At 71.1% G+C, this 56614-nt stretch carries 55 protein-coding genes (2 of these 55 cut by a window edge); 15 read left to right on the top strand and 40 right to left on the bottom strand.

Going from position 1 to position 56614, the window contains the following annotated elements:
• The 3 genes in view from ACYVKF_RS04950 to ACYVKF_RS04940 are tightly spaced (at most 6 nt apart) and all read right to left on the bottom strand, a layout consistent with a single transcriptional unit that may run on beyond the window.
• On the bottom strand, positions 1–638 hold the 5' portion of the coding sequence (locus ACYVKF_RS04950) for a GcvT family protein (protein WP_460965255.1). It extends 1828 nt beyond the left edge of the window; 638 of the gene's 2466 nt are visible here — the first part of the coding sequence; its start codon is at positions 636–638; its stop codon lies beyond the left edge, outside the window.
• Entirely contained in the window at positions 635–1549 is a 915-nt protein-coding gene (locus tag ACYVKF_RS04945; RefSeq protein ID WP_460965253.1) for a phosphotransferase, read from the bottom strand. The genes ACYVKF_RS04950 and ACYVKF_RS04945 overlap by 4 nt, the downstream gene beginning before the upstream one ends.
• Before the next feature lie 6 nt (positions 1550–1555).
• Positions 1556–3127 (bottom strand): amino acid permease, encoded by a 1572-nt coding sequence (locus ACYVKF_RS04940; RefSeq protein WP_056915212.1) that lies wholly within the window; start codon positions 3125–3127, stop codon positions 1556–1558.
• A 202-nt stretch (positions 3128–3329) separates the two neighbouring features.
• Here ACYVKF_RS04940 and ACYVKF_RS04935 point away from each other — a divergent pair, with 202 nt between their 5' ends.
• Positions 3330–4067, top strand: a complete 738-nt coding sequence (locus ACYVKF_RS04935) for a M50 family metallopeptidase (protein WP_460965251.1) — start codon at positions 3330–3332, stop codon at positions 4065–4067.
• 15 nt (positions 4068–4082) lie between these two features.
• Here the strand turns inward: ACYVKF_RS04935 and ACYVKF_RS04930 are convergent, their stop codons facing one another.
• Positions 4083–5192 carry a branched-chain amino acid aminotransferase gene (locus ACYVKF_RS04930; protein WP_460965249.1) on the bottom strand — a complete coding sequence of 370 codons (1110 nt, stop codon included), beginning with the start codon at positions 5190–5192 and terminating at the stop codon, positions 4083–4085.
• A gap of 87 nt (positions 5193–5279) precedes the next feature.
• Positions 5280–6347, bottom strand: coding sequence for a 3-isopropylmalate dehydrogenase (locus ACYVKF_RS04925; protein ID WP_460965247.1), 1068 nt, complete (start codon positions 6345–6347; stop codon positions 5280–5282).
• Between the two features lie 487 nt (positions 6348–6834).
• On the opposite strand from ACYVKF_RS04925, the gene ACYVKF_RS04920 reads away from it, so the two are divergent.
• Complete coding sequence (locus tag ACYVKF_RS04920; protein ID WP_460965245.1) at positions 6835–7374, top strand: GNAT family N-acetyltransferase; 540 nt, start codon at positions 6835–6837, stop codon at positions 7372–7374.
• Between the two features lie 18 nt (positions 7375–7392).
• Here ACYVKF_RS04920 and serA read toward each other — a convergent pair whose 3' ends face one another.
• From serA to ACYVKF_RS04880, 8 genes are all read right to left on the bottom strand, one after another.
• Positions 7393–8979, bottom strand: coding sequence for a phosphoglycerate dehydrogenase (gene serA / locus ACYVKF_RS04915; RefSeq protein ID WP_460965243.1), 1587 nt, complete (start codon positions 8977–8979; stop codon positions 7393–7395).
• Positions 8980–9197: 218 nt separating this feature from the next.
• The gene (gene ilvC, locus ACYVKF_RS04910) at positions 9198–10226 is read right to left on the bottom strand and encodes a ketol-acid reductoisomerase (protein ID WP_056918238.1); all 1029 of its coding nucleotides are present in this window, start codon (positions 10224–10226) and stop codon (positions 9198–9200) included.
• Positions 10227–10326: 100 nt separating this feature from the next.
• On the bottom strand, positions 10327–10839 hold the full coding sequence (ilvN, locus tag ACYVKF_RS04905; protein ID WP_056917201.1) for an acetolactate synthase small subunit: 513 nt from the start codon (positions 10837–10839) through the stop codon (positions 10327–10329).
• 5 nt (positions 10840–10844) lie between these two features.
• The gene (locus ACYVKF_RS04900; protein WP_460965241.1) at positions 10845–12758 is read right to left on the bottom strand and encodes an acetolactate synthase large subunit; all 1914 of its coding nucleotides are present in this window, start codon (positions 12756–12758) and stop codon (positions 10845–10847) included.
• A 285-nt stretch (positions 12759–13043) separates the two neighbouring features.
• On the bottom strand, positions 13044–14759 hold the full coding sequence (gene ilvD / locus ACYVKF_RS04895; RefSeq protein ID WP_460965239.1) for a dihydroxy-acid dehydratase: 1716 nt from the start codon (positions 14757–14759) through the stop codon (positions 13044–13046).
• A gap of 133 nt (positions 14760–14892) precedes the next feature.
• Positions 14893–15417 carry a SixA phosphatase family protein gene (locus tag ACYVKF_RS04890; RefSeq protein ID WP_460965237.1) on the bottom strand — a complete coding sequence of 175 codons (525 nt, stop codon included), beginning with the start codon at positions 15415–15417 and terminating at the stop codon, positions 14893–14895.
• Positions 15418–15501: 84 nt separating this feature from the next.
• Positions 15502–17565: a YhgE/Pip family protein gene (locus tag ACYVKF_RS04885; protein ID WP_460965235.1), complete on the bottom strand. Its 2064-nt coding sequence runs from the start codon at positions 17563–17565 to the stop codon at positions 15502–15504.
• Complete coding sequence (locus ACYVKF_RS04880; protein WP_460965233.1) at positions 17562–18179, bottom strand: hypothetical protein; 618 nt, start codon at positions 18177–18179, stop codon at positions 17562–17564. The genes ACYVKF_RS04885 and ACYVKF_RS04880 overlap by 4 nt, the downstream gene beginning before the upstream one ends.
• Positions 18180–18266: 87 nt before the next feature.
• On the opposite strand from ACYVKF_RS04880, the gene ACYVKF_RS04875 reads away from it, so the two are divergent.
• Both ACYVKF_RS04875 and ACYVKF_RS04870 read left to right on the top strand, forming a co-directional pair.
• A complete protein-coding gene (locus ACYVKF_RS04875; protein WP_460965231.1) occupies positions 18267–18932 on the top strand; it encodes a TetR/AcrR family transcriptional regulator in 666 nt (221 codons plus the stop codon).
• Between the two features lie 10 nt (positions 18933–18942).
• Positions 18943–20052: a PLP-dependent cysteine synthase family protein gene (locus ACYVKF_RS04870; protein ID WP_460965229.1), complete on the top strand. Its 1110-nt coding sequence runs from the start codon at positions 18943–18945 to the stop codon at positions 20050–20052.
• A gap of 48 nt (positions 20053–20100) precedes the next feature.
• Here the strand turns inward: ACYVKF_RS04870 and ACYVKF_RS04865 are convergent, their stop codons facing one another.
• Together ACYVKF_RS04865 and ACYVKF_RS04860 are read right to left on the bottom strand one after the other, a co-directional pair.
• On the bottom strand, positions 20101–20385 hold the full coding sequence (locus tag ACYVKF_RS04865; RefSeq protein ID WP_056915225.1) for a MoaD/ThiS family protein: 285 nt from the start codon (positions 20383–20385) through the stop codon (positions 20101–20103).
• Positions 20382–21467, bottom strand: coding sequence for a WD40/YVTN/BNR-like repeat-containing protein (locus tag ACYVKF_RS04860; RefSeq protein ID WP_460965227.1), 1086 nt, complete (start codon positions 21465–21467; stop codon positions 20382–20384). Before ACYVKF_RS04860 ends, ACYVKF_RS04865 begins: the two co-directional genes overlap by 4 nt.
• 78 nt (positions 21468–21545) lie before the next feature.
• Here ACYVKF_RS04860 and ACYVKF_RS04855 point away from each other — a divergent pair, with 78 nt between their 5' ends.
• Complete coding sequence (locus tag ACYVKF_RS04855) at positions 21546–22343, top strand: glycoside hydrolase family 16 protein (protein ID WP_460965225.1); 798 nt, start codon at positions 21546–21548, stop codon at positions 22341–22343.
• Here ACYVKF_RS04855 and ACYVKF_RS04850 read toward each other — a convergent pair.
• Positions 22331–23269, bottom strand: a complete 939-nt coding sequence (locus ACYVKF_RS04850; protein WP_460965222.1) for a 2-hydroxyacid dehydrogenase — start codon at positions 23267–23269, stop codon at positions 22331–22333. The two genes, ACYVKF_RS04855 and ACYVKF_RS04850, sit on opposite strands and share 13 nt — an antisense overlap.
• Before the next feature lie 93 nt (positions 23270–23362).
• On the opposite strand from ACYVKF_RS04850, the gene ACYVKF_RS04845 reads away from it, so the two are divergent.
• Positions 23363–24556, top strand: coding sequence for a PQQ-dependent sugar dehydrogenase (locus tag ACYVKF_RS04845; protein WP_460965220.1), 1194 nt, complete (start codon positions 23363–23365; stop codon positions 24554–24556).
• Between the two features lie 68 nt (positions 24557–24624).
• Here the strand turns inward: ACYVKF_RS04845 and gatB are convergent, their stop codons facing one another.
• The 3 genes from gatB to gatC all read right to left on the bottom strand — a co-directional run bounded on the left by gatB (position 24625) and on the right by gatC (position 28054).
• The gene (gene gatB, locus ACYVKF_RS04840) at positions 24625–26163 is read right to left on the bottom strand and encodes an Asp-tRNA(Asn)/Glu-tRNA(Gln) amidotransferase subunit GatB (RefSeq protein ID WP_056917203.1); all 1539 of its coding nucleotides are present in this window, start codon (positions 26161–26163) and stop codon (positions 24625–24627) included.
• 5 nt (positions 26164–26168) lie between these two features.
• Entirely contained in the window at positions 26169–27686 is a 1518-nt protein-coding gene (gene gatA / locus ACYVKF_RS04835; RefSeq protein WP_460965218.1) for an Asp-tRNA(Asn)/Glu-tRNA(Gln) amidotransferase subunit GatA, read from the bottom strand.
• Between the two features lie 71 nt (positions 27687–27757).
• Positions 27758–28054 carry an Asp-tRNA(Asn)/Glu-tRNA(Gln) amidotransferase subunit GatC gene (gene gatC, locus ACYVKF_RS04830; protein ID WP_056915231.1) on the bottom strand — a complete coding sequence of 99 codons (297 nt, stop codon included), beginning with the start codon at positions 28052–28054 and terminating at the stop codon, positions 27758–27760.
• Positions 28055–28137: 83 nt separating this feature from the next.
• On the opposite strand from gatC, the gene mce reads away from it, so the two are divergent.
• From mce to ACYVKF_RS04815, 3 genes are all read left to right on the top strand, one after another.
• Complete coding sequence (gene mce / locus ACYVKF_RS04825) at positions 28138–28581, top strand: methylmalonyl-CoA epimerase (RefSeq protein WP_460965215.1); 444 nt, start codon at positions 28138–28140, stop codon at positions 28579–28581.
• 131 nt (positions 28582–28712) lie between these two features.
• A complete protein-coding gene (ccrA, locus tag ACYVKF_RS04820; protein ID WP_056915233.1) occupies positions 28713–30050 on the top strand; it encodes a crotonyl-CoA carboxylase/reductase in 1338 nt (445 codons plus the stop codon).
• A gap of 49 nt (positions 30051–30099) precedes the next feature.
• Positions 30100–31461 (top strand): AI-2E family transporter, encoded by a 1362-nt coding sequence (locus ACYVKF_RS04815; RefSeq protein ID WP_460965212.1) that lies wholly within the window; start codon positions 30100–30102, stop codon positions 31459–31461.
• A gap of 3 nt (positions 31462–31464) precedes the next feature.
• Here the strand turns inward: ACYVKF_RS04815 and ACYVKF_RS04810 are convergent, their stop codons facing one another.
• The 5 genes from ACYVKF_RS04810 to ACYVKF_RS04790 all read right to left on the bottom strand — a co-directional run bounded on the left by ACYVKF_RS04810 (position 31465) and on the right by ACYVKF_RS04790 (position 36221).
• A complete protein-coding gene (locus tag ACYVKF_RS04810) occupies positions 31465–31764 on the bottom strand; it encodes a hypothetical protein (protein WP_056915235.1) in 300 nt (99 codons plus the stop codon).
• Positions 31722–32309: a SigE family RNA polymerase sigma factor gene (locus tag ACYVKF_RS04805; protein ID WP_460965210.1), complete on the bottom strand. Its 588-nt coding sequence runs from the start codon at positions 32307–32309 to the stop codon at positions 31722–31724. Before ACYVKF_RS04805 ends, ACYVKF_RS04810 begins: the two co-directional genes overlap by 43 nt.
• Positions 32306–33826 (bottom strand): hypothetical protein, encoded by a 1521-nt coding sequence (locus ACYVKF_RS04800; protein ID WP_460965208.1) that lies wholly within the window; start codon positions 33824–33826, stop codon positions 32306–32308. The genes ACYVKF_RS04805 and ACYVKF_RS04800 overlap by 4 nt, the downstream gene beginning before the upstream one ends.
• A 156-nt stretch (positions 33827–33982) precedes the next feature.
• On the bottom strand, positions 33983–35761 hold the full coding sequence (locus ACYVKF_RS04795; RefSeq protein WP_460965206.1) for a 3-hydroxyacyl-CoA dehydrogenase family protein: 1779 nt from the start codon (positions 35759–35761) through the stop codon (positions 33983–33985).
• Between the two features lie 55 nt (positions 35762–35816).
• Positions 35817–36221: a hypothetical protein gene (locus tag ACYVKF_RS04790; RefSeq protein ID WP_460965204.1), complete on the bottom strand. Its 405-nt coding sequence runs from the start codon at positions 36219–36221 to the stop codon at positions 35817–35819.
• A gap of 123 nt (positions 36222–36344) precedes the next feature.
• Between ACYVKF_RS04790 and nucS the strand changes: the two genes are divergently transcribed.
• Positions 36345–37040: an endonuclease NucS gene (gene nucS, locus ACYVKF_RS04785; RefSeq protein WP_056915239.1), complete on the top strand. Its 696-nt coding sequence runs from the start codon at positions 36345–36347 to the stop codon at positions 37038–37040.
• A 4-nt stretch (positions 37041–37044) separates the two neighbouring features.
• Here nucS and ACYVKF_RS04780 read toward each other — a convergent pair whose 3' ends face one another.
• Positions 37045–37668 (bottom strand): histidine phosphatase family protein, encoded by a 624-nt coding sequence (locus ACYVKF_RS04780; protein WP_056915240.1) that lies wholly within the window; start codon positions 37666–37668, stop codon positions 37045–37047.
• An 80-nt stretch (positions 37669–37748) separates the two neighbouring features.
• On the opposite strand from ACYVKF_RS04780, the gene ACYVKF_RS04775 reads away from it, so the two are divergent.
• Both ACYVKF_RS04775 and ACYVKF_RS04770 read left to right on the top strand, forming a co-directional pair.
• Positions 37749–38135, top strand: coding sequence for a MerR family transcriptional regulator (locus ACYVKF_RS04775; protein ID WP_460965201.1), 387 nt, complete (start codon positions 37749–37751; stop codon positions 38133–38135).
• Positions 38136–38232: 97 nt separating this feature from the next.
• On the top strand, positions 38233–39255 hold the full coding sequence (locus ACYVKF_RS04770) for an aldo/keto reductase (RefSeq protein ID WP_460965199.1): 1023 nt from the start codon (positions 38233–38235) through the stop codon (positions 39253–39255).
• A gap of 67 nt (positions 39256–39322) precedes the next feature.
• On the opposite strand, the gene ACYVKF_RS04765 is transcribed toward ACYVKF_RS04770, so the two are convergent.
• From ACYVKF_RS04765 to ACYVKF_RS04735, 7 genes are read right to left on the bottom strand one after another with little or no spacing between them, the layout of a single operon-like run.
• Positions 39323–40156 (bottom strand): class II fructose-bisphosphate aldolase, encoded by an 834-nt coding sequence (locus ACYVKF_RS04765; protein ID WP_460965197.1) that lies wholly within the window; start codon positions 40154–40156, stop codon positions 39323–39325.
• A gap of 2 nt (positions 40157–40158) precedes the next feature.
• Entirely contained in the window at positions 40159–41088 is a 930-nt protein-coding gene (locus ACYVKF_RS04760; RefSeq protein WP_460965195.1) for a 1-phosphofructokinase family hexose kinase, read from the bottom strand.
• Positions 41085–42002 carry an ROK family protein gene (locus ACYVKF_RS04755; protein WP_460965193.1) on the bottom strand — a complete coding sequence of 306 codons (918 nt, stop codon included), beginning with the start codon at positions 42000–42002 and terminating at the stop codon, positions 41085–41087. The genes ACYVKF_RS04760 and ACYVKF_RS04755 overlap by 4 nt, the downstream gene beginning before the upstream one ends.
• Positions 42003–42004: 2 nt before the next feature.
• On the bottom strand, positions 42005–42814 hold the full coding sequence (locus ACYVKF_RS04750) for a DeoR/GlpR family DNA-binding transcription regulator (RefSeq protein ID WP_056915246.1): 810 nt from the start codon (positions 42812–42814) through the stop codon (positions 42005–42007).
• Positions 42811–43650, bottom strand: coding sequence for a carbohydrate ABC transporter permease (locus ACYVKF_RS04745; RefSeq protein ID WP_235529058.1), 840 nt, complete (start codon positions 43648–43650; stop codon positions 42811–42813). The genes ACYVKF_RS04750 and ACYVKF_RS04745 overlap by 4 nt, the downstream gene beginning before the upstream one ends.
• Complete coding sequence (locus ACYVKF_RS04740; protein ID WP_235529059.1) at positions 43647–44624, bottom strand: carbohydrate ABC transporter permease; 978 nt, start codon at positions 44622–44624, stop codon at positions 43647–43649. Before ACYVKF_RS04740 ends, ACYVKF_RS04745 begins: the two co-directional genes overlap by 4 nt.
• 2 nt (positions 44625–44626) lie before the next feature.
• Positions 44627–45871 (bottom strand): extracellular solute-binding protein, encoded by a 1245-nt coding sequence (locus ACYVKF_RS04735; RefSeq protein WP_056915247.1) that lies wholly within the window; start codon positions 45869–45871, stop codon positions 44627–44629.
• A 295-nt stretch (positions 45872–46166) separates the two neighbouring features.
• Here ACYVKF_RS04735 and ACYVKF_RS04730 point away from each other — a divergent pair, with 295 nt between their 5' ends.
• Both ACYVKF_RS04730 and ACYVKF_RS04725 read left to right on the top strand, forming a co-directional pair.
• Positions 46167–47069, top strand: coding sequence for an SIS domain-containing protein (locus ACYVKF_RS04730; protein WP_460965191.1), 903 nt, complete (start codon positions 46167–46169; stop codon positions 47067–47069).
• Entirely contained in the window at positions 47066–48265 is a 1200-nt protein-coding gene (locus tag ACYVKF_RS04725) for an N-acetylglucosamine-6-phosphate deacetylase (RefSeq protein ID WP_460965189.1), read from the top strand. The genes ACYVKF_RS04730 and ACYVKF_RS04725 overlap by 4 nt, the downstream gene beginning before the upstream one ends.
• Before the next feature lie 9 nt (positions 48266–48274).
• Here the strand turns inward: ACYVKF_RS04725 and ACYVKF_RS04720 are convergent, their stop codons facing one another.
• The 4 genes from ACYVKF_RS04720 to murA form a co-directional block, all read right to left on the bottom strand.
• Positions 48275–48832, bottom strand: a complete 558-nt coding sequence (locus ACYVKF_RS04720) for a GNAT family N-acetyltransferase (RefSeq protein ID WP_460965187.1) — start codon at positions 48830–48832, stop codon at positions 48275–48277.
• Positions 48833–48874: 42 nt separating this feature from the next.
• The gene (locus tag ACYVKF_RS04715) at positions 48875–50890 is read right to left on the bottom strand and encodes a protein meaA (protein WP_460965539.1); all 2016 of its coding nucleotides are present in this window, start codon (positions 50888–50890) and stop codon (positions 48875–48877) included.
• A gap of 13 nt (positions 50891–50903) precedes the next feature.
• The gene (locus ACYVKF_RS04710) at positions 50904–51338 is read right to left on the bottom strand and encodes an STAS domain-containing protein (protein WP_460965185.1); all 435 of its coding nucleotides are present in this window, start codon (positions 51336–51338) and stop codon (positions 50904–50906) included.
• Between the two features lie 126 nt (positions 51339–51464).
• Complete coding sequence (gene murA, locus ACYVKF_RS04705; RefSeq protein ID WP_056915252.1) at positions 51465–52748, bottom strand: UDP-N-acetylglucosamine 1-carboxyvinyltransferase; 1284 nt, start codon at positions 52746–52748, stop codon at positions 51465–51467.
• 48 nt (positions 52749–52796) lie between these two features.
• Here murA and ACYVKF_RS04700 point away from each other — a divergent pair, with 48 nt between their 5' ends.
• On the top strand, positions 52797–53426 hold the full coding sequence (locus ACYVKF_RS04700) for a cob(I)yrinic acid a,c-diamide adenosyltransferase (protein WP_056915253.1): 630 nt from the start codon (positions 52797–52799) through the stop codon (positions 53424–53426).
• Positions 53427–53429: 3 nt separating this feature from the next.
• On the opposite strand, the gene ACYVKF_RS04695 is transcribed toward ACYVKF_RS04700, so the two are convergent.
• The 4 genes from ACYVKF_RS04695 to ACYVKF_RS04680 form a co-directional block, all read right to left on the bottom strand.
• The gene (locus ACYVKF_RS04695) at positions 53430–53858 is read right to left on the bottom strand and encodes a DUF2550 family protein (protein ID WP_056915254.1); all 429 of its coding nucleotides are present in this window, start codon (positions 53856–53858) and stop codon (positions 53430–53432) included.
• Between the two features lie 15 nt (positions 53859–53873).
• Positions 53874–54143 (bottom strand): F0F1 ATP synthase subunit epsilon, encoded by a 270-nt coding sequence (locus ACYVKF_RS04690; RefSeq protein ID WP_056917208.1) that lies wholly within the window; start codon positions 54141–54143, stop codon positions 53874–53876.
• A 161-nt stretch (positions 54144–54304) separates the two neighbouring features.
• Positions 54305–55762 (bottom strand): F0F1 ATP synthase subunit beta, encoded by a 1458-nt coding sequence (gene atpD / locus ACYVKF_RS04685; protein ID WP_056915255.1) that lies wholly within the window; start codon positions 55760–55762, stop codon positions 54305–54307.
• 18 nt (positions 55763–55780) lie between these two features.
• Positions 55781–56614 carry the 3' portion of a F0F1 ATP synthase subunit gamma gene (locus ACYVKF_RS04680; protein WP_056915256.1) on the bottom strand. It continues 66 nt past the right edge of the window, so only the last 834 of its 900 coding nucleotides appear in the window; its start codon lies beyond the right edge, outside the window; its stop codon occupies positions 55781–55783.

Genomic DNA, 56614 nt, shown 5'->3' with positions numbered 1-56614 from the left:
GCGTTGGCCCACTGCCCCGCACAGTTGACGACGACCTCCGCCTCGACGTCACCGTGGTCGGTGCGCACGCCCGTCGCCCTCCCGTCACGCGTGTCGACACCGGTCACCCGCACGCGTTCGCGGACGACCACCCCGAGGTTGCGGGCGCCCCTGGCCAGGGCCTGCGTGAGGTCGGTGGGGTTCGCCCGCCCGTCGCCCGGCAGCCAGAGCGCGCCCTGCAGGTCCTCGTGGCGCATCAACGGGTACCGCTCGTGGGCCTGGTCCGCGGTGAGCAGCTCACAGTCCAGGTCGTATGCCGCGGCGCTGGCCGCGGTGCGGCGCAGGGCCACCATCCGGTCGGGGGTGCGGGCCACGGTGAGGCCGCCGCAGGTCCGGTACCCGGTGCCCAGACCGGTCTCTGCCTCGAGCCGGGCGTAGAGGTCGGTGGAGTACTGCACGAGACGGGTGCCGGCCTCGCTCGCCCGCAGCTGCCCGACCAGCCCGGCTGCGTGCCACGTCGTCCCACCCGACAGCGAGCCCTGCTCGAAGAGCAGCACGTCGGTCCACCCGAGGTGGGCCAGGTGGTACGCCACGCTGCACCCGATGACTCCCCCACCGATGACGACCACCCTGGCCCTGGTCGGCAGGTCCCCCGTCACGGCGTTCCCTGCGGCACGGGTGGGGCGGCGGCCGCGTCGAGGAGGGCGCCCAGACGCGGGTCCGCGAAGCCGGCCAGGGCCAGGGCAAGGCGCTCGGTCGTGAACGCCTCGAAGTCGTGGTCGACGTCGGAGACGCCCTGCTGGATGACCCCCCAGAGCGTCCAGGCCCACCGGCCGGCCAGGCCCCACAGCTCGGCCCGCGCGAGCAGGCGTCCGTCGAGGCGGCCGTAGTAGTTCTCCACCAGCTCCTCGAGGTGGCCGTGGTCGAGCTGCGACTCGTTGACGAGGTTGCCCAGCTCGAAGGCGGGTTCGTTCATCCCGGAGTACTCGTAGTCGATCAGCCGCAGGTCGCCACCGTCGTCGATGACGTTGGCTGCCAGCAGGTCGTTGTGGCATGGCACGAGCCCCTCGGGGAACGTCCGCAGCGCCGCCTCGAGCCGACGTGCGGCAGGCTCGAGCGCGGCATACCCCTCGGGGAGGGGAAAGCCTTGGGCTGCAACGATCTGCGCATATCGGCGCTGGACCTCGAACATGTCGAAGCGGGAGGCGAAGGCCGGTCCCGAATGGAGCCGCCGCAGAGCGGCGGCAAGGCGCGGCAGGTTGGCACCGATGTCGGCCGCAGTGCAGGTCCGGCCCGGCAGGTAGCCCACCACGAGCACCCCTCGTTCCGGGAGGTAGTCCACGACGGGCGCGCCGACCCCCACCGAGGCGGCAGCCACGCTGTTGTGCCACTCGTGCTCCCGGTCGACCGCGAGGAGCTCGGTGCTGGCCGGCGAGATCCGGACGACGACGTCGAGGGTCGCCGTCCGGACCCGGTAGTTGTGGTTCGTCAGGCCACCGGGGAGCTCATCGACCCGGCGTTCCTGACCGGCCAGGCAGGGGATCTCGTCGAGCCACCGGTCGACACGCACGGTCCGTCAGCGGAACGTCTCGGCGACGTCCGCGTCGACCGTGTGCTTGGGCCCGGTGAACCACTTCTTGGCCGAGACGTGCCAGAACACCCACAGCAGGGCCAGTGCGCCGAGAACCACGATCGGGGTGTAGTTGACGAACTTCCACGCGAAGTCCTTGTCGAACGGGTTGCCGGAGTTGACGGTCGGAAACATCGCGACGATCGAGGTGACGACGATCTCGACGATCGCCAGCGGCGCCAGCCAGCGCCACTTCGTGCCGAGGTTCCACGAGCCCTGCCGGAAGGAGCTGCCCGCACGCCACCGGTAGTAGATCGGGATGGCGAAGGCGACGTAGAGACCGACCACGCCGATGGAGACCACGGCGAAGAACGCGATGGGCACGTAGGTCGGCGACGCATCCGTGCCGATGTTGACCTTCACGAGGGCCGGCAGGGTCAGCACGACGGCGATGACCGCCGAGAGGATGACACCGTTGACGGGCACGCGCTTGGCGCTCAGCTTCGACCACAGACGTGACCCCGGGACCGCCCCGTCACGGCTGAACGCGAACAGCATGCGGGTGGTCGAGGTCATGCAGGCGGTGGTGCAGAAGAACTGGCCGGCGGTCGAGATGAGCAGGATGGTGCCCGCCCACGGGCTCGACAGGGCCTGGTTGAAGATCGTCGCGACCGCGCCGCCACCCTTGGTCACCCCGGCCTCGTCCTGGACCGCGAAGAGGAAGGTGAGCAGCAGGATCCAGCCACCGACCGCCGAGTAGGCGATCGACTGCCAGATCCCCTTGGCCGCCGTGTCGGCCGCCCCGTGCGTCTCCTCCGAGAGGTGCGCGGAGGCGTCGTACCCGGTGATCGTGTACTGCGTGAGGATCGCCGAGATCGGCAGGATGTAGAACAGGAAGCCCAGACCGTGGGTGCTCCCGCCGTTGAACCCGGTGTTGTTCACCGTGTGGGTGAACACCGACGAGACGCTCGCGTGGTGGTCGGGGACGAACCACAGGATGAGTACGACGGCCAGGGCACCGAACACGTGCCACCAGACCGAGATGTTGTTGAGCACGGCCAGCAGGTGGGCCGAGAAGATGTTGACCAGGGACACCAGGATGAGCACGACGATGAAGTACATGAAGACCCGGTTGAGGTCACCCGGCGTGTACCCGCTGTCGAAGGCGCCGAGGGTCAGGTCGAAGAAGGTGGCACAGCCGTAGGCGACCGACGCGTCGATGGCGAGCAGCCCGATGAGGTTGAGCCACCCCGTGTAGTAGCCGGCCTTGACCCCGCCCAGCTTGCTCGCCCACCAGTAGATCCCGCCCGAGGTGGGGTAGGCCGAGACCAGCTCGGACATGCAGAACCCGACGGTCAGGATGAACAGGCTGATGATCGGCCAGCCCCACGCGATCGCAGCCGGTCCGCCGTTGTTCCAGCCGACCCCGAAGGTGGTGAAGCACCCGGCCAGGATCGAGATGATGGAGAACGAGATCGCGAAGTTGGAGAACCCGGACCACGACCGATCCAGCTCCTGCTTGTACCCGAGCTCCGCGAGGCGGCGCTCGTCGTCCGACAGTTCGCTGACACTGGCCATCTCGGCTCCTAGTCTTCGGTACGAAGTTGGGCCGATGCTACTGCCGCCGTGTCCCGCCGACCAGACCCTCATGGCGTGGATTCGTGGGTGATGCAGCGTGCCAACGGTTGCGACCTGTCGCAGTTGCCTTTGTTTGGCACATTCGTGAACCTTTGGACCCACCCTCCGCCGCAGGCACAGGGTCGCCGGGCAGGATGACCGGGTGCACGGGACCACGCAGACCAACGGCAGCAGCCGATCCGACCTGTGGACGCAGGTCGTGACGCGGCTGCACACCGATGCCGCCTCCGTCCCGGGCGGGGCGAGCGTGGTGGTGGTGCTGGCCCTCGTCCTGGCCGTCGTCACCGTCCCGGCGTGGTGGACGCAGGCCAGGGTCGTCGTCACCGTCGTGCACGAGCTCGGTCACGGCCTCGTGGGCCGGCTCTTCGGACGCCGGTTCACCGGACTGGTGCTGCGCGGCGACATGTCCGGCCATGCCGTCACGGTCGGACCCGCCCGCGGGGTGGGACGGGTGCTCTGCACCTGGTCCGGCTACCCGGCGCCCGCGGTGGTGGGGGCGTTCTCCCTGTTCTCCGCCGGCGCCGGCTGGGCTCCCCCGCTCCTCGCGGCGACCTCAGCCGTCCTGGCGCTGTCCCTGGTGCGGGTGCGGTCCGCCTACACGGCCGTGGTGATGCTCGCCCTCACGGCCGTCACCGGCGCGCTCTGGTGGTGGGCAGCACCGGCCGTGCAGGGCGGGATCCTCCTCGGGAGCGGCGCATTCCTGCTGGTGGGCGCCTGGCGCCACCTCGGGGCCGTCCTCCAGCACCCCGGGTCCGGCTCAGACCCGGCGGTCCTCGCCGGGCTCACCCACCTGCCGAGGTGGTTCTGGAACACGACCTTCGTCGTGGCCCTGGCCGCCTCGAGCTGGTGGGCGCTGCGGAGCCTGCTGGCGATGGCCTGAGGCCGACGTCCCGCCTCAGACGAGGCGGGTCAGCCAGCCGTGCGTGTCCTCGGCCCGGCCGTACTGGATGTCGAGGAGCTTCTCGCGGATGGTGCGCGTGACGGGGCCGTAGTCGACGCCGCCCCGGTGGTCGCAGCTGCCGCCGTCCCACTTGAGCTCACCCACGGGAGTGATGACGGCCGCAGTGCCGCAGGCGAAGATCTCGGTGATCTCGCCGCTGGCCGCCCCGTCCTTCCACTCCTGGATGGGGATGCGGCGCTCCTCGGGCTCCAGGCCCATCTCCTTGGCCAGCGCCAAGACCGACGAGCGGGTGACGCCCTCGAGGATGGAGCCGGTGAGCTCGGGCGTGACGAGCTTGTTGTCGCGGGTCACGAAGAACAGGTTCATCCCGCCGAGCTCCTCGACGTACGTGTGCGTCGAGGCGTCGAGGAAGACCGCCTGGTCGCACCCGTTCTCGATCCCCTCGAGCTGCCCGGCGAGGCTGGAGGCGTAGTTGCCACCGCACTTCGCCGCCCCGGTCCCGCCGTCACCGGCGCGCGCGTAGTCCATCGACAGCCACAGGGTCACCGGCTTGATGCCGCCGGTGAAGTACGCCCCTGCCGGCGAGGCGATGACGGAGTACGTCACCTCCGAGGCCGGGCGGACACCGAGGAAGGCCTCCGACGCATACATGAAGGGACGCAGGTAGAGGCTCGCCTCACCGCCGGCGCCGGACGGCACCCACGCCTGGTCGACCTCGACGAGTGCCTTGAGCGAGGCGATGAAGTCCTCCTCGGGCAGCTCCGGGAGGGTCATCCGTCGGGCGCTGCGGATCATCCGCTGGGCGTTGGCCTCGGGCCGGAACGTCCAGATGGATCCGTCCTCGTGCCGGTAGGCCTTCATGCCCTCGAAGATCTCCTGCGCATAGTGCAGGACGGCCGCCGACGGCATGAGCGAGATCGGCCCGTATGCCGTGACCTTGCCGTCGTGCCAGCCCTCACCCTTGGTCCACGTCGCCGTGAGCATGTGGTCGGTGAAGGTGGTGCCGAACCCGGGGTTGGCCAGTACCGCCTCACGCTCCGCGTCCGGCCGCGGGTCGGTGCGGCGGGTGACCTCGAAGGTCAGCGGGGCGGTGGTCTGGCTCATGGAGTCCTCCTGCGTCGTTGCGGATCTCCTGCCGAGGTTACCTGCCGGACTGGCACCCCCGGCAGGAGACTCAGGTGCAGCCGTGACTCAGAGGCGCGAGGCGATCGCGTCGCCCACCTCGGTGGTGCTGCGTACGCTCGCGCCGCGCTCCGCGAGGTCCGCCGCGACCGCGCGCTCGACCCGCTCGGACTCCTCGGCGCGCCCGAGGTGCTCCAGGAGCATCGAGACGGACAGGATCGTCGCGGTCGGGTCGGCCTTGGCCTGCCCGGCGATGTCGGGAGCCGAGCCGTGGACCGGCTCGAACATGCTCGGGGCCGTCCCTTCGGGGTTGATGTTGCCGCTCGCGGCCAGGCCGATGCCGCCCGCGATGGCGGCGGCGATGTCGGTGATGATGTCGCCGAACAGGTTGTCGGTGACGATGACGTCGAACCGGCCCGGGTCGGTGGCCAGGAAGATCGTGGCCGCGTCGACGTGCTGGTAGGCGGTCTCGACGTCGGGGAACTCGGCGCCGACCTCCTCGACCGTACGACGCCAGAGGTGCCCGGCGTGGGTGAGCACGTTGTGCTTGTGGACCAGCGTCAGGTGCTTGCGCGGGCGGGCCGCCGCACGGGCGAAGGCATCGCGGACGACCCGCTCGACACCGAACCGCGTGTTGACGCTGACCTCGGTGGCGATCTCCTGGGGCGTGCCGGTGCGCAGGGACCCGCCGTTGCCGACGTACGGTCCCTCCGTCCCCTCGCGGACGACGACGAAGTCGATGCCGTCGGGGGCGACCCGCTCGACGGCCAGCGGGCTCTGGACGCCCGGGTAGAGCTTCGCGGGCCGCAGGTTGACGTAGTGCTGCAGCGCGAACCGCAGCGGCAGCAGGACACCGCGCTCGAGGACGCCGCTCGGGACCGTGGGGTCGCCGATCGCGCCGAGCAGGATCGCGTCGTGGCCGCGCAGCTCCTCCAGGACCGAGTCGGGGAGGGTTTCGCCTGTCGCGTGCCAGCGGCGGGCGCCCAGGTCGTACTCGGTCGTGTGGAACTTGGGTCCGGAGCCACCCGTGACGGCGTCGAGGACCTTGAGCCCCTCGGCGACGACCTCGGGCCCGATGCCGTCCCCGCCGATGACTGCGAGGTTGACGGTGTCCGTGCTTGAGGTGGGGGTGGGCATGGGTCCAGCCTAGAAGCGGTCTTGCGATCTGATACCAACGTCTCACATGACGAACGGCCCCTGGCGGGTCGCCGGGGCCGTTCGTCGTGGGGCGCGTCTGCGCGCCGCCGCTGGTGCTGCGTCGTCAGTCGTCGGAGTGACCCTGCTCGCGCAGGTCCATCGACTCCTGCAGTGCCTGACGTGCCTTCTGGGCTTCTTCGCTCATGTCGACCATTCCTTCGTGGATTCCCCTGTGCAGCACAGGGATTCGAGTACGTGGGGTTCTACGGCGGGCCACTCCCGGATGACGGGGTGCCACGGTCAGCCATGCACGCGGGATCTCCGCGGCGAGGTGGCTGACTACCGGAACTCGCCGCGGCGGGTAAGAATTACGAACCGCTGCGCCATGCTTCGAGATTAGATGGACGTCCAACTATTCGGTACCCGGTTCCCACGCAGTGAGACACCTCTGGACGTCCGCCCCCGACGTGCGCCCTAGGGTGTGCCGGTGCTCCCCGACGGCTACGCCTTGCGTCCCCTGACGATCGACGACGCCGCCGCCCTCGCGGCTGCGGCAGTGCGCAATCTCGACCACCTGCGCCCGTGGGAGCCGGTCCGTCCCGACTCGTTCTTCACCGAGGAGGGCCAGCGTGAGGTGGTTCAGGGGCGGCTGCGCCAGGTCGAGCTCGGCCTGTACGACTGCTCGGTGCTGTGGCACGGCGACCAGGTCGTCGGCGCCGCCAACCTGCAGAACATCGTCCGCGGCGCCATGCAGGGCGCTGACGTCGGTTACTGGGTCGACCACCAGCACCTGCGCCGCGGGCTCGCCGTCGCTGCGCTCGACCACCTCGTGCAGCGGGCCCACGCCCTCGGGCTGCACCGGCTCGGGGCCAGCACCATGGTCGCGAACGTCCCCTCCCAGGGGGTTCTGCGCCGGTGCGGGTTCGAGGAGTGCGGCCGGATCCCCGACTTCCTCTTCCTCGACGGGGCCTGGCGCACCAGCCTGTTGTTCAACCTCGTCCTGCACGACGGCCCACCGCGCGCCTGACTGACCGGACCCGGCCGGTCAGTCGACGAGGTCGACCACGCTGACCTCGGCCCCGATCTCGGAGACGATGGCGGCGAGCACGTCCGCGGGGATGGCGCTGTCGACGGTGAGGGCCACCAGGGCCTGGCCGCCCTTCTCGTTGCGCGCCACCTGCATGCCCGCGATGTTGACCTGTGCGTCGCCGAGGAGGCGGCCGACCGTGCCGATGACACCGGGACGGTCGACATAGGTGAAGAACGCGAGGTGCTCGGTGAGCGGCACCTCTAGGTCGAAGCCGTTGACCCCGACGATCTTCTCGATCAGGCGCGGACCCGTGAGGGTGCCCGCGACGCTGACGGTGGTGCCGTCGGCGAGCGTGCCGTGCAGGGTCGTGACGTTGCGGAAGTCCTGCGTCGACGGGTCGGTGAGCAGGCGCACCTCACACCCGCGCTGCTCGGCGAGCAGCGGGGCGTTGACGTACGTCACCGGGTCCTCGGTCACGTCGGTGAACAGGCCCTTGAGCGCGGCGAGCTTCCAGATGGACACGTCGTGGGCGGTGATCTCGCCCTTGACGTCGACGTCGAGCTGCACGGGGACGGAGCCGGCGAGCGCGGTGAAGATGCGGCCGAGCTTCTCGACGAGCGCGATCCCCGGACGCACCTCCTCGGGCACGACACCGCTGGACACGTTGACCGCGTCGGGGACGAGGTCGCCACCGAGGGCGAGACGCACGGACCTCGCCACCGACACGCCGGCCTTCTCCTGGGCCTCGTCGGTGGACGCCCCGAGGTGCGGCGTCACGACGACGGACTCGAACTCGAACAACGGGCTCTCGGTGGTCGGCTCGGTCGCGAAGACGTCGATGCCGGCACCGGCCACCCGCCCCTCGCGCAGCGCCTCGGCGAGCGCCTCCTCGTCGACGATCCCGCCGCGGGCGGCGTTGATGATCCGCACCGAGGGCTTGACCTTGGTCAGTGCCTCCTTGCCGATGAGCCCGAGGGTCTCGGGGCTCTTGGGCAGGTGCACCGTGATGAAGTCGCTGTGCTCCAGCAGCTCGTCCAGGGTGACGAGCTGGGCGCCGAGCTGGCCGGCGCGCTGCGCGGAGACGTACGGGTCGTAGGCAAGGATCTCCATGCCGAAGCCCTTGAGGCGCTCGGCGACGAGCTGGCCGATCCGCCCGAACCCGACCACGCCGACCTTCTTGTCGAGCAGCTCCACACCGCCGTACTTGCTGCGCTTCCACGCACCGGCCTTGAGGGCCTGGTTGGCGGGGGCGATGTTGCGGGCGGTCGCGAGGAGCAGGCCGACGGCGAGCTCGGCGGCGGAGGTGATGTTGGACGTCGGGGCGTTCACGACCATGACGCCGGCCCTCGTCGCGGCGGGGACGTCCACGTTGTCGAGGCCGACGCCCGCGCGGGCGATCACCTTGAGCTTCCTCGCCGCAGCGATGGCCTCGGCGTCCATCTTCGTCGCGGACCTGATCAGCACGGCGTCGACGTCGGCGAGCGCGGGCAGCAGGGACTCCCGGGAGGCGCCGTCGACCGTCCGGACCTCGAAGTCGGGACCGAGGGCGTCGATGGTGGCGGGCGAGAGTTCCTCTGCGATCAGGACGATCGGCTTGCTCACAGGTCAGTCCTCTGGGGGTCGAAAGGGCGCGGACCGGAGGTCGCGGCACCGCGCTGTGCCGCCGCACAGCATACGGCGGCGTTCAGCATGTGGATCGACCAACTCGACATGTGACACAGCGAAACGGTGGTCGCTCGGCGACCCGGGGAAACGGTCCCCTGTCGCCGAGCAACCACCGTTCTGCGGTCGGGTCGTCCGGTCGTGCGGTGCTGCTCGCGTCAGCGCGCGGCGGACCCCTCGACGTAGTCGTTGTCCGAGTCCTTGATCCAGGACATCAGCTTGCGCAGGTCCTTGCCGGTGGACTCGATCGGGTGCTGGGCGCCCTTCTCGCGCAGTGCCTTGAACTCCGGGGCGCCGGCGTCCTGGTCCTCGATGAACCGCTTGGCGAACGCGCCGTTCTTGATGTCGGCGAGGACCGCGGCCATGTTCTCCTTGACGCGGGGGTCGATGACCCGCGGCCCGGAGACGTAGTCGCCGTACTCAGCCGTGTCGGAGACCGACCAGCGCTGCTTGGCGATGCCACCCTCGACCATGAGGTCGACGATGAGCTTGAGCTCGTGGAGCACCTCGAAGTAGGCGATCTCGGGCTGGTAGCCGGCCTCGGTCAGGGTTTCGAAGCCGTACTGCACGAGTTGGCTCGCGCCACCGCAGAGGACGGCCTGCTCGCCGAACAGGTCGGTCTCGGTCTCCTCGGTGAACGTGGTCCTGATGCCGCCGGCGCGCAGGCCACCGATGGCCTTGGCGTACGACTGCGCGAGGTCCCAGGCGGTGCCGGACGGGTCCTGCTCGACGGCCAGCAGGACGGGCACGCCACGGCCGTCGACGTACTCGCGACGGACGAGGTGGCCGGGTCCCTTGGGGGCGACCATGAGGACGTCGGAGGTCGCCTCGGGCTGGATGTAGTCGAACCGGATGTTGAAGCCGTGCCCGAACAGCAGCGCGGCGCCCTCCTTGAGGTTCGGCTTGATGTCGTTGGCGTAGACCGTCCGCTGCACCTGGTCGGGCGTGAGGATGACGACGAGGTCGGCCTCCTTGACCGCCTCGGCGACGGTCTTCACGGTGAGGCCCTCGGCCTCGGCCTTGGCACGGCTCTTGCTGCCCTCGGCGAGACCGACGCGGACGTCGACCCCGGAGTCGCGCAGGTTCAGCGCGTGGGCGTGCCCCTGGCTGCCGTAGCCGATGACGGCCACCTTCTTGCCCTGGATCACACTCAGGTCAGCGTCGTCGTCGTAGAACATCTGGGCCACGGTGGCCACTCCTTCGGTTGGGATCTGCTGGGTTCGGTTCGGGTTCGTGGTGGTTCAGCCGGTGGTCGCGTATGGCGCGTGCCCCCGGGGGTGCGGAAGGTCAGGCGCTTCGGAGGGCGCGGTCGGTGATCGAGCGCGAGCCGCGTCCGATCGCCACCATGCCCGACTGCACGAGCTCCTTGACCCCGAAGGGCTCGAGGACCTCGAGGAACGCCGCCAGCTTGTCGCGGTTGCCGGTGACCTCGATGGTCAGCGTGTCGCTGGCCACGTCGACGACCTTGGCACGGAACAGCTGCACGGTCTCGAGGACGTGGCTGCGGCTGTGCAGGTCGGTGCGCACCTTGACGAGCAGGATCTCGCGCTGCACCGAGGCGGTCGGCTCGAGCTCGACGACCTTGAGCACCTCGACGAGCTTGTTGAGCTGCTTGGTCACCTGCTCGAGCGGGAGGGCGTCGACGTCGACCACGACGGTCATCCGCGAGATCTCGGGGTGCTCGGTGGGACCCACGGCGAGCGAGTCGATGTTGAAGCCCCGCCTCGAGAACAGTGCCGCGATGCGTGCCAGCACGCCGGGCTTGTTCTCGACGAGGACCGAGAGGGTGTGCTTGCTCATGGCGCTCACTTCCCGTCCGCGCTCTCGGCGCCGGTCGTCTCGGAGTTGTCGGCGTCCTCGGGCTGTGCGGTCGCCTCGTCCTCTTCGCGGTCCCACTGGGGGGCGGTGTCCTTGGCGACCTGGATCGCGTCGTTGCTCACCCCGGCCGGCACCATCGGCCAGACCATCGCGTCCCGGTGGACCACGAAGTCCACGACGACGGGGCGGTCGTTGATCTCCATCGCGGCCTGGATCGTCGCGTCGATGTCCTCCGGTCGCTCGCAGCGCAGACCGGCGCAGCCGTAGGCGTCGGCGAGCTTGACGAAGTCGGGGATCCGGCTGCCGACCGACGTGTGCAGGTCGGTGTTGGAGTACCGCTGGTTGTAGAACAGCGACTGCCACTGGCGGACCATGCCGAGGCTGCTGTTGTTGATGATCGCGACCTTGATCGGGATGTTGTTGATGACGCAGGTGGCCAGCTCCTGGTTGGTCATCTGGAAGCACCCGTCGCCGTCGATGGCCCACACGGTGCGGTCGGGCTGGGCGACCTTCGCGCCCATGGCGGCCGGCACGGCATACCCCATGGTCCCGAGTCCGCCGGAGTTGAGCCAGGCGTTCGGGCGCTCGTACTGGACGAACTGGGCGGCCCACATCTGGTGCTGGCCGACGCCGGCGACGTACACCGCCTCGGGACCGGCGATGGCGCCGATGCGCTCGATGACGTGCTGCGGGGAGACCGCCTCGCCGCCCTCGGGTGTGGTGTACCCGAGCGGGAAGTCCGCCTTCCAGCCGGCCGTCTGACCACGCCAGGCGGCGTAGTCACCGGACTTGCCGGCCGCGATGTCGGCGGCGACCGCGGTGTGCAGGTCCGCGATGACCTCGAGCACGTCACCGACGATCGGGACGTCGGCGGTGCGGTTCTTGGAGATCTCGGCCGGGTCGATGTCGGCGTGGATGACCTTGGCACCCGTGGCGAAGGTCGACAGCTGACCGGTGACCCGGTCGTCGAACCGCGCGCCCAGGGTGATGAGCAGGTCGGACTTCTGCAGGGCGGTGACCGCTGCGACGGATCCGTGCATGCCCGGCATCCCCAGGTGCAGCGGGTGGCTGTCGGCGACGGCGCCCCTGGCCATGAGGGTCGTGACCACGGGGATCTGCGTCAGCTCGACGAACTCGCGCAGCGCGTTGGACGCGTTGCCCCGGATGACGCCGCCACCGACGTAGAACACCGGCCGCTTGGCCGCCGCGATCAGGCGTGCGGCCTCACGGATCTGCTTGGTGTGCGGACGCGCCACCGGGCGGTAGCCCGGCAGGTCGAACTTCGGGGGCCAGCTGAAGGTGGTGCGGGCCTGGAGTGCGTCCTTGGAGATGTCGACGAGCACCGGTCCGGGTCGGCCCGTCGAGGCGATGTGGAAGGCCTCGGCGATGACGCGCGGGATCTGCGACGCGTCGGTGACGAGGTAGTTGTGCTTGGTGATCGGCATCGTGATGCCGCGGATGTCGGCCTCCTGGAAGGCATCCGTGCCGATCGACGCCGAGCTCACCTGACCGGTGATGGCGACGATCGGGACCGAGTCCATGTAGGCGTCGGCGATCGCGGTGACGAGGTTCGTGGCACCGGGGCCGGAGGTCGCCATGCAGACGCCGACCTTGCCCGTCGCACTCGCGTAACCCTCGGCAGCGTGGCCGGCGCCCTGCTCGTGGCGCACGAGGATGTGGCGGACCTTGACCGAGTCGAGCAGCGGGTCGTACGCGGGGAGGATCGCCCCACCAGGAATGCCGAACACGGTGTCGACGTCGACGGCCTCGAGCGAGAGCACGAGGCTCTGGGCACCGGTGACCTCGATGGGCGTCTTCGCCCGGGCCTCCTGCTGGGCCTGCTGGGCCTTCTGGGCCACCTGGGACGGGCTCGGGGCCGGCGTCGTCCTCGTGTCGCTCACGTCTCTACCGCTTTCGGTTGCGTATCTCGCTCAACTGGATCTGCTCACAAAAAAACCCTCCAGTCCCGGTGCGGGACAACGGAGGGCAGCGCGCTGGCTCTGATCGGTCAGGGCCGGCGCGCTAGGGAAGTACGAGAATTCGTGCCACACGAGCACTCTCCTCCCGGCGGCCCGGCAGTGTCAACGAGCGAGACGACCGGTCTCGCGATCCGGACCTGTCGTCTCAGTCACAGACCCACTCCGCGCCATACCCACCACGACGGACGGGTATGGCGCGGGGTCGGCTCAGCCGCAGACGGCGCCGCCGCTGGCGCTGCCCACGAGCTTGCGGTACTTCGCCAGGACGCCCCGCGGGTACTTGGCGGGGGGCGGCTCGAAGCCCTCGGCGCGGCGGGCCAGCTCGGCTTCGTCGACGTGCACGTCGAGCCGGCCGTTGGCGACGTCGAGGGTGATCTTGTCGCCGTCGCGGACGAACGCGATCGGCCCGGCGTCGACCGCCTCCGGCGCCACGTGCCCGACGCAGAGGCCGGTGGTGCCGCCGGAGAACCGCCCGTCGGTGAGGAGCAGGACGTCCTTGCCGAGGCCGGCACCCTTGATGGCACCGGTCACGGCGAGCATCTCGCGCATGCCGGGCCCACCCTTGGGTCCCTCGTAGCGGATGACCACGACGTCGCCGGCCCTGAGCGTCCCCTGCTCGACGGCGTCCATGGCGGCGCGCTCGCCGTCGAAGACGCGAGCAGTCCCCTCGAAGACGTCGGAGTCGAACCCGGCCGACTTGACGACAGCACCCTCGGGGGCGAGCGTCCCCTTGAGGATGGTGATCCCACCGGTCTTGTGGATCGGCTCCTTCATGGCGCGGACGACCTTCCCGTCGACGTCCGGCGGCGCGATGTGGGCGAGGTTCTCGGCCATCGTCTTCCCGGTGACGGTCAGGCAGTCGCCGTGCAGCAGGCCGGCGTCGAGCAGCGCGCGCATGACGACGGGCACTCCCCCGACGCGGTCGATGTCGGTCATGACGTACTGCCCGAACGGCTTCACGTCGGCCAGGTGGGGCACCTTGGACCCGATGCGCTCGAAGTCGTCGAGGGTCAGGTCGACCTCCGCCTCGTTGGCGATCGCCAGCAGGTGCAGGACGGCGTTGGTCGAGCCACCGAAGGCCATGACGACGGCGATGGCGTTCTCGAACGCCTCCTTGGTCATGATGTCGCGCGCGGTGATGCCGCGGCGGAGCAGCTCGACGACGGCCTCACCGGACTTGCGGGCGAACCCGTCGCGGCGGCGGTCGGTGGCCGGCGGTGCGGCCGACCCCGGGAGGGACATCCCGATCGCCTCGGCGACGGAGGCCATGGTGTTGGCGGTATACATGCCGCCGCAGGCACCCTCGCCCGGGCAGATGGCCCGCTCGATGGCATCGACGTCGGCGCGTGACATCAGCCCCGCGGCGCACGCGCCCACGGCCTCGAACGCGTCGATGATGGTCACCGTCTTCTCGGAGCCGTCCGAGAGCTTGGCGATACCGGGCAGGATCGAGCCGGCGTAGAGGAACACCGAGCTGAGGTCGAGGCGGGCCGCGGCCATGAGCATCCCCGGCAGCGACTTGTCGCACCCGGCGAGCAGCACGGACCCGTCGAGGCGCTCCGCATTCATCACGGTCTCAACGGAATCCGCGATGATCTCGCGGCTGACGAGGGAGAAGTGCATGCCCTCGTGGCCCATCGAGATGCCGTCGCTCACCGAGATCGTGCCGAACTCGAGCGGGTACCCGCCTGCCGAGTGCACCCCGTCCTTGACGGCCTTGGCGAGGCGGTCGAGCGACAGGTTGCAGGGGGTGATCTCGTTCCACGAGCTGGCCACCCCGATCTGCGGCTTCACCCAGTCGTCGTCGCCCATGCCCACCGCGCGGAGCATGCCCCGGGCCGCGGTCTTCTCGATGCCGTCGGTGACGTCGCGGCTGCGCGGCTTGATGTCGACGCCGTTGGTGGTGGGCTCGGTGGTCGTCATGGGGGCAGTCTAGGACCGGGGTCCAGCACGTGGGACGCGGGTCTCACGGTGCGAGTCACCTACCCGCACAGCGGGTATACCGCCTCCTGCACCGCGGGTGCGCCGGGCCGCCGACCGGCGGTCGCGGCATACCTCAGCCGCGGGCGACGTGGCAGCGCTCGAGCTCGGCGGCGCCGAAACCCAGCCCGTCCCAGGGACCGGCATACCGGAGCACCGCCACGGTCGACGTCGGGAACCCGGCAGCGAGGCAGTCGTGCGCCTGCAGCGACCCGTTCCCCTCGGCGAGCCCGCTGGCGAGCGCCGCCATCGTCGGGTTGTGCCCGACGACGAGCACGACCTGGGCCTCCCCCGCCGACTCGCGGACCGTGCGCAGCACGGCGTCCGAACCCCCGGTGTACACAGAGGGGTCGTACTCGACCGTCTCGCCGCACGCACCGCCGCTCTCGGCCTCTGCCCAGGTCTGGCGCGTCCTGGCCGACGTCGAGCAGAGCACCAGCTCCGGACCGAGGCCGTGCTCGTGCAGCCAGGCTCCGGCTGCACGCGCGTCCCGCCGTCCCCGTGCGGTGAGCTCACGGTCGTGGTCGGGCTTACCGAGACCCTCCTCGGCGTTCGCATGCCGGAAGAGGATCAGGACCTTGTCATCGCTGGCCAGGGTCATACCCCGAGCATGGCCCTGTCCGTGACGATCAGCCAGTCTTGACAGCCGGGCGCCGACGGGGTGCGGGGGCCGTGGGACGGCGGCTCAGATCGCCAGCTCCGGCTTGATCCGCAGGGCCGTCCACCGGCCGGCACGACGCGCCGCCCAGGTGGACACGAGGAACGCTCCGAGGAGCCATGCGGCCAGGACCGCGAGGTCCAGACCGAGGTGGTCCAGCGAGCCGCCGTACATGAGCCGGCGGACCCCGTCGACGGCGTAGGACATCGGCAGCACGTGGTGCAACGGGTGCAGGGGTTCGGGCAGCGTCTGCCAGGGGAACGTGCCGCCCGCACTGACCAGCTGGACCACCATGAGGACCAGGCCGAGGAACTTGCCGGGGGCTCCGAACCGCGCCGCCAGGGCGTGCAGCACCATGACGAACGTCGCTGACACCGCCCCCATGAAGGCGAGCAGGGCCACCGGGTGGGCGACGTCGATGCCGACGGCGAGCCGCACGACGGTGAAGACCAGGACGGCCTGCACGAGCCCCAGGGCAGCCGGGGCCAACCACCCGCCGAGCGCGGTGCGCCAGCTGGGCTGCCCCGTCGCGAGGGACCGGGAGGACAGGGGGTTGAGCAGGAGGAAGAGGACGTAGGCCCCGATCCACAGCGACAGGCTGAGGAAGAAGGGGGCGAGCCCGGCACCGTAGGTGTTCGCGGACGCGAGGGAGCTTCCCTGCACCCCGACGGGATTGCCGAGGGTCTGCGCCACGGCCTTGCGCTGGTCGGCGCTGGGGTCCGGGATGGAGCGCAGCCCCTTGGCCAATCCGTCGTGCAGCTGCGTGGCCCCGTCCGAGAGCCGGTCCACCCCATCGGCCAGCTGGTGGGCACCCGAGTCGAGCCGGTTCGTCCCGTCGACGGCGTCCTGCTCCCCTGCCGAGAGACGAGCGGCGCCCGACGCCAGCGACCGGTTGCCCGAGGCGAGGTCGCTCGCGCCTGCGACGAGGGTGCTGCTCCCCGTGGCCGCGTCGTGGATGCCCGCGTGGAGCGGACCTGCCGCCACGGCGAGCCTCGACGCGCCGTCGGCCACCTGGCCGGCGCCGGCGGCGAGCCGGTCGAGCTGTCCCGACGCCGTCTGCACCTGCGAGTTCGCGTCGGAGACGGGACCGCTGAGCTGGGCCGCGGCATCGAGGACGGCCTGGACCTGGTCGTCGGTGAACCCGCCGGCCCGCAGCCGGTCCGCGAGGTCGCCCCGGGCGGACGTCAGCGAGGTCACGAGGTCCTGCGACGCCGTGGCGACGCGCTGGCCGGCGGCGGCGACCTTCGCGTTGCCGTCGGCCACCTGCTGCGCGCCGGCGGCGAGCTTCTTCGTGTCGGCGGGGAGGCTCTTGGTCCGGTCGTCGAGGGTCCCCAGGCCCTCGCTGAGACGGGTTGCCCCGGTCGACAGGCGCTCCGCGCCGTTCGCCGCCCTGGTCGCCCCGGACGACAGCTCCTTCGAGCCGGCGAGGAGCTGCTGCTGGCCCGCCGCGAGCTGGTCGGCCCCTGCGGTGAGCTGGTGCGCGCCCGCCTTCGCGTCCGACAGGCCCTTGGCGAGCCGGCCCGCGCCGTCGACCGCGTCCGAGACCTTGTCGTGGATGGTGCCGAACCCGACCAGGAGCTGGTTGGCCGCCGTCGAGCTCACCTGCGAGGCAACGGTCTTCGTGACCTGGGCGACGACCTGGTTGGCGATCGTGCGGGCCAGGTAGTTGTTCGCGTCGTTGGTGACCACCCGGAGCTGGGCCTGCCGCGGCGTGAACTCCGCACTCGAGGCGAGGTCCGCGGAGAAGTCGCGGGGCACGACCAGCGCGAAGTCGTAGGTCCCGTCGTCGACCCCGGCCTCGGCACCGGCCCGCGAGACCCGGTGCCAGTCGAAGCTGTGGGAGTCGAGCAGCTCGGTCGCGACCCGGTCGCCCACCTGCAACCGTTCGCCGTTGGCCAGGGTCGTGCCTGCGTCCTCGACGACGACGGCCGCCGGCACACGGTCGAGGGCGCCGTACGGGTCCTTGTTGGCGTACAGGTACAGCCCGCCGTAGAGCGTCGGCACCAGGACCAGGGCGGCCAGCGCAGCTCGCGGCAGCCGTCCGGCCGTGATGCGGCGCAGCTCGGTGAGGGCGAGGCGAAGGGCGGTCATGCGGCCACGCCCAGCTCGTAGGTGGCGGGCAGGGCGAGCTGACGGGCGGTCCCGTGGGTCACCTGCACGACGACCGTGAGGCCCTCGGCGGCGAGGCGCTCCGCCGCGGCATACCAGTCGGTCGGGTCTCCCCCGAGGCGGTCGGGGGCGGCCACGACGAGCACACGCGTGGCGGCCCGCGCCGCGGCCACGCGCATGAGCAGCGTGGTGCGCGTGGATGGCGGCAGGCTCTCGAAGCGTTCGCCCTGGTCCTCCACCCCGTGCCCGGCGAGGAACGCCCGCGTGGCCGCCCTGCTGGCGGGGCGTCCCGCCAGCGCGAGCTGCTCGGCGACGGCGGCCCGGACGCTGAGCGCGCCCTCGGGCGCGGTCACGTCGGGGACGTCGACGAGTGCGACGTGCCGTCGACGGAGCGCTTCCGACGCGTCACCGTCCACGGTGACGACTCCGTCCATCAGCGGCGCTCGGCCACCGAGGGCCAGCGCCAGCGCGACGTGGCCGTAGCCGGGGTCGCCCGCGACCAGGGTGACGTGCCCGGGACCGGCCGTCAGGCTCGTGGGCAGCAGCAGCGGGCCGTGCAGGCCCGCGATACTGACGTGGTCGGCGATGAGTTCCATGCGATCTGCCTGTCCGGTGGTCGACACGAGGTGCCGGCCCCTCTCGATACACAACTGTATTCAATACAGGAGTGTATTCTCCGGGACGTGCCCGAAGCCAGCCCAGCCGCCGTGAGCCCCACCACGTCCACCGCCCCCCGGACCGCTCGTCGCGAGGCGACCCGGGGCCGCCTGCTCGCTGCCGCCGAGGAGGTCTTCGCCGAGCGCGGCTTCCACGGCGCCAGCGTCGAGGACCTGTGCGAGCGGGCGCACTTCACCCGGGGCGCGTTCTACTCGAACTTCGCCTCCAAGGACGAGCTGGTCCTCGAGCTCTACGCCGCCCACGCGTCGGCGCTGCGGCAGCGCATCGCCGAGGTCGCCGAGCGACCCGGCCTGTCGCTCGAGCAGGTGCTCGAGGCGGTGTTCGACGTGTGGACCGACGACCCCGAGTCACGTCGTCGCTGGCACCTGCTCACCAGTGAGTTCGCCCTGCACGCCCTGCGGGACGAGGAGGCCCGCGCGGCCTGGGCCGGCGCCCAGGCCGCGATCCGCGACGAGCTCGTCGCCCTCGTCGACAGGATCGCCGCCGCCCAGGGGCTGCACCCCGCCGTGTCGACGACGGACCTCGTGCGCCTCATCAGCCTCGTCTTCCAGGGCGGGCTGGGCCAGCACCTCCTCGACCCGGGGTCCGTGCCGGCGGGCTCGCTCGAACGAGAGTTCCTCCCCCTGCTCATCCGGGCGGCGACGAGCAGGGATCCTCGAGCCGACCGCTAGCCTCGCCCCCATGGACCAGGTGCCCGCGATCGTCGACGTACCGGCAGCCGCCCCGACCGACCGGGCCTGGCTCGACGAGGCGGTGCGACGCATCCAGGCCGATGCCAACCGCAGCGCCGACACCCACCTCGTGCACGTCCCCGTCCCCGGGCTGCCCGACGTCGACGTCTACCTCAAGGACGAGTCGACCCACCCCACGGGAAGCCTCAAGCACCGGCTCGCCCGGTCGCTGTTCCTCTACGCCCTCTGCAACGGCGAGCTCCGCGAGGGGACCACCGTCATCGAGGCCTCGAGCGGCTCCACCGCCGTGAGCGAGGCGTACTTCGCCCGGATGCTCGAGCTCCCCTTCATCGCCGTCATGGCGCGGACCACCAGCGCGGAGAAGATCGCCCTCATCGAGCGGGAGGGCGGGCAGTGCCACCTCGTCGACGACGCCGGCGAGGTCTACGACGTCGCCCGCCGGCTCGCGGTCGAGCGCGGTGGCCACTACCTCGACCAGTTCACCTTCGCCGAGCGGGCCACGGACTGGCGAGGCAACAACAACATCGCCGAGTCCGTCTTCGAGCAGATGTCGCTCGAGCGGCACCCGGTCCCCCGCTGGGTCGTCGTCGGGGCCGGGACCGGCGGCACGAGCGCCACCATCGGCCGCTACGTGCGCTACCGCGGGCTCGCCAGCCAGGTCTGCGTCGTCGACCCCGAGCGGTCGGCGTTCCTGCCCGCGTTCCGCGGCGACCACGCCGGAGTGGCCGCCGCCTGCGGCTCACGCATCGAGGGCATCGGGCGTCCGCGGGTCGAGCCCAGCTTCGTCCCGAACGTCGTCGACCGCATGATGCTCGTCCCCGACGCCGCGTCAGTCGCTTCCATGCGCTTCCTCAACGAACGCACCGGCCGACGGGCCGGCGCCTCCACGGGCACCAACCTCTACGGCGTGCTGCGGCTCGCCTGCGAGCTCTCGGCCCGGGGCGAGCGCGGCAGCATCGTCTCGCTCCTGTGCGACGGTGCCGAGCGGTATGCCGCGACGTACAACGACGACGCGTGGCTCGCCTCCGCCGGGCTGGACCTCGCGCCCTACACGGCCGTCCTGCGGCGCGCGTGGGACGACGGCGTCTGGACCGGCTGACCGCCGACCCGACCGCGGACCCTGACCGTCGTCTCCGCGCGGCCCGGGTCAGCCACCGGACACGGCGTTGATGACGTGCACCGTCGCCTGCGGACCGACCTCGGTGCGGACGCCCTCGGCCCGCTTGGCGTCCTCACCGTCGACGAACACGTTGACGTGCCGGCGGATCTCGCCGCGCTCGTCACGGATCCGGGAGGCGAGGATCGGCCACGGCTCGAAGGCCAGGTCGAGGACGTCGGCCAGCGGGGCCGGCCCCTCGAGCTCGACCGGGAGCTCGGCCGCCCCGTCCGCCAGGTCGCGCAGCAGCCCCGGCAGCACGACGCGGGCCGTCACGGGAGGCTCACCGCCCGGACGCACAGGACGTCGGGCAGCTGCTCGACGATGCGGGTGAAGGACTCCCCTCCGTCGAGGGTGGCGTAGACCTCGCCGTTGCGCGTGCCGACGTAGAGGCCCGGCTCCTCGTGCGTGTCGGTCCCGGCGGCGTCGCGCAGCACGTTGGTGTAGCTCGGCTTCGGCAGGCCTGCGTCCTGGGTGTGCCACGTCGCGCCGGCGTCGTCGGTGCGCTGCAGCTGCAGGGTCGCGCCGGGCGGGATGCGCTCGCCGTCGGAGGCGATGGGGACGAGCCACACGCTGTCACCGCGGGCGGGGTTGGACACCGCCGTCATCCCGAAGTTGGTGGGGAGGCCGGCCTCGATCGAGGTCCACGTGACACCGTCGTCGTCGGAGCGGTAGACGCCCCTGTGGTTCTGCGCGTAGAGGCGGGTCGGGGTCGCGCTGTCGCGTGCGACCTTGTGGACGCACTGCCCGAACTCCGGCCACTCGTCGTGCGGCTGGAAGTAGGCGTGGATGCCGGTGTTGCCGGGCGTCCACGAGCGGCCGCCGTCGCGGGTGTTGTAGACCCCGCCGGTGCTCATCGCGACGAGCATCGAGTCGGCGTCGACGGGGCTCGGCAGCACCGTGTGGATCGCGCCGCCCCCGAACCCCTCCCCCCACTCGGGCCGGTGCGGGTGATCCCAGAGCCCGCGGTTCAGCTCGAACGTCTCGCCGCCGTCCTCGCTGCGCCACAGGCCCTGCGGTTCGGTGCCCGCCCACACGACCTGCGGGTCGTGCGGGTCGGCGACGAGCTGCCACGTGGCCTTGAGGGCGGTGTCGGTGTCCTCCGGGAACCGGATCGACCCCTCAGGGTGCTCGACCCACGTGGCGCCCAGGTCGTCGGAGTGCTGCAGCGACGGACCCCAGTGCGAGGAACGGAAGCCGACGACGAGCCGGGGCGTCGCGCGGCGGGTGTCGAACAGGAGCGAGAGCACCTCGCTCATGAGGAAGTGGGGGCCGTCGACCTGCCACGTCCGGCGGTCCTCGCTGCGGGCGAGCCACAGCCCCTTGCGTGTCCCGATGCCCACGATCGTCTGTGTCATGACCCCATGGTGGCACCGCCCGGTGTCAGTGTGACCGCCCATCATGGGACGAGTTCGCGACACGTGGAGGAGGACGGGGTGACCGGACCACAGGCCGGCGGGCTGGTGTTCGAGGACGACTTCGACGGCGACACCGCGGACGGGCTCGACCGTTCTCGGTGGCTGCCGCACTACCTCCCGCAGTGGAGCTCGCGGGCCGCCTCCGCGGCGACCTGGCAGGTGCGTGACTCCTGCCTCCACCTGAGCGTGCCGCCGCACCAGGGTCTGTGGTGCCCGGAGGTCCAGGACGACCCGCCCCTGCGCGTCTCCGGGGTCCAGTCCGGCGTCTTCTCGGGACCGGTGGGCAGCCGGGTCGGCCAGCAGCCGGTCGACGAGCGCAGCGTCGTCCGGGAGGTGCAGGAGCCGTGGTGGGGTTGGACCCCGCACCTCGGCCGGCTCGAGCTGAGGGCGCGGATGTCGCTGAGCCCGCGGTCGATGGCCGCCTGGTGGTTCGTCGGCCTCGAGGACTCCCCCGAGCGTTGCGGTGAGCTGTGCGTCATGGAGGTGTTCGGCCGCTCGGTGGCCGGCGCCTCGGCCGAGGTCGGCATGGGGGTTCACGCCTTCCGCGACCCGGCCCTGCGCGAGGACTGGGAGGCGCCGCGCCTCGACCTCGATGTCAGCGACTTCCACGTGTATGCCGTCGACTGGCGCCCCGGGTCGGCGGACTTCCTCGTCGACGGGGAGGTGGTCCGCACGACGACCGTCTCGCCCGACTACCCCGTCCAGAGCATGCTCGCCGTGTTCGACTTCCCGACGTGGGCGACGTCCCGTGACGAGCAGGAGGCGGTCCACGTCCCCGAGCTCGTCGTGGACTGGGTGCGTGGCTACGCCCCCTGAACCGACCCCCGGACGAGGTTGCTCAGCGGGCGCCCCGCGGCATACGCGCCGAGCTGCTCGCGCAGGAGGCGCACGGCGCGCGGCTTGAAGGCGGTGGACGCACCACCGACGTGCGGGGTGATGAGCACGCCGGGTGCCGACCACAGGGGGTGGCCCGCGGGGAGCGGCTCGGGATCGGTGACGTCGAGCGCCGCCCGCAACCGACCGGCCTCGAGGTGCTTGACGAGGGCATCGGTGTCGACGACCCCGCCCCGCGCCACGTTGACGAGCAGGGCGCCGTCCGGCATCGCCGACAGGAACGCGTCGTCCACGAGGCCGGCCGTGGCCTCGCCGAGCGGGACGATGACCACGACGACGTCGTGCTCGGGCAGCAGGCCCGGGAGCTCGTCCACGCCGTGCACGGAGCGCACCAGCTCGTCACCTGCGCGCGCCCTGCTCGCGACCGCGGTGAGGTCGACCTCGAACGGCGTGAACCTCGCCGCGATGGCCCGCCCGATCGAGCCGTACCCCAGGATCAGGACGCGCTTGTCCGCCAGTGCCGGGTGGATCGAGCCCGGGAGCCACCGCCCCTCCTGCTGCGCCGCGTGGAAGTCGGGGAAGTCGCGCAGGGCCGCCAGCGTCAGGGCCAGGGCCAGCTCGGCGGTCGAGGCGTCGTGGACCCCGGCGGCGTTCGCCAGGGCCACGCCCTCGGGCAGGACGGCCGCGATGTCCTCGTACCCGGCGGTCAGGGTCTGCACGAGCTCGACCGAGGGCGCGTGGCGGATGTTGGGCAGCAGCGGACCTGCACCCATGTAGGGCGGCACGACGACCCTGACCTCGTCGGCCCGCTCCGGGGGACCGGTCATGTCCCACACCGCGAGCTCGAGCCCGGGGACCGGCCCGACCGCGTCGATCCAGGCCTGCCCAGGCAGCGTCACGAGCGTCATGGCCCCACGCTAACCCGCGGCCCGTCCCTGCCGCCGGGCGGCGGGTCGGGCGACGCCGGGTGCCGTGGCCGGTCACCTCGCGCACAATGGGGTATGCCGCTTCGTCCCGTTCCATCCGCCCGTGTCCGCCTGGCGGCAGCCACCGGAGTGCTCGCCCTGGCCGTCGGGGCCTGCAGCGACGGCAGCGCAGGTGGTGAGCTGTCGGCACCCGTCGTGAGCGGGAGCCGGACACCGGTCACCCCGTCGAGCGGAGCCACCGCGACGTCCACGCCGTCCTCGCCGTCCTCGCCGTCCTCGACCACCGGTACCGATCCTGCGGTCACGACGCAGTCGACGGTGGCCCAGGACCTCGACGTCCCGTGGGGGACGGCGTTCCTGCCCGACGGCTCGGCCCTGGTCACCCTGCGGGACGAGGCGAGGCTGCTGCAGGTGCGGGACGGCCGGTCCCCCGTCGACCTCGGCCGGGTGGCAGGGGTCGAGCCCGGAGGTGAGGGCGGGCTGCTCGGCATCGCGGTGTCGCCCACCTTCGCCAGCGACCGCAGCGTCTTCCTCTACACGACCGCGGCGCGGGACAACCGCGTGCTGCGCGTGACGTTCGACGACGGGAAACCGGCCCGGCAGCGCGCCATACTCACCGGGATCCCCAAGGCGGGCAACCACAACGGCGGACGGCTGAAGTTCGGTCCGGACGGGTTCCTCTACGTCACGACCGGGGACGCCGGAGAGACCGACCGGTCCCAGGACCGCAGCTCGCTGGGGGGCAAGATCCTGCGGATCACCCGGGACGGCAAGCCTGCACCCGGCAACCCGTTCGACGGTTCGCCGGTCTGGAGCTACGGCCACCGCAACGTGCAGGGGATCGCCTGGGCACCGGACGGGACGATGTACGCGAGCGAGTTCGGGCAGAACACCTGGGACGAGCTCAACCGGATCGAGCCCGGCAAGAACTACGGGTGGCCGGTGGTCGAGGGCAAGCAGCAGCGCGCCGGGTTCGTCGAGCCACTGGTGCAGTGGCCCACCTCGGACGCCTCCCCCAGCGGCATCGCCTACGCCGACGGCGCCATCTGGATGGCAGCGCTGCGCGGTGAGTCGCTGTGGCGGATCCCGGTGTCCGGCAACCGCGCCGGCGAGCCGGAGCGCCTCCTCCAAGGCGAGTACGGACGCCTGCGCGACGTGGTCGTGGCGCCCGACGAGCGGCTCTGGATCCTGTCGAACAACACCTCCCGGGGGACGGGTGGCGAGCACGACGACAAGCTCCTCGCGATCCCCCTCGGCGACCTCACGTGACCGCGGCCTGAGGCAGGACGCCGGCCCCGGAGTGCTCCGGGGCGGGCGTCCTGTTCACGTGACGAGGTTCAGCCGGTGAGCTTCGCCAGGATGATCTCGCGCGCCTTCCCGGCGTCGGCCTGGCCGCGCATCTCCTTCATGACCTGGCCGATGAGGGCTCCGGCGGCCTGGACCTTGCCGTCGCGCACCTTCTGGGCGACGTCGGCGTTGGCCTCGATGACCTTGTCCACCGCGGCTTCGAGCGCGCCGTCGTCCTGCACCAGCTCGAGCCCGCGGGCGTCGGCGACCTCGGTCGGGGTCCCCTCGCCGGCGAGGACGCCCTCGAGCACCTGACGGGCCATGGAGTCGTTGAGGCGACCGTCCCGGACCAGCCCGTCGAGCTCGGCGATGTGCGCCGGCGTGACTCCGAAGTCCTCGACCGAGCGCCCCTCGGCGTTGGCCCGGCGGGCGAGCTCACCGGTCCACCACTTGCGGGCACCGGCGGGCGTCGCACCCGCGGCGACGGTCTCGGAGATGAGCTCGACCGCACCGGCGTTCATGACGTCGCGCATCTCGAGATCGCTGTAGCCCCAGTCGGCCTGGAGTCGCCTGCGTCGCTCGCCGGGCGGCTCCGGGAGGGTCTGGCGCAGGGCGTCGACCGTCTCGCGGGTCGGTGCCACGGGGACGAGGTCGGGCTCCGGGAAGTAGCGGTAGTCCTCGGCGTCGGACTTCTCCCGTCCGCTCGTGGTGACCCCGGTGTCCTCGTGCCAGTGCCGCGTCTCCTGGGTGATCTTCCCGCCCTTGTCGAGGATCGCGGCCTGCCGCGTGATCTCGTAGCGGACGGCTCGCTCGACGCTGCGCAGCGAGTTGACGTTCTTGGTCTCCGTGCGGGTGCCCAGCGGCACTGCCGCCTGCTCCTCGCTCGTCGCGTCACCCACCTTCGGGCGCAGTGACACGTTCGCGTCGCAGCGGAGCGACCCCTGCTCCATCTTCACGTCGGAGACGCCGAGGGCACGCAGCAGCTCCCGCAACGCACCGACATACGCCTTGGCGACCTCGGGGGCGCGCCCACCGGCACCGGTGAGCGGCCTGGTGACGATCTCGATGAGCGGGATGCCGGCGCGGTTGTAGTCGACGAGCGAGTACTCCGCGCCGTGGATGCGACCGGTGGAGCCACCGACGTGCAGCGACTTGCCCGTGTCCTCCTCCATGTGCGCGCGCTCGATCTCCACGCGGTAGGTCGTGCCGTCCTCGAGCTCGACGTCGAGGTGCCCGTTGAAGGCGATCGGCTCGTCGTACTGCGAGGTCTGGAAGTTCTTCGGCATGTCCGGGTAGAAGTAGTTCTTCCGGGCGAACCGGCACCAGGTCGCGATCTCGCAGTTGAGCGCCAGCCCGATGCGGATGGCCGACTCGACCGCCTTGTCGTTGACGACCGGAAGCGCACCCGGCAACCCGAGGCAGACGGGGCAGACCTGGCTGTTGGGCTCGGCGCCGAACTCGGTCGCGCAGCCGCAGAACATCTTCGTCGCGGTGTTGAGCTCGACGTGCACCTCGAGACCCATCACGGGGTCGTAGCGCTCGAGCACCTCGTCGTAGTCGACGACCTCTTCGGTGACAGCGGTGGCCATCGGGGTCACGCTCCCTTCGCGGAGAGTTCGGGGGCCTTGGTGAGCAGCGGAGCGCCCCAACGGTCCAGGAGCATCCGCTCGAGGGCCGCACCCACGCCGTAGAGCCGGTCGTCGCGGGTCGCCGGGGCGAGGATCTGGATGCCCGTCGGCAGGCCGTCCTCGTCGGCGAGGCCGCTGGGCAGCGACATGCCGGGGACACCCGCGAGGTTCGCGGGGATGGTCGCGACGTCCTGCAGGTACATCGACATCGGGTCGTCGACCTTGTCGCCCAGCTTGAACGCCGTGGTCGGCGCGGTCGGGCTGACGAGCACGTCGACCTTCTCGAACGCTGTGGTGAAGTCGTCGGCGATCAGGCGGCGAACCTTCTGCGCCTGGCCGTAGTAGGCGTCGTAGTACCCGCTCGAGAGGGCGTAGGTGCCGAGGATGATGCGGCGCTTCACCTCGTCGCCGAAGCCGGCGTCACGGGTGGCAGCCATGACCTGCTCGGCGCTCGGGTCGTCGATGCCCGGGGGCAGGACCCTTGCGCCGTAACGCATTCCGTCGAACTTGGCGAGGTTGGACGACGCCTCGCTGGGGAGGATCAGGTAGTAGGCCGCGAGCGCGTAGTCGAAGCTCGGGCAGGACACCTCGACGACCTCGGCACCGGCCTCCTGCAGCAGCGCCACGGACTCGTCGAAGCGAGCGCGCACGCCGGCCTGGTAGCCCTCGCCACCCAGCTCCTTGATGACACCCACTCGCAGCCCCTTGACGTCGGCGCGGCGGGCCGCCTCCACGACGGCCGGCACGGGTGCGTCGATCGACGTCGAGTCGAGCGGGTCGTGCCCACCGATCACCGAGTGCAGCAGGGCGGCGTCGAGGACGGTGCGCGTGCAGGGACCGGCCTGATCCAGGCTCGACGCCAGTGCCACGAGCCCGTAGCGGGACACCCCGCCGTACGTCGGCTTCACGCCGACCGTGCCGGTCACGGACGCCGGCTGGCGGATCGAACCACCGGTGTCCGTGCCGATCGCCAGCGGTGCCTCGTATGCCGCGACGACGGCTGCGGAGCCACCGCCGGACCCACCCGGGATGCGCGTCAGGTCCCACGGGTTGTGGGTGGGGCCGTAGGCCGAGTGCTCGGTGGAGGAACCCATCGCGAACTCGTCCATGTTCGTCTTGCCCAGGATCGGCATGCCGGCCGCGCGCAGCTTGGCCACGACGGTGGCGTCGTACGGCGGTACCCAGCCCTCGAGGATCTTCGAGCCGCAGGTCGTCGGGAGGCCCTTGGTCACGAGCACGTCCTTGACCGCGATCGGCACCCCAGCGAGGACGTGCAGGTCCTCTCCGGCGGCACGACGCTCGTCGACCTGGCGGGCGGCGGCGAGCGCGCCCTCCCCGTCGACGTGGAGGTAGGAGTGGACGTCGGCGTCGACGGCGGCGATGCGGTCGAGGTGCGCCTGCACGATCTCGACGGAGCTGAGCTCGCCGGAGCCCAGGGCGTGGGCCAGCTCGGCGGCGCTGGAACGGGTGAGGTCGGAGTTCACGAGTGGTGGTCCTTGGTCTGTCGCGAGGTGCGCGAGGAGCGCAGGGTCAGGGGCGGCCGCGCGGGCGCCGGTCAGTCCTCGGCGAGGATGCGCGGCACCGAGAAGCGCTGCTGGTCCTGCTGCGGCGCGCCGGCGAGGGCGGCAGCAGCCCCGAGCGACGGGCGGACCACGTCGGGGCGGGTGACGTTGGTCAGGGGAAGCGGGTGGGACATCGGCTCGATGTCACCGGCGGCGACCTCCTGCACCTTCGCGACGGAGTCGAGGATGACCCCGAGCTCGCCGGACATCCGGTCGAGCTCGGCGTCCGAGAGGTCGATGCGGGCGAGGCCGGCCAGGTGGGCGACGTCGTCCCGGGACAGTGCAGACATGCGAGCCAGTCTAGGGGCGCAGGCAGCGGGCGTGACCAAGGACTCCTGTCGCGCCGTGCGGGCTGCGTCCTAGGGTGAGGCACATGGATGCAGCGCTGCCCACCGAGCTCTTCACGGCCATCGACCACGTCGGCGTCGCCGTCACCGACCTCGATGTCGCGATCGCCTTCTACCGCGACACCTACGGCATGACGCTGGCCCACGAGGAGGTCAACGAGGAGCAGGGCGTCCGGGAGGCGATGATGGCCGTCGGCGGGAGCGGGTCGCACATCCAGCTGCTGGCCCCCCTCACGCCGGAGTCGACCATAGCGAAGTTCCTCGACCGCTCCGGTCCGGGCGTGCAGCAGGTGGCCTACCGGGTCGAGGACGTCCAGGCCGTGAGCGCGGTCCTGCGGGAGCGCGGTCTGCGCCTGCTCTACGACGAGCCGCGTCGCGGCACCTCGAACAGCAGGGTCAACTTCATCCACCCCAAGGACGCCGGCGGGGTCCTGGTGGAGCTGGTGCAACCGGCGTACGAGACGCACTGACCCGTCCTCGGGGTGGGTGAGGTAGGTCACCGCGTGACCGGAGTCTCACTCCCCACCGACGCGCTTTACCCCGCAGTAGTTTCGGCCGCAGCCGTGCCACAGACGCCGACGACGCCGAGGAGCCACATCCCATGCAGGACATCCGCGACGCCATCCTCTCCGGGGACCGCAGCGAGCAGACGTACGCCTCCCTCACCCTCCCCGAGACCTATCGAGGGGTGACCGTCCACAAGGACGAGGTCGACCTCTTCGAGGGGCTCGAGAGCCGCGACAAGGACCCCCGCCGGTCCCTGCACGTCGACGACGTGCCGCTCCCCGAGCTGGCCCCCGGCGAGGCCCTGGTCGCCGTGATGGCCAGCGCGATCAACTACAACACCGTCTGGACGTCGATCTTCGAACCGGTGTCGACGTTCAGCTTCCTCGAGCGCTACGGCCGCACCTCGACGTACGCGCAGCGCCACGACCTGCCCTACCACGTGGTGGGTTCGGACCTCGCCGGTGTCGTGCTGCGTACCGGCCCGGGCGTCCAGAAGTGGAAGCCGGGTGAGGAGGTCGTCGCGCACTGCCTGTCCGTCGAGCTCGAGAGCGCCGACGGCCACAACGACACGATGCTCGACCCCGAGCAGCGCATCTGGGGCTTCGAGACCAACTTCGGCGGACTCGCCGAGCTCGCGATCGTCAAGACCAACCAGCTGATGCCCAAGCCCACCCACCTCACGTGGGAAGAGGCGGCCTCCCCCGGCCTGGTCAACTCCACCGCCTACCGCCAGCTCATCTCCCGCAATGGCGCCGGCATGAAGCTCGGCGACGTCGTCCTCATCTGGGGTGCGTCCGGCGGCCTCGGCTCCTACGCGACCCAGATGGCGCTCGCCGGCGGCGCGACCCCCGTCTGCGTGGTCTCCTCCCCCGACAAGGCCGACATCTGCCGCGCCATGGGTGCGGAGCTGGTCATCGACCGCACCGCCGAGGGCTACCGGTTCTGGAGCGACCCGACGACCCAGGACCAGCGCGAGTGGAAGCGGTTCGGCGCGCGCATCCGCGAGCTCACCGGGGGCAAGGACCCCGACATCGTGTTCGAGCACCCCGGTCGCGAGACCTTCGGCGCGAGCACGTACGTCGCACGCAAGGGCGGCACGATCGTCACCTGTGCGTCCACGAGCGGCTACATGCACGAGTACGACAACCGCTACCTCTGGATGAACCTCAAGCGCGTCATCGGCAGCCACTTCGCCAACTACCGCGAGGCGTGGGAGGCCAACGACCTCGTCAACCGCGGGCTGATCCACCCGACCCTGTCCCGGACGTACGCCCTCGAGGAGGTCGGCCAGGCGGCATACGACGTCCACCAGAACCTGCACCAGGGCAAGGTGGGCGTGCTGACGCTCTCCCCCGAGGCGGGGCTGGGCGTCACGGACGAGGAGAAGCGGGCCACCCACCTGGCCGCGATCAACCGGTTCCGCAACACCTGACCTGCACCTTCGCGACGGCAGCAGCCCGCGGTGCCCTAGGGTTCCTGACATGTCAGTGCTGGAACGATGGCGCGAGTTCCGGCACGCACAGCGAGAGGCTCTGCGTGCCAGCAACCACCCCAACGACCGGGGTGAGGCGACGCCGACGGCGGCCGACCTGCTGGCGGACGTCCTGCCTGCCCTGCGCCAGGGCAGCGAGGCCGAGGGCGGTCGCGACGCGCACGAGGAGCACGTGACTCCACAGAGCGGGTCCGGCACGACGGACGCGACGGCGCCCGACCTCCGCGAGGCTGGTGGCGGGGACGCCGCCGAGCAGGTGGGTGGCGTCAAGGACACCGAGACGACCCAGCGCTACGGCAGGGCGGGGCGCCCGCTCAACCGCCAGTCGCCGTTCTACATGGGGTTCGTCGGAGCTCTCGGCGTCCTGCTCGCCCTGTTGCTGTGGCAGACCCTGGGCAGGCTCACCACCACCATCACGCTCGTCGTCGTGGCGTTCTTCCTGACCCTCGCCCTGAACCCGCTCGTCGAGTTCCTGACCCGCCGGGGCATCAGGCGGTCGGGAGCGGTGTCCCTCGTCTTCCTCGGCGTCATCGTCGTGTTCACGCTCATCGGCCTGCTCGTCGTGCCGCCGGTCGTGCAGCAGGGTGGCGACCTGGCGGCGAAGTCCCCCGACTACCTCAACCAGCTGCTCAACAACCCCGTCGTCAAGGACTTCGACCAGCACTACAAGGTGGTCGACAAGATCGAGGCGGAGTTCAACAAGCGCCTCACCGACGGCAACTTCATCAGCCAGGTCTTCGGCGGCGTCCTCGGGGTCGGTGCCGCGGTCATCGGTGGCATCTTCCAGGCCTTCACGGTCCTGGTCCTCACCCTCTTCCTGCTCGCCTCGCTGCCGCGCGTCAAGCAGGCGGCCTACGCGATGGTCCCGGCGTCCCGCCGTCCCCGCGTGATCTCGCTGTCCGAGGAGATCATGCGGCGCACGGGCTCCTACGCCATCGGCCAGGTCGCCGTCGCCACGATCAACGCCATCTGCTCGTGGATCATGATGTCGATCGTCGGGATCCCGTATGCCGCGGTGCTCGCGGTCGCGGTCGGCTTCCTCGGCCTCGTGCCCATGGTGGGTGCCACGATCGGCGCGGCCATCGTCGTCCTCGTCGCGCTCTTCACGAACACCCAGGACGCCGTCATCGCGGCGGTCTACTACGTGATCTACCAGCAGGTCGAGAACTACGTCATCGCCCCGAAGATCATGCAGCGGACCGTCTCGGTGCCCGGGGCGGTCACCGTCGTCGCCGCCCTCGCCGGTGGCACCCTGCTGGGCGTGCTGGGTGCCCTGCTCGCGATCCCCGTCGCCGCAGGCCTGCTGCTGCTCTACGAAGAGGTCCTGCTGCCGCGCCAGCGGCGCCACTGACGCTCAGCGTATGGCGCCGCGGGTGTGCCGCCGCTCCCTCGCCTCCCAGCACGTCGTGTGCCAGTGACGGCGGTCGTCCAGGCCGCCCATGCCGTCGGCGGGCCACGCGACGACGTGGGGCGTGCCCATCGGGATGTTCTGCTGGCAGCCCGGGCACAGGTAGGCCCGGCTCGACGACGCCCCGGTGACCCGGCGGACGAACCACTCCGAGCCGCCATACGACTCGCGCCGCGTGAGCCCGCCGACGGCACGGTCGACGTTCAGCGGGACGTCGTCACGGCGGCGCCGGTTGGCTCGGGGCATGGCCCCGAGTCTCCCAGACCGGGCATCTGCTCGCGGAGCCTGGCCAGCGCCTTGTGCGCCGTGACCCGTACCGACACCGGCGAGCACCCCAGCACGTCGGCGATGGCCGCGTCCGGGAGGTCGTCGTAGTACCGCAGGACCAGCACGGCCCGCTGACGGGGTGAGAGCCCGGCGAGCAGGGTCCACATCTCGTCACGGTCCTCCGGTCCAACGGGTCGGGCGGAAGGCGTCACCGAGTCCGCGGTCACCAGCTCGTGGGACACGACCTCGTTGGAGGACCGACGCCGCTTACCGGAGACGAACGTGTTGACCATGACCTTGCGGACGTAGGCGTCCGGGCTGTCCGCCCGCTCTACCTTGCGCCAGTGCACCAGCACCTTGGCCAGGGTGTCCTGCACGAGGTCCTCGGCGTCGTGCCGGTTGCCGGTGAGGGACAGGGCAGCCCCCATGAGCCGCGGGATCGCCGCCGAGACGTAGGCGTCGGCGTCCCCGGTCGCTCGATCGGACGACGCCAGCGGCGGGCGGCTGAAGAACCCCACGGTCACCGCCCCCGGACTGCGGGGAGGCCGCTGTCGCGCAGCTTCTGCGCGACGATGCCGTTCACCCGGACCGCCTCGTCGTGCGCGTCCTGGGCCGAGAATCCGACGACCTGGACCGAGACGATGACGTCGCCGAGACGCCGGGCAGCGATGTAGGTCGCCGAGTCCGCACCAGCGCCGCGCGACAGCCACGTCTGCTGGTCGTCCTCGCCGGGCCAGGCCTGGCGCTCCTGGGCCGGCAGCCACGTGCAGGGCCCGGTGTCCTGCTGCAGGCGGCGGAAGGCCTCCGGCCCGGTGCCCGCGGAGTAGCCGGTCACAGTGATGTCGACGCTCGGGTCGAGGCCCTGTCCGTCCCCCGACCACGCGCTCTGCAAGGTCCCTGCGACAGGGTGGGGCGCCGCGTTCGCCTGGGCAACCCGGGCGGCAGGCAGTCCGCTCAGGTCGCAGAGCTGACCGCTGGAGGCGGGGACGGTCCGGCCGTGGCTGGCGTCACCGTGGTACCTCAGGTCGTGACCGAGCTCGGCGACCGTGGGCAGGACGTCGCCGAAGCGGTACTCCTCCGCGGCCACGAGGGGCGCGGCCGGGCTCGCGCCGGGCGCCGATGCGGCGTTGGGCGCGACAGTGCTTCTGCCCAGGGGCTGACCCAGGGCCGGTGGGAAGTCCAGCTGGCGCAGGTGGCCCACGGCCGAGTCCGCGAGCTCGGTCGCGGCGCGCCGGGCGAGGGCGGGGTCGCCCGAGATCGCGGCACCGCTGACGAGCACGTCACCGACCCGCGTCACCGCCATGGCCTGCGTGAAGGTGGTGTCGGCGACGGTGGAGGTCCCGACGAAGAGCACCGAGTCCTGCGCGTGGCCCGCCCACGTGACGGCCTTCAGGTCGGGGCCGGGACCACAGGCGAGTGCGTCCGCCCGCAGGTCGCGCAGGGCGTCGGCCCCGGTCCCCGTCGTGAACCCCGCGAGCCCCAGGTGCGCTCCACCGCGACCCGGGCTCGACGAGAAGGTGAGGTCCCAGGACCGCCCGGCCACCGGCTGGCGACGGTCGGTGCGGACGTCCCACGTGCAGACGCCTGCCGGACCCACGAGGTCCGCGTCCTCGTGGGAGAGCGGGGAGGCGTCGGTCGCCACGCCGCTCCCGGACGCGTTCGTGTCGTCAGGCTGCGTCTGCCCCTCCAGACCCGCGGGCCAGGGCGCGGCGGCTGTGGTCGGGAACCGGTACGCGTAGCCTTCCGAGCTCCCCACGAGCGAGGCCCACCGAGCGTCCGTGGACCCCGTGTGTGTGCTGACGGACACGACCGTGCGGGCGGGGCCGAGCGACCCTGAACCGATCGCGACGGCCAGCACGGTCGCCGCGACGCCGACCGTCAGCGCCGCTCCACGCACCGCGGCGCGTCGGCGTCGCAGGGTGGTGGTGCGCGCCGCGATGCCTGCGGTCACCGCCTGCGTGTCCAGACCGCCTCGGGTCCGGGCACCGGCGAAGGTGTCGCGCAGCAGCGCCTCGAGCGCCTCGTCCTCGGTCGTCGTCATGGGTCCCCCTCAGGTCGTGGCGGCTGCCTCGCAGCCCGTCACCCACCAGACGCGGATCCCCCCTGCCCGCGTTACCCCACGAGGCCCCGGACCCACGCGGACACGGTACGCAGCGTGCGCGACATACCGTGTGCCACCGCGCCGCGGGGCGGCCCGTCAGGCGTAGGTGCGGAAGCCGCGACCGGACTTGCGGCCGAGGTAGCCGGCGGTGACCAGGTGCTCGAGCAGCGGCGCCGGGGCGAAGCCGCGCTCTCGGAACTCGAGGTAGAGCTCGCGCTGGATCGCCAGGGACACGTCGAGGCCGACGACGTCGAGCAGCTCGAACGGCCCCATCGGCAGGCCGCAGCCGGTCTTCATGGCGGTGTCGATCGCGTCGGCGGTCGCGTAGTTGGCCTCGAGCATCTTCACCGCGTCGTTGAGGTACGGGAAGAGGAGGGCGTTGACGATGAAGCCGGACCGGTCGCCACAGGTGACGGAGTGCTTGTCGAGGTCGGCGCACAGCTGCTCCACGGTGGCGACGACGTCGGGCGCGGTGGAGACCGTGTGGACGACCTCGACGAGCTTCATCACCTGCGCGGGGTTGAAGAAGTGCATGCCGATGACGTCCTGCGGCCGCGTGGTGGCGGCGGCGCACTCCACGACCGGGAGCGAGGAGGTGGTCGTCGCGAGGATGGCGCCGGGCTTGCAGATCTCGTCGAGGTTCTCGAACAGCGCCCGCTTCACGGCGAGGTCCTCCAGCACGGCCTCGACCACGAGGTCGACGGTCGCGAGGTCGTCGAGCGACGTGGACCCGGTCAGGTGCCGCAGCGCCTCGTCACGGGCCTCCTGCGTCAGCTTGCCGCGCTGGACGGCCTTCTCGAGCGACTTCTGCACGGCCGCGGTGACGGCGTCGACCTTGGGCTGGCTGCGGGTGACGTAGGTGACGTCGAACCCGGCCTTGGCGAAGACCTCGATGATCCCGGTGGCCATCGTCCCCGACCCCACGACGCCCACGGTGCGCACCGTGCGGGTCGCCTCGTGGTCACCGCCGTCGGCGGCAGGGCTGAGGGCGTCGTCGACGAGCTGGGAGCTGCCCGGCTCGGCGTAGGTGTAGAAGCCGCGTCCGCTCTTGCGGCCCTTGAGGCCTGCGCTCACCATCTGCTTGAGGATCGGGCTGGGGGCGTGCAGTCGGTCGCGCCCCTGCTTGTACATCGTGTCGAGGATCTCGTAGGCCGTGTCGAGGCCGATGAGGTCCATGAGGGCGAGCGGGCCCATCGGGTAGCCACAGCCGAGCTTCATGGCCGCGTCGATGTCCTCGCGGCTGGCGTACCGGCTCTCGAACATGGCGACGGCGTGGTTGAGGTAGCCGAAGAGCAGGGCGTTCGCGATGAACCCGGCCTTGTCACCGACGACGACTGGCTGCTTCCCGAGCCGTTGGGCCAGGGCCTTGACGTCCTCGAAGACCTCGTCCTCGGTGACGACCGTGCGGATCACCTCGACGAACTGCAGGACCGGGGCCGGGTTGAAGAAGTGCATCCCGACGACGCGCTTGGGGTTGCTCGTGGCGACGGCGATCTCGGTGACCGACAGCGACGACGTGTTGGTGGCGAGGATCGCATCGGGCCCGACGACGGCATCGAGCTTGGCGAAGATCTCCTTCTTGAGGTGCAGGTGCTCCGGCACCGCCTCGATGACCAGCTGGCAGTCGGCGACCTCGTCCATGCTCGAGGTGAAGTGGACGCGGGCGTGCAGGTCGGCCTGGTCCTGGGGCGACAGCTTGCCGCGGGAGACCGCACGGTCGGTGGAGTGCTGCAGCACGCCGCGCCCCTTGTCCACCGCGGCCTCGTCGACCTCGATCGCCACCACGTCGATGGCGTTGCGGGCGAACACCTCCACGATGCCGGCACCCATGGTGCCCAGTCCGACGACAGCGACCTTGCTGAACTCACGAGCCATGCGGCGCAGTCTGTCAGAGCCGCTCAGGAGGCGGGAAACCCGCGCGGCGTGACGGTCACCACTCGTGCCCGGAACCGATCAGGGCCGACTCCATGTGGAAGCGCTGCTCGGTCGACAACCCACGGATCGCGGTCGGCACGGGGATGTCCACGGCGCGGCAGTAGTCCCGCAGGGTGTGGTCGTAGGCGAGGCGGGCCGCCATCAGCCGCTCCGCCTTGTTGGGCAGGTCGGAGCGCTCGACGTAGCGCACGTGGTCGGCGAGCCGGCTGACCTCGAGGGCCATCAGGACCGGCGGCAGGGGTTCGGGCTGCACGCGGCGGCGGGCCCGGCGGGCCTCCCACCGGCTGATCAGGGGCTGCACGATCCTCGGGGGGATTCCGCTCGCGAGCCAGCGCAACGCCATGCAGCAGACGGCGACGAAGACCGCCAGCCCGGCCGCGTTGCCCAGCAGGTTCCTCATGGGAGCTCACCTCACCTCGAACTTCGAGTGTGCGCCCGGATCTCGTCCTGCGCAATCAGGTGTTCGTCGCCGACGCCTCACCGGTTCGCCCGACCCCGGCGGGCCACCGTAGAGTCACCCCTCGTGCGACTGGTGATAGCGACGTGCTCGGTGGACTACGACGGTCGGCTCTCGGCCCACCTCCCCCTCGCGACGAGGCTGCTGCTGGTCAAGGCCGACGGTTCGGTGCTCGTCCACAGCGACGGCGGCTCGTACAAGCCGCTCAACTGGATGTCGCCGCCGTGCGCGATGGCCGAGGTCTCCCCCGAGGAGCACGAGGCCGCCGAGGGGGTCACGGCCGTGTGGCAGGTCCAGCACGCCAAGTCCGAGGACCGCCTCCGGGTGCTCATCCACGAGGTGCTGCACGACTCCTCCCACCAGCTCGGCGTCGACCCGGGGCTGATCAAGGACGGTGTCGAGGCGCACCTCCAGAAGCTGCTGGCCGAGCACATCCACACCCTCGGTGAGGGCTGGACGCTGGTCCGCCGTGAGTACATGACGGCCATCGGGCCGGTGGACATCCTGTGCCGTGACGCCGGCGGCAGCTCCGTGGCCGTGGAGATCAAGCGTCGAGGTGACATCGACGGGGTCGAGCAGCTGACCCGCTACCTCGAGCTGATGAACCGCGACCCGCACCTGGCCCCGGTCACCGGCATCTTCGCCGCCCAGGAGATCAAGCCCCAGGCCCGGACCCTGGCCACCGACCGCGGCATCCGTTGCGTGACCCTCGACTACGACGCCCTGCGCGGGATCGACGACACCACGACCCGCCTGTTCTGAGCGGTCACACCACGCTGCGGTCCAGCGAACCGGGCCAGCTCAGCACCCGGAAGCCGTCACCGTCGACCTCCACCTCGGCCGCCCCGCAGTTGGGCAGGAAGGCGCGCGCCACCAGGTCCTCACGGACCGCGTCGCCGAGCCGGGGCAGGACGAACGACATGACGCCACCGTGCGAGAACACCAGGACCGTCTCGCCGCGGTGCTGGTCGGCGATCCCCTGCAGCGCCTCGCGGTAGCGCCGGAGGACCTCCGCCCCCGACTCGCCGCCGGGGATGAACCGGCCGCGATCGCCGTGCATCCAGGCCTTGAACACCGAGGCGAGCTCGGGGTCGTCGTGGGGACGGCCGGCGAGCGCCCCCACCGAGAACTCCTCGAGACCCTCGACCTGCACCGCGTCCACCCCCAGCAGCTCGGCGACCACCTGCCCCGACTCGACCGCTCGCTCGAGGGTGCTGGTGAAGACGCGGGCGACCCGCCTGTCCCGCAGGGACCGTGCCAGGTCGCGCACCTGCGCCCGCCCCCGCGGGCTGAGCCAGCCGCCCTCGTCCGAGAGCACCGAGGGGTGGCCGTACTCCGCGTCACCGTGCCGCGCGACGAGCAACGTCGCCGGGCAGTGCAGGTCGCTCACGCTGCGAGGGTATGCCGCGTGCGGCGCTGCGGGTAGGCCCCGCGCTTGACCTCGCGCCGTCGCGCGATGAGCATCGGTGGGTGACCTTCACCATCGCCGAGGCGGCCGAGCGCACCGGTCTGACCGCCCACACCCTGCGCTACTACGAGCGCGACGGCCTGCTCCTCGACGTCGTCGACCGCTCCCCCTCGGGACACCGGCGCTACACCGAGGACGACGTCACGTGGATCACCATGCTCACCCGCCTGCGTGCCACGGGTATGCCGATCCGCGAGGTCCGCACCTACGCCGACCTCGTGCGTGGCGGGGACGGCAACGAGCGCGAGCGGCTGGAGCTCCTGCTCACCCACCGCGAGAAGGTGCTCGCCGACCTCGAGGAGGTCCGGGCGCACCTCGAGGCCATCGACACGAAGATCGAGCTCTACCGCTCCCGGCTCGCCCGACCCGCCCGTCGCCGCTCCGCCTGACCGACCTGACCGGACCCGCCTGACCGACCTGACCGGACCCGCCCCGGGTACCGCCCCGCTTGACTTGGAGCGCACTCGAAGTCGGAGAGTGGAGCCCATGACGACATCGAACGCCCTCCCCACCCGCGTGCTCGGCAGAGCCGACCACGGCACCGACCTCACCGTCTCCGCCCTCGGCCTCGGCTGCATGGGGATGTCCGAGTTCTACGGCACCCCCGACGAGGCGTCGGGCATCGCCACGATCCACCGCGCCCTCGACCTCGGCGTGACGTTCCTGGACACGGCAGACATGTACGGCCCGTTCACGAACGAGCAGCTCGTGGGCCGCGCCATCGCGGGACGTCGCGACGAGGTGGTCCTGGCCACCAAGTTCGGCAACGAGCGTGGGGCGAACGGCGAGCGTCTCGGCATCAACGGCTCCCCCGAGTACGTCCGCAAGGCCGCCGACGCCAGCCTGCAGCGTCTCGGCGTCGACCACATCGACCTGTACTACCAGCACCGCGTCGACAAGACGGTGCCGATCGAGGAGACCGTCGGGGCGATGGCCGAGCTGGTCGAGGCCGGGAAGGTCCGCCGCCTGGGACTGTCCGAGGCCTCGGCTGAGACCATCCGTCGCGCCCACGCCACGCACCCGATCACCGCGCTCCAGACGGAGTACTCGTTGTTCACCCGGGACCTCGAGGACGAGATACTGCCGACGGTTCGGGAGCTCGGCATCGGGCTGGTCCCGTACTCGCCCCTGGGTCGCGGCATGCTCACCGGCACGATCTCCCGCACCCAGGGCGCCGACGGAGAGGCCGACGCGCGCCGGTCGCCCTACTTCCCGCGGTTCCAGGGCGAGGCGCTCGATGCCAACCTCCTGCTCGTGGAGCGCATCAGGCAGCAGCTCGCGGAGGCCAAGGGCTGCACGCCCGGGCAGCTGGCCCTGGCCTGGGTCCTCGCCCAGGGGCAGGACATCGCTCCCATCCCCGGCACCAAGCGGGTCAAGTACCTCGAGGAGAACGTCGCCGCGATCGGCGTCGAGCTCGGCGCCGAGGACCTGGCTGCCCTCGAGCAGGCCGTGCCGCGCGACGCGGTCGCAGGCGACCGGTACGGCGACATGTCCCACATCGACGCCTGAGCCGACACCCCCACGGAGGGGCCGACGCGTACGCCGCGTCGGCCCCTCCGAGCGTGGGTTCGCCCTGTCAGCGCAGGGCGAGGAGCTCGAGCAGGCGCGCCGCCTCGGCCCGCATCGCCAAACGTGCCGGTCCGAGGTACCTGCGGCTGTCCACGAGCCGGGCATCGGACGCGAGGTGGTGGCGCACGGCTCCGGTGAACACGCTGGACAGGTGGGTCGCGATGTTGACCTTGGTCATGCCGGCCCGCACCCCGGCCACCAGGCCGTCGTCCGGCACGCCGGAGGACCCGTGCAGGACCAGCGGGACCGGCACCGCGGCGCGGATCGCCGCCACCAGCTCGAGGTCGAGCGCGGCGGTGCGCTCGGTCATCGCGTGGGAGGAGCCGACGGCCACGGCCAGCGCGTCGACCCCGGTGTCGAGCGCAAACCTTTGTGCCTCAACGGGATCCGTCCGCACACCTGGGGCATGGACACCGTCCTTGCCGCCGATCTCGCCCAGCTCGGCCTCCACATCGACGCCCCGCTCGTGGCAGAGCGAGACGACCTCCCGCGTCGTGGAGCGGTTCGCGGCGTCGTCGAGGGTCGACCCGTCGAACATCACCGACGTGAACCCGAGGTCGAGCGACTCGCGGACCAGGTCGACCGACACGGCGTGGTCGAGGTGGAGCACCACCGGCACCGACGCCCGCTCGGCCAACGTCCTGGTGGCCGCGGCCAGCGGCGCGAGCGAACCGTGCCACGCGACGGTGTTCTCACTGATCTGGAGGACGACGGGCAGCCCCACGTCCTCGGCCGCGCCGACCAGCGCCTCGGCGTGCTCGAGGTGGATCACGTTGAAGGCGCCCAGCCCCCGGCCCCGGTCTCGCGCAGGGCCCAGCACCTCGGTCAACGGCACGAGCACGGTCAGTCCTCCAGGGTCTCGACGCGGACGGTCGGCCGCAGTCGTTCGACGTCTCGGGGGTCGACGGATCCGGCGACGGGTTGCAGGACGGCCGCGGCGGACCACGCCACGGCGTCGGCAACTCCGGACGCCCAGTCCGACCCGCGCGCGAGGGCGACCGCGAGCGCGGCCACGGCCGCGTCGCCGGCACCCGTGGCGTTGCCGCGCAACCTCGCCCCGAGCCGCGCCCGGACGACCTCACCGGTGGGCGCCACGGCCATGATCCCGTCGGCTCCCAGGGAGACCACCACGTGGCGGGCGCCCCTGTCCTGCAACAGCTTCGCTCCCATCGCGGGGTCGTCGACCCCGGTGGCCCCGCGCAGCTCCTCACGGTTCGGCTTGACGACGTCCGGGGACGCCGCGAGGGCGCCGAGCAGTGCTGCTCTCGAGGCGTCGACGACGACCGGCACGCCGGCGTCCCGCCCCACCGTCGTCAGGTCGGCGAAGGCATGGTCGGGCACGCCCGGCGGCAGGCTGCCTGACGCGACCAGCACCGTCACGGGGAGGTCGTCGAGCAGGGCCGCGACGTGGTCGAGCAGACCACCCCAGGCTCCGCCGGGCCACGGTGGACCGGGCTCGTTGAACGCCGTCGCCTCGCCGTCCTCCCCACTCACCACGGTGGTCGTGCGCCGGGTCGGCGAGGCTGCACGCGCGAACCGGTGGGGTATGTCGCGACGGTCGAGGTCCGCGCGCACCTGGTCACCCGTCGGGCCGCCGACGACCCCGGTGACGAGCACGCCGTGGCCGAGCAGGTGCAGCACCGACGCGACGTTGATGCCCTTGCCACCGGCCACCTCGTGGACCGCGAGCACCCGGTGGCTCTCGTGCACGGCCAGCCGCTCGACGTCGTAGGTCACGTCGAGGGCGGGGTTGGGGGTGACGGTGAGGATCATGAGAGGTCCCAGGCCAGTGCGGCCGCGCCGAGGCACCCGGCCCGCTCCCCCAGCTGCGCCCGCTCGATGGTGGGCGCCCGCTGGAACGTCAGCCGGGACGCGACGGCGTCCCGCAGCGGACCCAGCAGGGTCTCCCCGCTCTGTGCCAGCCCACCACCAACGAGGACCCGCTCGACCCCCGTCAGGGTCACGGTGAGGGTCACGGCCCGGGCCAGCGCCTCGACGGCGACCCCCCACACCTCGACGGCGAGCGGGTCGCTGGCGTCGACCAGGGAGGCGATCCGGTCGGCGCCGACGGGGCCGCCCGCGCCAGGAGCCGACAGCGCGGCATACCGGCGCTCCACGGCAGCCGCGGAGGCGACCGCCTCGAGGCACCCGTGGGCACCGCACCCGCAGAGCGGACCGTCGGGCTCCACGACCACGTGACCGAGCTCGCCGGCCCACCCGTCGGCCTCGACGACGCGGCCGTCGAGCATGAGGGCTCCGGCGATGCCCGTGCCGACGGGCAGGAACAGGACGTTGCGTGCGCCGGAGGCCGCGCCCCAGCGCACCTCCGCCACGAGCCCGGCGCGCACGTCGTGGCCCAGTGCCACCGGCAGCCCGAGCAGCTCCGTCAGGGGACCGGACACGGGAAGGTCCCGCCATCCGAGGTTGGCCGACCAGCGGGCCACCCCCGCGGAGCCGTCCACCAGGCCGGGGACGACGACGCCACACGCACCGACCTCGTGCCGGCTGCCGGCGCTGTCGCGCAGGTCGCGCACCAACCCGGCGACCTGGCCGACGAGGACACCCTCGACCGAGGCGCCGGGCACGGTGGGCACGGTCCGGGACTCGACCTCGTGGCCGGCGGCGTCGACCAGCGCGGCCTTGACCCTGGTGCCGCCGACGTCCACGGCGGCCACGACCTGCGCCACGCTCAGACCACTTCCACCGTGATGCCGGCCGAACGCAGGTCGGCGACGGCGGCCTTCGGTGCACTGCCGTCGGTGACGACGAGGTTGATCCGCGACGACGGGCAGATGCGGGCGAACGCCCTGGTGCCGAGCTTGGCGCCCGTGGCCACCACCACGACGCGCTCGGAGCGCTCGACCATGAGCGAGTTGATGCCGGCCTCGCCCTCGTGGTGGCACATCGCACCGGCCGTCGCCGAGACCGCGTCGACGCCGAGGAAGACGGTGTCGAGCCAGAGCTCGCCGAGGACCATCGCCGCCAGCGGGCCGGAGAGCTCGTAGGACTCCGGGCGGGCGACGCCACCGAGGGAGACGCAGCGGACGAAGGGACGCAGCACCATCTCCGTGGCGATGTTGAGCGCGTTGGTGACCACGGTGATGGCGGGGCGTCGCGACGACATCGCCAGGTCCGACCGGGCGGCGAGGCGTCGTGCCACGGCACTCGTGGTGGTGCCGCCGTTGAAGCCGACCACCGATCCCTCGAGGGCGAGGTCCGCGGCACACGCGGCGATGCGGTCCTTGGCGTCGTCGCCGCCGGCCTGCTTGTAGCGGGCCGGCAGGTCGTAGGCCACGGCCGTCGCGACGATGCCGCCGTGCGTGCGGGTCACGAGCTGCTGGGCGGCGAGGTCGGCGAAGTCGCGGCGCACCGTCGCCTCGCTCACGCCGAGCGACTCGACGACCTCGGTCACGCTGAGCCGCCCGTGCTCGGCGAGCAGGCCGAGGAGCGCGCTCCAGCGCGCCCCCCGGTCCGCGGGCCTGGCGGTGGGTGCGGTCACTTGACCGACCCGGCAGTCAGGCCCCCGACGAGGTGCTTCTCGATGACCGCGAACAGGATGACGACGGGGACGATTGCGATGATCGAGGCACCGAAGAGCTGGTCCCAGTTCTGCTCGTAGCCGGTGACGTAGGAGTTGATGCCGACGGTGAGTGGTTTCTTCTCGTCGCTGAGCATCAGGGTCAGCGCGACGACGTACTCGTTCCACGCCGCGATGAAGGTGAAGATCGTCGCCGTCACGAGCCCGGGCAGGGTGAGGGGCAGCATGACCCGGCGCAGCCGCAGGAGGGGTCCGCACCCGTCGAGCTCCGCCGCCTCCTCGACCTCCTTGGGGATGGAGGCGAAGAACCCGTGGAGGATCCAGATCGCGAACGCGAGGTTGAAGGCCGCGTTCGTGAGGATGAGCGCCTGGTAGGTGTCGACGAGGGTGAGCGCGTAGAACTCCCGGTAGATGCCCACGACGAGCGAGGTCGGCGAGAACATCTGCGTGATGAGGACCAGGAAGAGGAACGCGATCCGCCCGGGGAAGCGGAAGCGCGCGGTGAAGTATGCCGCCGGGACGGCGACCAGGACCACGATCACCGTCGAGGACAGGGCCACGATCAGGGACGTCTGGAGCCAGGCGCGGAAGCGCTCGTCCCCCACCACCTCGGAGAACGTCGTCCACTTCCACTCCCGCGGCAGGATCGACGCCGGGGTCTGCACCACGTCGCCGCTCGGGCGGAACGCGTCGAGCAGCATGACGAGGTAGGGCCACAGGAACGCGAATGCGACCCCGAGGCCGATGACCGGCATCGCCGCCGGGCGGATCCGACGCCAGCTCAGGGTGCCGTTCACGACTCCTCCTCCTCGCGCCAGCGCGAGACACGCAGGTAGATGACGACGGCCACGAGGATCAGGAGCACGTTGAACAGGCCGGCCGCAGCCGACTGGCCCACGTCCTTCTCGGCGCTCTTGAACGCCAGCTTGTACATGAACGTGATCGTCGTGTCGTGGCTGAAGCCGGGGTTGGACTCGTTGAGGGTGTAGATGATCGGGAAGCTGTTGAACACGTAGATCATGTTGAGCACCGTCGCCACGAGGATGGCCGGGCGCAGCAGCGGCAACGTGATCCGGCGCCAGATCTGCCAGGGCGAGGCACCGTCGATGCGGGCCGCCTCGTAGACGTCGGTGGGGATGGCGTGCAGGCCGGCGACGAACACGTAGGCCGTGAACGGGATCGACACGAACACCCCGACCGCGATCATCGACGGCATGATCCAGCGGTCGTCACCCAGGAAGTCGATGGGGGTGTCCACGAGGCCGATCTTCAGCAGGACGGCGTTGAGGGTGCCGTAGTAGTAGCTGTAGATGAGGCTGAACAGCCGCGCCGTGATGACCAGCGAGGCCGCCCACGGGACGATGACGGCCCAGCGCACGATCCGTCTGCCCCAGAACTCCTTGGTGAGGAACTGCGCGAGGCCGAGGCTGATGAGGATCGTCAGGGCCACGACGGCGACCACCCAGACCAGGGTGTTGGTCAGCACGGTGCCGAGCGACTCGTTGGCCAGGACGTTCGTGTAGTTGTCGAGGCCCGCGTCGCCCTTGCGCAGACCCGTGATCGAGTAGCGCGACAGCGAGGCCTTGACCAGCTCGACGGCCGGGTAGACGACGACGCCGAAGATCAGGAGGAGGGCCGGCCCCAGCCACAGGAGCGCCTGACCCAGCGAGGCCCGGCCGCGGCGCGGGCGTGCCCGGCGCGGCCGGCGACCCGCCGTGGGTGCGGCCGGGTCACCGGTCGCACCCACGGGAGCCGAAGCGGTCTGCGTCACGCTCAGCCGCCGGCTTCAGCAGACTTCTGGAGCTTGTCGAGCACGGCCTTCGGGTCGCCCGTCATCGCGGTGCCGAGGTTCTGCTGGACCGCGAGCTTGACCTTGTCCCACGTGGGGTCGTCGGTCGGCGTGAGGTGCGCGTTCGGCAGCGTCTCGAGATAGGTCGCGAGCTTGGTGTCGGACTTGAACTCCTCGATGCCGGACTTGGTCACCGGCAGGAAGCCCTCGGCCTTGATGAACGAGTTGACCTGGTCCTTCTGGTAGTACAGGTCGTAGAACGCCTTCACCGCGTCCTTGTTGCCGTCCTTCTTGAACGCCATGAGGTAGTCCGTGACGCCGAAGGTCTGCGGCTCGCCGCCGTCGGCCTTGGTCGGCATCGGCGCGACGCCGTAGTCGACCTTCTTCGCAGCGTCGAGGGTGGCCGCGAGCGGCGAGAAGCCGACGACCATGCCGACCTTGCCGGAGGCGAACAGGTCGAACGCGTCCTGGCGGTTGGTCTTGCCGGGGTTGTTCTGGGTCAGCTTGTCAGTCGACAGCGACTTGAGGAACGACAGCGTCTCGACGTTCTGGGCCGAGTTGATCGTCCACTTCCCGTCCTTCTTCCAGTCTCCGCCGTTGTTGAACATCCAGATCGAGAACTCGCCCTGCGACTCCTCCGGGCCGAGCGGCAGGCCGTAGCCGATGGCGCCGTTCCCGAGGGCCGAGACCTTCTTGGCGTCGGCCTTGAACTCGTCCCAGGTCTTCGGCGCCGCGGTGATGCCCGCCTGCTGGAAGAGCTTCTTGTTGTAGAACATGGCCCGCGCCGAGCTCAGGTCGGGCATGCCGTACATCTTGCCGTTGTAGGACCCGGACTTGACGAACGCCTCGAGCAGGTCGGACTTCACCGAGTCCGACAGCACGTCGTCGGCACTGTAGAGCAGGTCGTCCTTCGCGTAGCTCGCGTACGCGTTGAGGTTGAGGATGTCCGGCGGGTTGTTGTTCTGGACCATCGTCGAGCTCTGCTGGTCGATGTCGTCCCAGCTGACGATCTGCACCTCGAGGGTGTTGCCCGTCTTGGCCTTGTAATCGGTGGCGAACTTGTCCCAGAACGCCTTCGTGTGGTCCTTGGAGTACTCCGCGGCGACGAGCTTGATGGTCGTCGCCTTCTTCCCCGAGCTGTCGCCGCCGCCGGCCGTGCCGGCCCCGGTGCCCCCGGAGCAGGCCGCCAGGGCGAATGCCGTGCCGAGGGCGAGGCCGCCCCAACGCACCGCCTGTGTGTGTCGTGAAGTCGTGGTGCCCACGTCGCTCCTCAAGTCGTTCGTCACTGTCGCGAAACGGATGATCGTTTCCTAGCGTTTCAAGCGCGCTTCGCTCATCTTCGAGGAAGCATGAGGGAAACCTTGGCCCTCCCCGCGAGCCTCGTCAAGCACTTCACCGCACCCATTTCCGAGAGATTCTCACCAAACCCCTGCGCGAAACGGGACATACCGCTGGGATCTTGACTGATCGAATATGACTGGTAGAGACTTTCAGCACTCTCAATCACTCACAGATGGGATCTCGATGACTTCCTACTCGAGCCACCTCGCCCACGAGATCGCGACGCAGCCCACCGACTGGGCCGCCGTTCGCAGCCGGGTCGACGAGGCCCTGGCCGTCCTGCCGGCCCCGGGCGCCCGCGTCGCCGTGGTCGGCTGCGGCACCTCCTTCTTCATGGCGCAGGCCTACGCGACCCTGCGCGAGCAGTCCGGCGCCGGGCACACGGAAGCCCACGCCGCGAGCGAGTTCCCCCTCACCCGGGAGTTCGACCACGTCGTGGCCATTTCCCGCTCCGGCACCACGACCGAGGTGATCGAGCTGCTCGAGCGCCTGCGGGCCGACGGGCGAACCACCACGGCCATCGTGGCGACCGAGGGCACGGCGATCCCGTCGCTGGCCACCCACGCCTTCCTCCTGCCCGAGGTGGACGAGCAGTCGGTCGTGCAGACCCGCTTCGCCACGACCGTCCTGGCGCTGCTGCGCGCCACCCTCGGTGAGGACCTCGGCCCGGCGATCGCCGACGCCGAGGCCGTCCTGGCCGAGGACGAGGACAGCGCGCTGGCCGGGGTGGGCGATGCCCACCAGCTGACCTTCGTGGGGCGCGGCTGGACCAACGGCCTGGCCCAGGAGGCGGCCCTGAAGCTCCGCGAGTCGGCCCAGTTCTGGACCGAGGCGTACCCCGCGATGGAGTACCGCCACGGGCCGATCAGCATCACCACCGAGGGTGGGGCCACGTGGGCGTTCGGCGAGGTCCCGCCCGGGCTCGACGAGGACGTCCGCGCGACGGGTGCCCACTTCGAGCACCGCGACATCGACCCGCTGGCCGACCTCCTGCGCGTCCACCGGCTGTGCCTGCTCAAGGCGGGACGCGCCGGCGTGGACCCTGATCGACCGCGGCACCTCTCGCGGTCCATCATCCTGTCGTGACCAGTGACGGCCCGACCCTCGACCGACTCCTGCTGACCGGACGTCTCGTCCTGCCCGGTGGGGTCGTCGAGGACGGGGCCGTCGTGGTGGAGGGCGACCGCATCTCCTACGCCGGTCCGCGCACCGAGCTGCCCGACCTGTGGGCGGGGCTGCCCACCCGTGACGACCTCCCCGGGGACGTCACCCTGCTCCCCGGCCTGGTGGACGTGCACTGCCACGGCGGCGCCGGTGGCGAGTTCGGCCCCGACGCGGACAGCGCGCGGACGGCCGCGGCCCACCACCACCGGGCGGGGACGACGTCCGTGGTGGGTTCGCTCGTGTCCGCCCCGGCCTCCGTCCTGCTCGCCGGTGCCACGGCCCTCGCCCCGCTCGTGGCCTCCGGGGAGCTCGCGGGCCTGCACCTCGAGGGTCCGTTCCTGTCGACCGTGCGCTGCGGGGCGCAGGATCCCGCGGCGCTCGTCGACGTCGACCTCGACCTGGTCGACGCGCTGGTGGCCGCGGCCGGTGGTGGCTTGCTGCACATGACCTTCGCCCCCGAGCGCGATTCCTCCGGCAGCCTCCCCTCGGCCCTCGCCGGACACGGGGTCCTCGGCGCCCTGGGCCACACCGACGCCGACCACGCGACCTGTTCCCGGGCCCTGTCCGCCGTGCTCGGCGGCGGCATCCGAGGCGGGCTCCCGCTGGTCACCCATCTCTTCAACGGTATGCCGCCGCTGCACCACCGCGCCCCCGGCCCGGTCGCCGCCGCGCTGGGCGCGGCCGCCCGCAGCGAGGCTGTCGTCGAGCTCATCGCCGACGGTGTCCACCTCGACGGCGCCACCGTGCAGCTGGTCTTCGACACCGTCGGCCCGGCAGGCATCGCGCTGGTCAGCGACGCCATGTCGGCCAGCGGCCTCGACGACGGCACCTACACGCTCGGGGGCCGGGACGTCGAGGTCCGCGGTCGCGAGGCCCGGCTCGCCGAGGGCGGGTCGCTCGCGGGCGGGGTCTCCACGCTGCTGGACCAGGTCCGGTGGTGCGTGACGGAGCTCGGCATCGACCTGGTGGATGCCGTGGCGGCGGCAGCGGCGACTCCGGCGCGGTCGCTGTCGCTGGTGGGCGTGGGCACCCTGGCCCCGGGGTCCCGGGCCGACGTGCTCGTCACGGACCGCGAGCTGCACCCCGTGGGCGTCCTGCGCCACGGCGCGTGGCTCTGAGCGCGGTCGCTACGCGACCTGCTGCTCCCACTCCCGGCGCAGGAGCCCGTACACGTGCGAGTCGGAGATGACGCCATCGACGATGCAGTCCTCGCGCAAGGTGCCCTCCCGCACGAAGCCCGACTTCTCCAGCACCCGGGTCGAACCGATGTTGCGGGTGTCGGCCTCGGCCTGCACCCGATTGAGGTCGAGCGTCTCGAAACCCCAGCGCAGCACCGTCCGAGCCGCCTCGGTGCCATGGCCGCGGCCCCAGGCGGCTTCGCCGTAGCAGTAGCCGAGGGACGCGCTGCGGAACGTGGGGTTCCACCGCGTGAGGCTGACCCAGCCGAGGAACTCCCCGTCAGCTCGCCGGGTGACCACCAGGCGCGCGCCGCTGCCCTCTCGCTCGAGGTCCCGGCAGGTTGCGATGAACTGGTCCGCCCGAGCCCGGTCGACCCAGGGCGGTGAGTCCCAGTAGCGCAGCACCGTGGGGTCGCTCTGCTGTCGGAACAGGGCGTCCGCGTCGGAGTCCTCGAAGGGGCGCAGCAGCAGGCGATCGGTGTGCAGGGTGGGGGTCGGCAACGTCATACCGGCATGGTGCCAACTCCCTCAGCGGTGGTCGCCTCCTTTTCAGGCGGGGGGCTCCACCTCGGCGGCGAGCCCACGCGACCGGCGCACGATCTGCACGAACTCGCCCATGATGTCGTTGAGGCCGAAGTCCTTGGGCGTGAAGACGGCAGCAACCCCGAGGGCCTGCAGGGCCCTGGCGTCCGTGTCGGGGATGATCCCGCCGACCACGACGGGCACGTCACCCGCACCGGCAGTGCGCAGCCCGTCGAGGATCTGGGGCACGAGCTCCATGTGGGAGCCGGACAGGATCGAGATGCCGACGAGGTGGACGTCCTCCGCCACGGCTGCGGCCACGATCTGCTCCGGGGTCAGGCGGATGCCCTGGTAGACGACCTCGAAGCCCGCGTCACGGGCGCGCACGGCGATCTGCTCGGCACCGTTGCTGTGGCCGTCGAGTCCGGGCTTGGCGACCAGCACCCGGAGCCGTTCGCCGAGCTCGCCGGCGGTGTGGCGCACCTGCTCACGCACCGCGCGCAGCTCGTCGGTGCCGCCGTCGCTCACGCCGACCGACCCGGACACACCGGTCGGGGCACGGAACTCCCCGAACTCCTCGCGCAGCGCCTGGGCCCACTCCCCCGTCGTGACACCCGCCCGCGCCGCCTCGAGCGACGCCGCCATGAGGTTCGACCCGGCGCGGGCCTCGGCCCGCAGCGCGGCGACGGCAGCCGCCGCCCGGTCGCGCCCCGCGGGATCGGCGTCGCGCTGCTTCCGCCAGGAGCGGACCGCCGCGACGGCCTTCGCCTCGACGTCGTGGTCGACGGTCTGGATCGCCGCGTCGAGGTCGGCCGTGAGCGGGTTGGGTTCGGTCGTCTGGAACCGGTTCACGCCCACGACGACGTCCTCACCCGTCTCGATCCGCTGGCGTCGCAGCGAGTGCGAGGCCACCAACGCCGACTTCATGTACCCGCTCTCGACCGCCGGGACCGCGCCACCGAGCTCCTGCACCCGGGCGATCTCCGCCCGCGCACCCTCGACCAGCGAGGCGACCTTGGCCTCCACCACGGTCGAACCGGCGAACAGGTCGTCGTACTCGAGCAGGTCGGACTCGAAGGCGAGCACCTGCTGCATGCGCAGTGACCACTGCTGGTCCCACGGCCGGGGCAGTCCGAGCGCCTCGTTCCACGCCGGCAGCTGCACGGCCCGGGCGCGCGCGTCCTTGCTCAGGGTCACCGCCAACATCTCGAGGACGATGCGCTGGACGTTGTTCTCGGGCTGCGCCTCGGTGAGGCCGAGCGAGTTGACCTGCACGCCATACCGGAAGCGACGCTGCTTGGGGTCCTGCACGCCGTAGCGCTCACGCGTGAGGTCGTCCCACAGCTGGACGAACGCCCGCATCTTGCACATCTCCTCGACGAACCGCACACCGGCGTTGACGAAGAAGGAGATCCGCGCGACCACCTCGCCGAAGCGCTCCGGCGGCACCTGCCCCGAGTCACGCACCGCATCGAGGACGGCGATGGCGGTGCACATCGCATAGGCGATCTCCTGCACCGGCGTCGCGCCGGCCTCCTGCAGGTGGTAGCTGCAGATGTTGATCGGGTTCCACTTCGGGATGTCCGACACCGTGTAGGCGACCATGTCGGTGATCAGGCGCAGCGAGGGCCCGGGCGCGAAGACGTACGTGCCCCGCGACAGGTACTCCTTGATGATGTCGTTCTGGGTCGTGCCGGCAAGGGCTCGCACCGCCTCGGCCGGGTCCCGACCGTCGGCGAGGGCCTGCTCCTCGGCCACGACCTGGTACATCGCCAGCAGCCACATGGCGGTGGCGTTGATGGTCATCGAGGTGTTCATCTGGTCGAGCGGGATCTGGTCGAACAGGGCGCGCATGTCGCCGATGTGCGAGATCGGCACGCCCACCTTGCCCACCTCACCGCGCGCGAGCGGGTGGTCGGGGTCGTAACCGGTCTGCGTGGGCAGGTCGAACGCCACGGACAGGCCGGTCTGCCCCTTGTCGAGGTTGCGGCGGTAGAGCGCGTTGCTGGCAGCGGCGCTGGAGTGGCCGGCGTACGTGCGCATCACCCAGGGACGGTCACGTTCGATCGGCGCGGCAGGCATGGCCCGAAGTTACCTGCGGGGTGGTGCGCGCCGGGAGGCGTTCAGGCGGTGACAGCCGCCACAGTCGGGCGCCGTCCGGGAGCTCGCGGAGCACCAGCGACCGGTCGAGGCGTGATGCACGCAACAGGCGGCCGGTGCGCTCGCTCATGTCGATCACGGCGAGGCGGCGCCCGGCCCGGCGGGCCCGGTTGTACGCCTCGACGAGGACCCCGAGACCGGTGGCGTCACCGATCTCCGCGCCCGCGAGGCGGATGTGGACGTCACCGAAGCCGGTGTCGATGATCTCGTGGAGCAGCAGCCGGACGTCGGGGACCGTGTGCACGTCGATGCGACCCGTGATCGCGACCTCCTGGCCCGTGTGCACCGGGCGGACTGCGACGGGGAGGACCCCGATGGTGCTGACCGACATGCGAACCCCCTTGTCCGTGGACACATTCACTCACACAGACGCAAGTGAAGGGGACTTTGGTTGTCGCAGGTCAGGTCTCTTTTGGGTAACTGTTGAGACCTGCGTCACACCCCAAGGGGCCGACGGTCACAGGAACGGGTCGTCGTCCGGCTCCCGGGTGACGTCCGCGCCGAGGCCCTGCATGCTCTCGGCGAAGCCGGCGTACCCGCGGTCGATGTGCTGGGCCCCGCTGACGGTCGTGACGCCGTCGGCGACCAGCCCGGCGATCACGAGCGCAGCGCCGGCTCGGATGTCGCTGGCCTCGACCGGCGCCCCGGAGAGCCGTTCGACACCGTGGACCATGACGTGGTGGCCGTCGATCCGGGTCTCGGCGCCGAGGCGGTTGAGCTCCTGCACCGTCCGGAACCGGGCCTCGAAGAGGTTCTCGGTGATCATCGCCGACCCCTCTGCGACGGCGTTGCAGGCGAGTGCGAAGGGCTGCAGGTCGGTCGGGAAGCCCGGGTAGGGCAGCGTGGCGACGTCGAACGCCCTGGGTCGACGCCCGCCGGAGTCGACGCGGAAGCCGCGCGGGGTGTCGGTGACCGTCGCCCCGCTGGCCTCGACCAGCTCGAGGGCGGCGACGAGGTGGGCGCTGTTGGCGCCGACCACCTCGACGTCGCCGCGGGTGGCGGAGGCGGCGAACGCCCAGGTGCCGGCGGCGATCCGGTCGGGGACGACGGCGTGCTCGATCGCGGTGAGGCTGTCGACGCCGTGCACCTCGATCACCGAGGTGCCTGCACCGCTGATCTGCGCGCCCATCGAGGTGAGCATCGCGGCGATGTCGGCGATCTCCGGCTCGCGGGCGGCGTTCTCCAGGCGGGTCGTCCCCCGGGCGAGGACCGCCGCGGTGAGGACGTTCTCGGTGGCGCCGACGCTCGGGAAGTCGAGGCGGATCTCTGCACCGTCCAGCCCGCGGGGCGCCTCGGCGACGAGGAAGCCGTGCGTCACGTGGACGCTGGCACCGAGCGCCTCCAGCCCGGCTGCGTGCAGGTCGAGCCCGCGCGAACCGATCGCGTCCCCACCGGGGACGGCCACGTCCGCCGAACCGGTGCGTGCCACGAGTGGCCCCAGCACGGCGGTCGAGGCACGCAGGGCCCGGACGAGGTCGTAGTCGGCGCGGTGGCCGATCTTCTCCGGCACGTCGATCTCGACGACCCCGGAAGGCGCGTCGTAGTCCACCGTGCAGCCGAGGCGCCGGAGGAGCTCGGCCATGATCGTCACGTCGAGGATGGCCGGGACGTTCGTGAGGCGGGTGCGGCCGACGGCGAGCAACGCCACCGCCATGAGCTTGAGGGCGCTGTTCTTCGCGCCCCACACGGCCACCTCGCCGCGCAGCGCGGTGCCTCCGACAACCCTGAATCTCTCAGCCACCGACCCACCCTATCCGCGCCCGACTCCCCCATCTGACAGGCTGCAGCCATGGTCAACCTCACCCGCATCTACACCCGCACCGGCGACGACGGGAAGACCCACCTCGGCGACATGAGCCGGACCAGCAAGACCGACGTCCGCCTCCTCGCCTACGCCGACACCAACGAGGCGAACGCCGCCATCGGCGTCGCCCTTGCCGCCGGGGAGCTGCCCGAGGACCTGCGGGCCACCCTGCTCCGGGTGCAGAACGACCTGTTCGACGTGGGGGCCGACCTTTGCACCCCCCTGCAGCCGACCTACGAGTACCCACCGCTGCGGGTGGAGCAGGCCTGGATCGACGAGCTCGAGGCCGACTGCGACCGCTACCTCGAGCGCGTCGAGAAGCTGCGGTCCTTCATCCTCCCGGGCGGCACCGTGGGCTCGGCCCACCTGCACGTGGCCACGACCGTGGTGCGCCGGGCCGAGCGGGCTGCGTGGGCGGCCATCGACGCCTACGGGGACCAGCCGGGCACCGGCACCAAGGGTGAGGGCGGCGTCAACGTCCTCACCGCGACATACCTGAACCGCTTGTCGGACCTGCTGTTCGTGCTGGCGCGCGTCGCGAACCTGCCGATCGGCGGCGACGTCCTCTGGCAGCCCGGTGGCGGCCGTGCCGAGGCGCCCCGCGCGAAGAAGTGACGCTCAGGCGACGTTGACGTTGAAGCCCGGGGGCGAGCTCTCCAGCCAGCTGCGCATCGCCGTGTAGGCAGGCGGGGCGAGGGCGATCCGGAACTGCTCGTCCTCGTAGTGGCACTCGACGGTGACCGCGTCGGGCAGTCCGGAGATGGGCTCCTGCGCGACCTCCGGCGGCCCGAGCTCGAGCCGTGGCCGCTCCCACGAACGGACCGGGCGCGGGGAGGGCCCGATGAGGGTGAACCACTCCAGCGAGGGGCCGGAGAAGCGCAGCAGGCCCAACCGGTACGACGTGCGGCCCGGGAGTCGCAGCGCACAGAGCATGAGGGGAGCCCCGGACGACAGGAGGCGCCGGCGCACGAAGATGTACGCCAGCGCCAGGACTGCGAGCAGGGCGAGCGTCCCCACGGTGATCTCGAACAAGACCACGGGCGACATGCTCACCCCTTCCGGTTAGGCCGGGATCTGGGAGGCGTCGACGGCCTCGGCGACGATGATGACCTTGTCGCGGTCGACGGAGAGGAACCCGCCGTCCACGGTGGCGACGGCGGTGCTGCCGCCGGTCTTGATGCGAACCTCGCCCTCGACGAGGACGCCGAGCAGGGGCGTGTGGCCGGGCAGGATGCCCAGCTCGCCGTCGATGGTGCGGGCCTGGACCATCTCGGCCTCGCCCTCCCAGACCTTGCGGTCGGCGGCGACGAGTTCAACCTGCAGGGTGCTCACGGTGTCCTCCACGGGGAATGCGTACTGCTCGAGTCTAACGACCGTCGCGGGGAGGCCCCCCGACGGGTGGTATGCCGTGGGGCCAGCCAGTGCGGCTGGCCCCACGACCTACGGGTGCTGCGGGCGACGCTCGCGCGTCATCGTGCTGCGACGCCGTGGCGTCAGAGGTTCTTCTCGATCTCCGCGGCCTGGCGCTCGACGTCGTCGAGGCCACCACACATGAAGAACGCCTGCTCGGGCACGTGGTCGTACTCGCCGTCGGCGATCTTCGTGAACGCCTCGATGCTGTCGGTCAGCGGGACCGTCGAACCCTCGATGCCGGTGAACTGCTTGGCGACGTAGGTGTTCTGCGACAGGAAGCGCTGGATGCGACGGGCGCGGTTGACGAGGATCTTGTCCTCTTCGGAGAGCTCGTCGATGCCGAGGATGGCGATGATGTCCTGCAGCTCCTTGTTGCGCTGGAGGATCTGCTTGACGCGCACCGCGGTGTTGTAGTGGTCCTCGGCGATGTAACGACGGTCGAGGATGCGCGAGGTCGACGTGAGCGGGTCCACGGCCGGGTAGATGCCCAGCGAGGCGATCTCACGGGAGAGCTCGGTCGTCGCGTCGAGGTGGGCGAACGTCGTGGCCGGGGCCGGGTCGGTGTAGTCGTCGGCCGGCACGTAGATCGCCTGCATCGAGGTGATCGAGTGACCACGCGTCGAGGTGATGCGCTCCTGGAGCGTGCCCATCTCGTCGGCGAGGGTGGGCTGGTAACCCACGGCGGACGGCATGCGGCCGAGGAGGGTGGAGACCTCGGAACCGGCCTGGGTGAAGCGGAAGATGTTGTCGATGAAGAGCAGCACGTCCTGGTTCTGCACGTCACGGAAGTACTCCGCCATGGTCAGCGCGGAGAGCGCGACGCGAAGACGCGTGCCCGGCGGCTCGTCCATCTGGCCGAAGACGAGGGCGGTCTGTCCGAGGACGCCCGCCTCCTCCATCTCGACCATGAGGTCGTTGCCCTCACGGGTGCGCTCGCCGACACCGGCGAACACCGACACACCACCGTGGTCGCGGGCGACACGGGCGATCATCTCCTGGATGAGCACCGTCTTGCCCACGCCGGCGCCGCCGAACAGGCCGATCTTGCCACCCTGGACGTAGGGGGTCAGCAGGTCGATGACCTTGATGCCGGTCTCGAACATCTGGGTCTTGGACTCGAGCTGGTCGAAGGCCGGGGCCTTGCGGTGGATGCCCCAGCGCTCCTTGACCTCGAAGGTCTCGCCCTCGGCGAGGTTCATGACCTCACCGGTGGTGTTGAAGACCTTGCCCAGGGTCTGGTCACCGACGGGCACCGAGATGGGGCCACCGGTGTCCTGGACCTGCGTACCGCGGACGAGGCCGTCGGTCGGCTGCAGGGAGATGGCGCGGACCATGTTGTCGCCGATGTGCTGGGCGACCTCGAGGTTGAGGTTCTTGGTCTCCCCCAGGAGCTCGACCGACGTGGTCAGCAGGTTGTACTGCTCCGGCATGGCGTCCGCGGGGAACTCCACGTCGACGACCGGGCCGATGATGCGGGAGATGCGGCCGATGCCACCCGGGGTGGCGGCCTTGGTCTCTTCAGTGACAGTGGCAGTCATTGGTTTCTCTCTACCTTCTCAACTGGCGTCGGCGAGGGCGCTGGCGCCGCCCACGATCTCGCTGATCTCTTGGGTGATCTCAGCCTGGCGAGCCTGGTTGGCCAGCCGGGTGTACTTCTTGATGAGCTCTTCGGCGTTGTCCGTGGCCGACTTCATCGCCTTCTGGCGCGAAGCGAGCTCGGACGCGGCGGCCTGCAGCAGGCAGTTGTAGATGCGCGCCGTGACGTACTTCGGCAGCAACGCGTCGAGCACCTGCTCGGCGCTCGGCTCGAACTCGTAGAGCGGCAGCACGTCGTCCTCGGCCGGGGCCTCTTCGCCCTCGACGACCTCGAGCGGCAGCATGCGGATGACGTCGGGCTCCTGGGAGACCATGTTGACGAAGCGCGTGAACACGATGTGCACCTCGTCGACCCCGCCCTCGGAGTGGTCACGGTTGAACGCGGCGACCAGGGTCTCCCCGATCTCACGGGCGACCTCGAAGGTGGGCTGGTCGGTGAAGCCGGTCCACTCGTCGGCGTACTCGCGCTTGCGGAACTTGTAGAAGGCCACCGCCTTGCGTCCGACGAGGAAGGGCGTGACCTCCTTGCCGTCCGCCTTGAGCTCGCCGATGAGGCGCTCGCTCTCCTTGAGGACGGAGGAGCTGTAGGCGCCAGCCAGACCACGGTCGGAGGTCACGACGAGCACAGCGGCGCGGCGCACCTCCTCGGACTCGGTGGTCAGCGGGTGGTCGACGTTCGAGAACGTCGCCACGGCCGAGACGGCCCGGGTCAGCGCACGGGCGTAGGGCGAGGACTCGCGCACACGCTGCTGCGCCTTGACCACGCGGGAGGCCGCGATGAGCTCCATCGCGCG

It is taken from the genome of Pedococcus soli (genome assembly GCF_054782575.1).
The sequence above is the reverse complement of the archived record's forward strand: the minus strand, read 5'-3'. Positions and strand labels throughout refer to the sequence as shown.

What these genes read in the sequence shown, in the direction of transcription:
- ACYVKF_RS04760 (WP_460965195.1), bottom strand. Translation starts at nt 41,088, where the DNA reads ATGATCCTCACCGTCACCCCCAACCCCGCCCTCGACGTGACCTACGAC.
- ilvD (WP_460965239.1), bottom strand. Translation starts at nt 14,759, where the DNA reads ATGACGACCACCGAGCCCACCACCAACGGCGTCGACATCAAGCCGCGC.
- ACYVKF_RS04885 (WP_460965235.1), bottom strand. Translation starts at nt 17,565, where the DNA reads ATGACCGCCCTTCGCCTCGCCCTCACCGAGCTGCGCCGCATCACGGCC.
- ACYVKF_RS04815 (WP_460965212.1), top strand. Translation starts at nt 30,100, where the DNA reads ATGTCAGTGCTGGAACGATGGCGCGAGTTCCGGCACGCACAGCGAGAG.
- ACYVKF_RS04870 (WP_460965229.1), top strand. Translation starts at nt 18,943, where the DNA reads ATGGACCAGGTGCCCGCGATCGTCGACGTACCGGCAGCCGCCCCGACC.
- ACYVKF_RS04730 (WP_460965191.1), top strand. Translation starts at nt 46,167, where the DNA reads ATGACTTCCTACTCGAGCCACCTCGCCCACGAGATCGCGACGCAGCCC.
- ACYVKF_RS04845 (WP_460965220.1), top strand. Translation starts at nt 23,363, where the DNA reads ATGCCGCTTCGTCCCGTTCCATCCGCCCGTGTCCGCCTGGCGGCAGCC.
- ilvN (WP_056917201.1), bottom strand. Translation starts at nt 10,839, where the DNA reads ATGAGCAAGCACACCCTCTCGGTCCTCGTCGAGAACAAGCCCGGCGTG.
- ACYVKF_RS04710 (WP_460965185.1), bottom strand. Translation starts at nt 51,338, where the DNA reads ATGTCGGTCAGCACCATCGGGGTCCTCCCCGTCGCAGTCCGCCCGGTG.
- ACYVKF_RS04700 (WP_056915253.1), top strand. Translation starts at nt 52,797, where the DNA reads ATGGTCAACCTCACCCGCATCTACACCCGCACCGGCGACGACGGGAAG.
- ACYVKF_RS04890 (WP_460965237.1), bottom strand. Translation starts at nt 15,417, where the DNA reads ATGACCCTGGCCAGCGATGACAAGGTCCTGATCCTCTTCCGGCATGCG.
- ccrA (WP_056915233.1), top strand. Translation starts at nt 28,713, where the DNA reads ATGCAGGACATCCGCGACGCCATCCTCTCCGGGGACCGCAGCGAGCAG.
- ACYVKF_RS04790 (WP_460965204.1), bottom strand. Translation starts at nt 36,221, where the DNA reads ATGAGGAACCTGCTGGGCAACGCGGCCGGGCTGGCGGTCTTCGTCGCC.
- ACYVKF_RS04940 (WP_056915212.1), bottom strand. Translation starts at nt 3,127, where the DNA reads ATGGCCAGTGTCAGCGAACTGTCGGACGACGAGCGCCGCCTCGCGGAG.
- ACYVKF_RS04770 (WP_460965199.1), top strand. Translation starts at nt 38,233, where the DNA reads ATGACGACATCGAACGCCCTCCCCACCCGCGTGCTCGGCAGAGCCGAC.
- ACYVKF_RS04880 (WP_460965233.1), bottom strand. Translation starts at nt 18,179, where the DNA reads ATGGAACTCATCGCCGACCACGTCAGTATCGCGGGCCTGCACGGCCCG.
- ACYVKF_RS04715 (WP_460965539.1), bottom strand. Translation starts at nt 50,890, where the DNA reads ATGCGCACGTACGCCGGCCACTCCAGCGCCGCTGCCAGCAACGCGCTC.
- ACYVKF_RS04695 (WP_056915254.1), bottom strand. Translation starts at nt 53,858, where the DNA reads ATGTCGCCCGTGGTCTTGTTCGAGATCACCGTGGGGACGCTCGCCCTG.
- ACYVKF_RS04810 (WP_056915235.1), bottom strand. Translation starts at nt 31,764, where the DNA reads ATGCCCCGAGCCAACCGGCGCCGCCGTGACGACGTCCCGCTGAACGTC.
- atpD (WP_056915255.1), bottom strand. Translation starts at nt 55,762, where the DNA reads ATGACTGCCACTGTCACTGAAGAGACCAAGGCCGCCACCCCGGGTGGC.
- mce (WP_460965215.1), top strand. Translation starts at nt 28,138, where the DNA reads ATGGATGCAGCGCTGCCCACCGAGCTCTTCACGGCCATCGACCACGTC.
- ACYVKF_RS04720 (WP_460965187.1), bottom strand. Translation starts at nt 48,832, where the DNA reads ATGACGTTGCCGACCCCCACCCTGCACACCGATCGCCTGCTGCTGCGC.
- ACYVKF_RS04930 (WP_460965249.1), bottom strand. Translation starts at nt 5,192, where the DNA reads ATGAGCCAGACCACCGCCCCGCTGACCTTCGAGGTCACCCGCCGCACC.
- ACYVKF_RS04860 (WP_460965227.1), bottom strand. Translation starts at nt 21,467, where the DNA reads ATGACACAGACGATCGTGGGCATCGGGACACGCAAGGGGCTGTGGCTC.
- gatC (WP_056915231.1), bottom strand. Translation starts at nt 28,054, where the DNA reads ATGTCTGCACTGTCCCGGGACGACGTCGCCCACCTGGCCGGCCTCGCC.
- ACYVKF_RS04925 (WP_460965247.1), bottom strand. Translation starts at nt 6,347, where the DNA reads ATGCCCACCCCCACCTCAAGCACGGACACCGTCAACCTCGCAGTCATC.
- gatB (WP_056917203.1), bottom strand. Translation starts at nt 26,163, where the DNA reads ATGGCCACCGCTGTCACCGAAGAGGTCGTCGACTACGACGAGGTGCTC.
- ACYVKF_RS04850 (WP_460965222.1), bottom strand. Translation starts at nt 23,269, where the DNA reads ATGACGCTCGTGACGCTGCCTGGGCAGGCCTGGATCGACGCGGTCGGG.
- ACYVKF_RS04795 (WP_460965206.1), bottom strand. Translation starts at nt 35,761, where the DNA reads ATGGCTCGTGAGTTCAGCAAGGTCGCTGTCGTCGGACTGGGCACCATG.
- ACYVKF_RS04800 (WP_460965208.1), bottom strand. Translation starts at nt 33,826, where the DNA reads ATGACGACGACCGAGGACGAGGCGCTCGAGGCGCTGCTGCGCGACACC.